This window comes from [Lactobacillus] rogosae (assembly GCA_900112995.1).
GTDB lineage: Bacteria > Bacillota > Clostridia > Lachnospirales > Lachnospiraceae > Lachnospira > Lachnospira rogosae.
On record FONU01000009.1, the window covers coordinates 1 to 57,671 of the forward strand.

General features: G+C 36.1%; 52 protein-coding genes and 1 pseudogene (1 of these 53 running past the window's edge). 51 read left to right on the plus strand and 2 right to left on the minus strand.

All coding sequences use genetic code 11. The annotated features are described in order from the left end of the window. The first annotated feature begins 142 nt into the window (after positions 1 to 142). The 18 genes from BM157_RS04320 (at position 143) to BM157_RS04405 (ending at position 22,602) form a co-directional block, all read left to right on the plus strand. Positions 143 to 2,608 (plus strand): ATP-dependent DNA helicase, encoded by a 2,466-nt coding sequence (locus BM157_RS04320; protein WP_055306740.1) that lies wholly within the window; start codon positions 143 to 145, stop codon positions 2,606 to 2,608. A 147-nt stretch (positions 2,609 to 2,755) separates the two neighbouring features. Further along, on the plus strand, positions 2,756 to 3,685 hold the full coding sequence (locus tag BM157_RS04325; RefSeq protein WP_090140051.1) for a hypothetical protein: 930 nt from the start codon (positions 2,756 to 2,758) through the stop codon (positions 3,683 to 3,685). Positions 3,686 to 3,765: 80 nt separating this feature from the next. Continuing rightward, positions 3,766 to 5,181, plus strand: a complete 1,416-nt coding sequence (locus tag BM157_RS04330; RefSeq protein WP_090140053.1) for a DUF342 domain-containing protein — start codon at positions 3,766 to 3,768, stop codon at positions 5,179 to 5,181. Positions 5,182 to 5,208: 27 nt separating this feature from the next. Next, positions 5,209 to 6,159 carry a M14 family metallopeptidase gene (locus BM157_RS04335; protein ID WP_055306738.1) on the plus strand — a complete coding sequence of 317 codons (951 nt, stop codon included), beginning with the start codon at positions 5,209 to 5,211 and terminating at the stop codon, positions 6,157 to 6,159. Next, a complete protein-coding gene (locus tag BM157_RS04340; protein WP_055176237.1) occupies positions 6,159 to 7,094 on the plus strand; it encodes a M14 family metallopeptidase in 936 nt (311 codons plus the stop codon). Before BM157_RS04335 ends, BM157_RS04340 begins: the two co-directional genes overlap by 1 nt. A 135-nt stretch (positions 7,095 to 7,229) precedes the next feature. Next, a complete protein-coding gene (locus BM157_RS04345) occupies positions 7,230 to 10,982 on the plus strand; it encodes a phosphoribosylformylglycinamidine synthase (protein WP_090140055.1) in 3,753 nt (1,250 codons plus the stop codon). A gap of 348 nt (positions 10,983 to 11,330) precedes the next feature. Continuing rightward, positions 11,331 to 11,627: a DUF2325 domain-containing protein gene (locus BM157_RS04350; protein WP_022502311.1), complete on the plus strand. Its 297-nt coding sequence runs from the start codon at positions 11,331 to 11,333 to the stop codon at positions 11,625 to 11,627. A gap of 30 nt (positions 11,628 to 11,657) precedes the next feature. Next, a complete protein-coding gene (locus tag BM157_RS04355; protein ID WP_242858643.1) occupies positions 11,658 to 12,245 on the plus strand; it encodes a DUF3793 family protein in 588 nt (195 codons plus the stop codon). A gap of 57 nt (positions 12,246 to 12,302) precedes the next feature. After that, positions 12,303 to 12,725, plus strand: coding sequence for a flavodoxin (locus tag BM157_RS04360; RefSeq protein WP_055176228.1), 423 nt, complete (start codon positions 12,303 to 12,305; stop codon positions 12,723 to 12,725). Positions 12,726 to 13,043: 318 nt separating this feature from the next. Further along, positions 13,044 to 13,253: a FeoA family protein gene (locus BM157_RS04365; protein WP_022502308.1), complete on the plus strand. Its 210-nt coding sequence runs from the start codon at positions 13,044 to 13,046 to the stop codon at positions 13,251 to 13,253. A gap of 63 nt (positions 13,254 to 13,316) precedes the next feature. Continuing rightward, entirely contained in the window at positions 13,317 to 13,535 is a 219-nt protein-coding gene (locus tag BM157_RS04370; protein ID WP_022502307.1) for a FeoA family protein, read from the plus strand. 104 nt (positions 13,536 to 13,639) lie between these two features. Then, the gene (gene feoB, locus BM157_RS04375) at positions 13,640 to 16,126 is read left to right on the plus strand and encodes a ferrous iron transporter B (protein WP_090140057.1); all 2,487 of its coding nucleotides are present in this window, start codon (positions 13,640 to 13,642) and stop codon (positions 16,124 to 16,126) included. A gap of 123 nt (positions 16,127 to 16,249) precedes the next feature. Beyond that, positions 16,250 to 16,381, plus strand: coding sequence for a FeoB-associated Cys-rich membrane protein (locus BM157_RS04380; RefSeq protein ID WP_022502305.1), 132 nt, complete (start codon positions 16,250 to 16,252; stop codon positions 16,379 to 16,381). 14 nt (positions 16,382 to 16,395) lie between these two features. Next, positions 16,396 to 16,854 carry a Fur family transcriptional regulator gene (locus tag BM157_RS04385; protein WP_022502304.1) on the plus strand — a complete coding sequence of 153 codons (459 nt, stop codon included), beginning with the start codon at positions 16,396 to 16,398 and terminating at the stop codon, positions 16,852 to 16,854. A gap of 145 nt (positions 16,855 to 16,999) precedes the next feature. Then, the gene (locus BM157_RS04390) at positions 17,000 to 17,311 is read left to right on the plus strand and encodes a DUF6110 family protein (protein WP_055176219.1); all 312 of its coding nucleotides are present in this window, start codon (positions 17,000 to 17,002) and stop codon (positions 17,309 to 17,311) included. Between the two features lie 33 nt (positions 17,312 to 17,344). After that, on the plus strand, positions 17,345 to 19,435 hold the full coding sequence (locus tag BM157_RS04395; protein ID WP_090140059.1) for a heavy metal translocating P-type ATPase: 2,091 nt from the start codon (positions 17,345 to 17,347) through the stop codon (positions 19,433 to 19,435). A gap of 157 nt (positions 19,436 to 19,592) precedes the next feature. Next, entirely contained in the window at positions 19,593 to 20,291 is a 699-nt protein-coding gene (locus BM157_RS04400; protein ID WP_055176214.1) for an ABC transporter ATP-binding protein, read from the plus strand. Between the two features lie 28 nt (positions 20,292 to 20,319). After that, complete coding sequence (locus tag BM157_RS04405) at positions 20,320 to 22,602, plus strand: ABC transporter permease (protein WP_090140061.1); 2,283 nt, start codon at positions 20,320 to 20,322, stop codon at positions 22,600 to 22,602. Positions 22,603 to 22,825: 223 nt separating this feature from the next. On the opposite strand, the gene asnB is transcribed toward BM157_RS04405, so the two are convergent. Continuing rightward, positions 22,826 to 24,667 carry an asparagine synthase (glutamine-hydrolyzing) gene (gene asnB / locus BM157_RS04410; RefSeq protein WP_055306732.1) on the minus strand — a complete coding sequence of 614 codons (1,842 nt, stop codon included), beginning with the start codon at positions 24,665 to 24,667 and terminating at the stop codon, positions 22,826 to 22,828. Positions 24,668 to 24,987: 320 nt separating this feature from the next. Here asnB and BM157_RS04415 point away from each other — a divergent pair, with 320 nt between their 5' ends. From BM157_RS04415 to BM157_RS04460, 10 genes are all read left to right on the plus strand, one after another. Further along, entirely contained in the window at positions 24,988 to 26,196 is a 1,209-nt protein-coding gene (locus BM157_RS04415; RefSeq protein ID WP_022502298.1) for an NADP-dependent isocitrate dehydrogenase, read from the plus strand. Between the two features lie 100 nt (positions 26,197 to 26,296). Beyond that, on the plus strand, positions 26,297 to 26,893 hold the full coding sequence (locus tag BM157_RS04420; RefSeq protein ID WP_090140063.1) for a CDP-alcohol phosphatidyltransferase family protein: 597 nt from the start codon (positions 26,297 to 26,299) through the stop codon (positions 26,891 to 26,893). Next, the gene (locus BM157_RS04425) at positions 26,865 to 27,500 is read left to right on the plus strand and encodes a putative ABC transporter permease (RefSeq protein ID WP_318255809.1); all 636 of its coding nucleotides are present in this window, start codon (positions 26,865 to 26,867) and stop codon (positions 27,498 to 27,500) included. The genes BM157_RS04420 and BM157_RS04425 overlap by 29 nt, the downstream gene beginning before the upstream one ends. Before the next feature lie 15 nt (positions 27,501 to 27,515). After that, positions 27,516 to 29,324, plus strand: a complete 1,809-nt coding sequence (locus BM157_RS04430) for a glycerophosphodiester phosphodiesterase family protein (RefSeq protein ID WP_090140064.1) — start codon at positions 27,516 to 27,518, stop codon at positions 29,322 to 29,324. 49 nt (positions 29,325 to 29,373) lie between these two features. Continuing rightward, on the plus strand, positions 29,374 to 31,092 hold the full coding sequence (gene ptsP, locus BM157_RS04435; RefSeq protein ID WP_090140066.1) for a phosphoenolpyruvate--protein phosphotransferase: 1,719 nt from the start codon (positions 29,374 to 29,376) through the stop codon (positions 31,090 to 31,092). Positions 31,093 to 31,174: 82 nt separating this feature from the next. Further along, the gene (gene hflX, locus BM157_RS04440; protein WP_055176197.1) at positions 31,175 to 32,416 is read left to right on the plus strand and encodes a GTPase HflX; all 1,242 of its coding nucleotides are present in this window, start codon (positions 31,175 to 31,177) and stop codon (positions 32,414 to 32,416) included. Beyond that, positions 32,413 to 32,925, plus strand: a complete 513-nt coding sequence (locus BM157_RS04445) for a dihydrofolate reductase (protein WP_022502292.1) — start codon at positions 32,413 to 32,415, stop codon at positions 32,923 to 32,925. Before hflX ends, BM157_RS04445 begins: the two co-directional genes overlap by 4 nt. Then, positions 32,888 to 33,874: a hypothetical protein gene (locus BM157_RS04450; protein ID WP_318255810.1), complete on the plus strand. Its 987-nt coding sequence runs from the start codon at positions 32,888 to 32,890 to the stop codon at positions 33,872 to 33,874. Before BM157_RS04445 ends, BM157_RS04450 begins: the two co-directional genes overlap by 38 nt. Before the next feature lie 159 nt (positions 33,875 to 34,033). Next, positions 34,034 to 34,537 (plus strand): RNA polymerase sigma factor, encoded by a 504-nt coding sequence (locus BM157_RS04455; protein WP_349172440.1) that lies wholly within the window; start codon positions 34,034 to 34,036, stop codon positions 34,535 to 34,537. After that, a complete protein-coding gene (locus BM157_RS04460) occupies positions 34,534 to 35,577 on the plus strand; it encodes a hypothetical protein (RefSeq protein WP_090140071.1) in 1,044 nt (347 codons plus the stop codon). Before BM157_RS04455 ends, BM157_RS04460 begins: the two co-directional genes overlap by 4 nt. Before the next feature lie 123 nt (positions 35,578 to 35,700). On the opposite strand, the gene BM157_RS04465 is transcribed toward BM157_RS04460, so the two are convergent. Continuing rightward, positions 35,701 to 36,720: an N-acetylmuramoyl-L-alanine amidase gene (locus tag BM157_RS04465; RefSeq protein WP_090140073.1), complete on the minus strand. Its 1,020-nt coding sequence runs from the start codon at positions 36,718 to 36,720 to the stop codon at positions 35,701 to 35,703. A gap of 102 nt (positions 36,721 to 36,822) precedes the next feature. Here BM157_RS04465 and BM157_RS04470 point away from each other — a divergent pair, with 102 nt between their 5' ends. The 23 genes and pseudogenes from BM157_RS04470 to BM157_RS04570 form a co-directional block, all read left to right on the plus strand. Next, positions 36,823 to 38,088 (plus strand): peptidoglycan-binding protein, encoded by a 1,266-nt coding sequence (locus tag BM157_RS04470; RefSeq protein ID WP_318255811.1) that lies wholly within the window; start codon positions 36,823 to 36,825, stop codon positions 38,086 to 38,088. A 249-nt stretch (positions 38,089 to 38,337) separates the two neighbouring features. Continuing rightward, positions 38,338 to 38,832: a translation initiation factor IF-3 gene (infC, locus tag BM157_RS04475; protein WP_055176183.1), complete on the plus strand. Its 495-nt coding sequence runs from the start codon at positions 38,338 to 38,340 to the stop codon at positions 38,830 to 38,832. Positions 38,833 to 38,875: 43 nt separating this feature from the next. Further along, positions 38,876 to 39,073, plus strand: coding sequence for a 50S ribosomal protein L35 (rpmI, locus tag BM157_RS04480; RefSeq protein WP_021867234.1), 198 nt, complete (start codon positions 38,876 to 38,878; stop codon positions 39,071 to 39,073). A 42-nt stretch (positions 39,074 to 39,115) separates the two neighbouring features. Further along, entirely contained in the window at positions 39,116 to 39,472 is a 357-nt protein-coding gene (gene rplT / locus BM157_RS04485; protein ID WP_022502285.1) for a 50S ribosomal protein L20, read from the plus strand. A 209-nt stretch (positions 39,473 to 39,681) separates the two neighbouring features. Further along, positions 39,682 to 40,743: an FKBP-type peptidyl-prolyl cis-trans isomerase gene (locus BM157_RS04490; protein ID WP_318255812.1), complete on the plus strand. Its 1,062-nt coding sequence runs from the start codon at positions 39,682 to 39,684 to the stop codon at positions 40,741 to 40,743. Between the two features lie 325 nt (positions 40,744 to 41,068). After that, a complete protein-coding gene (locus tag BM157_RS04495; RefSeq protein ID WP_090140076.1) occupies positions 41,069 to 43,576 on the plus strand; it encodes an ATP-dependent helicase in 2,508 nt (835 codons plus the stop codon). Between the two features lie 72 nt (positions 43,577 to 43,648). Then, on the plus strand, positions 43,649 to 43,912 hold the full coding sequence (locus tag BM157_RS04500) for a hypothetical protein (RefSeq protein WP_022502282.1): 264 nt from the start codon (positions 43,649 to 43,651) through the stop codon (positions 43,910 to 43,912). 188 nt (positions 43,913 to 44,100) lie between these two features. Next, positions 44,101 to 45,483, plus strand: coding sequence for a 23S rRNA (uracil(1939)-C(5))-methyltransferase RlmD (rlmD, locus tag BM157_RS04505; protein WP_090140078.1), 1,383 nt, complete (start codon positions 44,101 to 44,103; stop codon positions 45,481 to 45,483). A 151-nt stretch (positions 45,484 to 45,634) separates the two neighbouring features. Further along, positions 45,635 to 46,060: pseudogene (locus tag BM157_RS04510) on the plus strand (GNAT family N-acetyltransferase). A 548-nt stretch (positions 46,061 to 46,608) separates the two neighbouring features. Then, the gene (locus tag BM157_RS04515) at positions 46,609 to 46,980 is read left to right on the plus strand and encodes a helix-turn-helix domain-containing protein (RefSeq protein ID WP_022502280.1); all 372 of its coding nucleotides are present in this window, start codon (positions 46,609 to 46,611) and stop codon (positions 46,978 to 46,980) included. 31 nt (positions 46,981 to 47,011) lie between these two features. After that, a complete protein-coding gene (locus BM157_RS04520) occupies positions 47,012 to 48,022 on the plus strand; it encodes a hypothetical protein (RefSeq protein ID WP_090140079.1) in 1,011 nt (336 codons plus the stop codon). A gap of 19 nt (positions 48,023 to 48,041) precedes the next feature. Continuing rightward, positions 48,042 to 50,369: a hypothetical protein gene (locus tag BM157_RS04525; RefSeq protein ID WP_090140081.1), complete on the plus strand. Its 2,328-nt coding sequence runs from the start codon at positions 48,042 to 48,044 to the stop codon at positions 50,367 to 50,369. A gap of 255 nt (positions 50,370 to 50,624) precedes the next feature. Next, positions 50,625 to 51,326 (plus strand): hypothetical protein, encoded by a 702-nt coding sequence (locus tag BM157_RS04530; RefSeq protein WP_090140083.1) that lies wholly within the window; start codon positions 50,625 to 50,627, stop codon positions 51,324 to 51,326. Positions 51,327 to 51,549: 223 nt separating this feature from the next. Beyond that, positions 51,550 to 51,720, plus strand: a complete 171-nt coding sequence (locus tag BM157_RS12910; RefSeq protein ID WP_318255814.1) for a hypothetical protein — start codon at positions 51,550 to 51,552, stop codon at positions 51,718 to 51,720. A gap of 31 nt (positions 51,721 to 51,751) precedes the next feature. Beyond that, positions 51,752 to 52,309 carry a hypothetical protein gene (locus BM157_RS04535; RefSeq protein ID WP_090140085.1) on the plus strand — a complete coding sequence of 186 codons (558 nt, stop codon included), beginning with the start codon at positions 51,752 to 51,754 and terminating at the stop codon, positions 52,307 to 52,309. Positions 52,310 to 52,370: 61 nt separating this feature from the next. Next, on the plus strand, positions 52,371 to 53,054 hold the full coding sequence (locus tag BM157_RS04540) for a metallophosphoesterase (RefSeq protein ID WP_090140087.1): 684 nt from the start codon (positions 52,371 to 52,373) through the stop codon (positions 53,052 to 53,054). A gap of 86 nt (positions 53,055 to 53,140) precedes the next feature. Next, positions 53,141 to 54,346: a WYL domain-containing protein gene (locus tag BM157_RS04545; RefSeq protein WP_090140089.1), complete on the plus strand. Its 1,206-nt coding sequence runs from the start codon at positions 53,141 to 53,143 to the stop codon at positions 54,344 to 54,346. Between the two features lie 17 nt (positions 54,347 to 54,363). Then, a complete protein-coding gene (locus BM157_RS04550; protein ID WP_022502271.1) occupies positions 54,364 to 54,561 on the plus strand; it encodes a hypothetical protein in 198 nt (65 codons plus the stop codon). Positions 54,562 to 54,600: 39 nt separating this feature from the next. Next, entirely contained in the window at positions 54,601 to 55,248 is a 648-nt protein-coding gene (locus BM157_RS04555; RefSeq protein WP_022502270.1) for a hypothetical protein, read from the plus strand. Positions 55,249 to 55,273: 25 nt separating this feature from the next. Continuing rightward, positions 55,274 to 56,125 carry a KOW motif-containing protein gene (locus tag BM157_RS04560; RefSeq protein WP_022502269.1) on the plus strand — a complete coding sequence of 284 codons (852 nt, stop codon included), beginning with the start codon at positions 55,274 to 55,276 and terminating at the stop codon, positions 56,123 to 56,125. Positions 56,126 to 56,149: 24 nt separating this feature from the next. Then, positions 56,150 to 56,302, plus strand: a complete 153-nt coding sequence (locus tag BM157_RS12915) for a hypothetical protein (protein WP_022502268.1) — start codon at positions 56,150 to 56,152, stop codon at positions 56,300 to 56,302. A gap of 9 nt (positions 56,303 to 56,311) precedes the next feature. Next, positions 56,312 to 57,337 (plus strand): WYL domain-containing protein, encoded by a 1,026-nt coding sequence (locus BM157_RS04565; protein WP_090140091.1) that lies wholly within the window; start codon positions 56,312 to 56,314, stop codon positions 57,335 to 57,337. 17 nt (positions 57,338 to 57,354) lie between these two features. Next, on the plus strand, positions 57,355 to 57,671 hold the 5' portion of the coding sequence (locus BM157_RS04570) for a metallophosphoesterase (protein ID WP_022502266.1). The gene runs 274 nt beyond the window's last position; only the first 317 of its 591 coding nucleotides appear in the window; its start codon is at positions 57,355 to 57,357; its stop codon lies off the right edge, out of view.

Below are 57,671 nucleotides of genomic sequence, written 5' to 3' on the forward strand. Positions count from 1 at the left end.
TTAACGAACGAACAGTCGTGCGAAGCAGGACGAAAGAGTGCGATAAGCACGGGTTCGTGAGTATAGGGTAGATAAAAAGAAAATTATGATATAATTAGCACAAAAAAATACGCAGAAATATGATATATAAGGAGGCACAGATATGTATGTAATTAAAGATAATACATTTAATATATCAGTAAGAAATCTGGTTGAATTTATGTGCCTTGGTGGGGATATTGATAACAGGGATACAGGTGTTGCTGATGTTAAGGTTATGCAGGAGGGTGCGAGGCTTCACAGGAAAATCCAGCACTCTATGGGTTCTAATTACAGGGCAGAGGTGCTTCTTAGGAATAAAGAGGAGCTGACATCAGAGGGTGGAATTGAATACGAGCTTAGAATAGAGGGCAGGGCAGACGGAATAATAGCTGACATTGAGGAAGATGAGGATGGCAATAAGCTGCCGATAGGTGAGGTTACAATTGATGAGATTAAGACTATGCAGTCAGATGTAGGAAAGCTTAAAGAGCCGGTGTATGTGCATAAGGCACAGGCTATGGTGTACGCTTATATATATTTAACAAGGTATAATCTGGAGAGCATTAATGTACAGCTTACTTACTGTAATACAGAAACTGAGAAAATAGTAAGATTTAAAGAGCAATATGACAGTGAGTCAATTATAAAATGGTACAGAGAACTTGTAGCTGGCTTTAAAAAGTGGATGGATTATGTATTTGATGAAAGGGCAGAAAGGAATGCTTCAATTCAGAAACTGCATTTTCCATTTGAGTACCGTGAGGGGCAGAAGAAGCTGGTTGCGAGTGTATACCACACGGTAAAAGAACAGAAGGTGTTATATATACAGGCACCGACAGGAGTAGGAAAGACTATATCAACAGTATATCCAGCCGTGCAGTCGTGCAGTAATGGCTTAACTGACAAGATATTCTATCTTACCTCCAAGACAATAACGAGAACGGTAGCCGAGGAAACATATGCGATACTAAGAGATGCAGGACTGCATTTTCGCACAGTGACACTGACGGCGAAGGATAAAATATGTCATCTTGATGAGCACAACTGTAATCCAGAGGTGTGCGAGTATGCAAGGGGGCATTTTGACAGGGTAAATGAAGCTGTTTACGATATAATCACTAATGAAGCGGTAATTAACAGGGATACGATATTGCAGTATTCAGTGAAGCATAAGGTGTGTCCGTATGAAATGTCGCTTGATGTTTCATACTGGTGTGATGGAATAATATGCGATTACAATTATGCTTTTGATCCAGATTCTTCATTAAAAAGATATTTTGGTGATGGCGGCAAAGGCAATTATGTATTTCTTGTAGATGAGGCACATAATCTTGTTGACAGGGCAAGGGAGATGTATAGTGCAACGCTTGTCAAGGAAGATTTTCTTGCCTGCAAAAGAGTAGTTAAGGATATGGACAAAAGGCTGGCTTCATACCTTGAAAAATGCAACAAATATCTTCTTGAATTAAAGAGAGCCTGTGATAAAGAATATATAATAATAGATGATTACTGTGGCACATTTTTAGCTAATCTGCAATCGTGTTATTCGTATATGCAGAAGTTCTTGGATAAGAATAAAGGAAAGCCGGTGTGCGATGAGATAATAGAATTCTTCTTTAAGATAAGACATTTTATTAATATGTATGACTGCATAGATGAGAAGTATGTTATATATGCTGAGCATATCGATGACGGTGACTTTGCACTTCATCTGTACTGTGTTGACCCGTCAGGACAGTTATCGCAGAGATTAAGTCAGGGAATATCGACAATAATGTTCTCGGCGACACTTCTTCCAGTGAATTATTTTAAGGAAATGCTTTCAGGAAATGCAGATGACTATGCTGTGTATGCACATTCGCCGTTTGATACTGATAATAAGAGAGTGCTTATTGGACGTGATGTTACAAGCAGGTATACGAGGCGTAATTATAATGAGTACACCAAGATTGCAGGTTATATCCACACACTTACGCAGTCGAAGCAAGGCAAATATATGATATTCTTTCCTTCTTACAGCTATATGAGAGAGGTGTATGATATATATATACAAAAATATGCCTGCAATGTTATAGATCTGCACGATGTTGAGGATGGAAGCTACATTTATCATCTCTCTGAGGGAGAAAATGTATTGATACAGGATAATAATATGACGGAAGCCGATAAAGAGAATTTCTTGTCAGTATTTATGGATAATACAAGTGGAAATGTCACGGGCTTTTGTGTGCTTGGCGGTATATTTTCTGAGGGAATTGACCTAAGGGATAAGTCACTTATAGGGGCGTGTATTGTAGGAACAGGCATACCTATGATATGCAGACAGCGTAATATATTAAGAAATTATTTTGACAGTATAGGTAAGAATGGCTATCAGTATGCGTATGTATTTCCGGGAATGAACAAGGTGCTGCAGGCGGCTGGAAGAGTTATAAGAACTGCAGATGACAAGGGTATAATACTTCTGTTAGATGACCGTTTTATGACACAGGAATACCAGATGCAGTATCCAAGGGAATGGGATAAAGTGTATCCTGTAGATATTAATAATACAGGAAAATGTATTGAGGATTTCTGGAGATTATAAGGCATATGGGGAATTATGAGGGAATTTGTCAATTGTGGTGAGATTTGGCAAGTAATATGTTGAGAAATTGTCAGACATATGCTATTATTCTAGTATAAATACGGACTGTGACAATTAATTATATGATTATTTATATTGGAGAGAACTATGGGAAAGAATGAAATCAGGAATTTAGCGGATTCCCATGCGGGAATAGATGAATGGAAGAAAGCTGGATTTAACGAACTTCAGGTGCTTGAGATTACTAAAGGTAATGATAATGGCGTTGATATTTCTATATATGCCAGTCCCGAATATAATTCAAGGCAGATGAAGGTTATAAGAATGGCACTTGAGGAAGGAATTGATGTAAGTGCTATGGCAGATCCGGAGTATAATTATATGCAGATGGAGCAGATTAAAGAAGGTATAAAAGAGGGTATTGATTTATCGCTTATATGCAATCCGAAGTACGATTATTCTGTTATGAGAGAGATTCGTCTTGCATTAAAGTACAGATTTGATCTTACAAGATATGCAAAGCTTGGATATTCTGGTGAGGTGTTAAGACAGATAAGACTGGCTAAGAGAGATGATGTTGATTTAACATTTTTCGTTGATGAGAATTTCGATGCACACCAGCTTAACGAGATTAGAATAGGCTTGTTAAAATGTGTAGATGTATCGAAGTATATGCTTCATGAATATACAGCAGACCAGATGAAACAGTTAAGGTTAGGACTTGAGGCTGGAATAGATATTACCAAGTATAATATGATAGGTTTCTCCTCAGGACAGATGGAACAGATAAGGTTAGGAGAAGAAGAAGGGATAGATGTAAGTCCATATGCAGATCCATTTATCAATGCTGTCCAGATGAAAGAGATGAGAGAACAGATTGAGAATGATGGCAAGGTTCAGGAAGAACCACAGCTTAATGAACTTCAAAGTCAGGAGATATTGCTTGGACTTCAGAGTGGTGTAGATGTAAGCGTATACGCCGATGCAAGATATACTTGCAGACAGATGGAGCAGATAAGAATAATGCTTGAGAGGGGTCTTGATCCTTCGGAATTATTAGTATATAAAGACCAGTAATTAAGGACATACATATAAGGGGAATTCGATTATAAAGATGACATAAGACAATGTGCTATGGTTGATTGGAGGAGTCAGAATTGAATGATGTACTTAGAGAACAGATACAGTTAAATACCAAAGAAGTAGTTGTCAATGTTGATAATGATCATATGAAAGCAAGTATAGTCCTTAATGGCATAGGCAGTGATGAAGCTTATACATACGAGGAGATTGCAGACAAGCTTTCACAGGCAGGTGTGCGTACAGGAATTAATGAAGCGAGAATACGCGAAGTTATTCTTAATAAGCTGTACGATATTGAAATCGTGGTAGCAGAAGGCAAAAGTGCAGTTAACGGTACTGATGGTTATTACAACTTCTTCTTTGATTCAGAGTATGAAAGAGATAATAAGCCTACATTAAGAGAAGATGGTTCTGTTGATTATTTTAATGTAAAGCTTTTTGAGAAGGTTAATAAAGATGATAAGCTTGCAGAGTATATAGAACCTACAAAGGGTGAATTTGGATATGACGTATTTGGAAAGCTTTTAGTTCCAAAGCCAGGAAGACCAGGACCTAAGTTAAGAGGCAAGGGCTTTACAGTGTCAGAGGACGGCAAGTCTTATTATGCCCAGTTAAGCGGCAAAGTAGAATATCGTAACTACGACCTTAATGTAAGTAATGTATATAATGTCAGCGGTGATGTTGATGTTGGAACAGGAAGCATAGATTTTAATGGTGACGTAGAGATTAACGGAAGTGTCAGAGGCAGTGTCAAGATACACGCTATGGGTAATATATACATAGGCGGATATGTTGAAGATGCAGATATATGGTCAGGGCAGGATATTATTATCCAGGATGGTGTTAATGCAGGTGAGAACGGAAGAATTGAAGCTATGGGCAATATATCAGCAAGGTTTTTCGAGAATGCACATATTATAAGCCATAGTGATATAAAGTGTGATTATATGCTTAATACAACAGCTTTGGCATATGGTGGAATATATCTTGAGGGCAAGAGGGGTTCTGTAATAGGCGGAGATGTCACAGGCGTAAGAGGTATATCTATTAGAGGCTGTGGAAGTGAGGCTTATTCTAAGACTGTATTAAGAGTTGGTGTAACTAAGGAGATAAGCAGTGAATATGCCAAGGTGCTTATGGTGCTTAAGGATATAGATACGCAGATAGACAGATTTAATCAGGCTTTACAGAAGCTTGATATATTAAAGAAGGCAGGTTCTGATAAGTTTGATGAAACACTTAACAGAAAGCTGTTGCAGTCAAAGATTGTTAAGACAGCAGAGAAAGCCAAGTATGAAGAAAAAAGCCGTAATCTTTATACACTTGTAAGGGAGTCAGACAGGGCAGTTGTAAGGATTGATAAGAATATATATCCAGGAAGCCGTGTATTTATGGGCGATAAGACGTATGTTCCTAGTACCGTATTTACGCATATTGCTTTAAAGAAGACTTCACAGGGTGTATTGATAAGAAATTATGATTCTATGTAGTGAGAATATATTTACAGAGGTTAGTTTATGATAGAAGAGGTTGTTTCAATAGAGCTTCCCGTGCATGAGAGAATGGTTATTAAGAAGAACAGGCTCACACCGAAAGATTATGCTGGCGAGCCTGTTCCAAGAATATCTATTGTTACAGGAATACATGGTGATGAGCTTGATGGGCAGTATGTGTGCTACGAAGTCATAAGACGTGTTAATAATAATCTGGAAAGATTAAAAGGAATTATAGATATATATCCAGATGTAAATCCCCTTGGAATAGATACAGGTTCAAGGGGAATTCCTATGTTTGAGCTTGATATGAACAGAGTATTTCCAGGTGATAATAATGGAGCTGTGGCAGAGAGTGTTGCGGCAGGAATTGTCAACGATATAATTGGAAGTGATTTCTGTCTTGATATTCATTCAAGCAATATATTTGTAAGAGAGATGCCGCAGGTAAGACTAAATGAAGAAAATGCGGAAAGACTGCTTCCATTTGCAAAGATGTTAAATGCGGATTTTGTATGGATATTTTCATCAATAACAGTGCTTGATGCGACACTGGCATACAGCCTTAATCATCTTGGTGTACCTACGCTTGTAGCAGAGATGGGCGTTGGTAACAGAATTAACAGGGAATACAGCCAGCAGCTTATTGATGGAATATTTAACCTTATGAGTAATCTTGGAATATGGGAAATACCAGAGGCTGATAATAAAATAGCTGTCAGAGAGCCTATTATCTCAACAGAGGGGGAAGTTAATTTCCTGACAGCGAAGGAAAGCGGAATATTTGTTCCATCTATTAATTCATGTGGCAATATCCATATGGGAGATGCCATAGGCGACATAATAGAGCCAATAGAGGGAAGGATAATCCAGCATATTGAATCTCCGGTAGATGGTATTGTATTCACATTGAGGGAAAATCCAGTTGTATACAAGGGGGCACTTCTTGCGAGAGTACACGGAGGAAGAGTGTAATGAAAAAAGAAGTTTTATATAGTCTTAAGGGAATATACAGAGAGAATTTTGAGATAGAAGGCTACAGATTTGGACATGGCGAGAAATCAGCCTGCATAGTCGGGGCTATGAGGGGTAATGAGATACAGCAGTTATATATATGCTCACAGCTTATAAAGGTGTTAAAAGACCTTGAAATGAGAGGTGCAATATCGCATAACCACGAGATTTTAGTAATTCCGTCAGCTAACAGATTTTCTATGAATGTTGAAAAAAGGTTCTGGCCTGTAGATAATACAGATATTAACAGAATGTTCCCTGGTGATGAAGCGGGAGATACTACCAAGCAGATAGCTGCTGCAATATTTGAAAGCAGTAAGGGCTACAGCTATGGAATACAGTTTGCAAGCTTTTATATGCCTGGAGATTTCATACCTCATGTACGTATGATGGAAACGGGTTATCAGAGTGCGAGCCTTGCCAATCTTTTTGGACTGCAGTATGTTGTTATAAGAAAGCCAAAGCCTATGGATACGGCAACGCTTAATTATAGCTGGCAGATGAATGGAACAAATGCTTTTTCGATATATACGAACAGCACAGATATGGTTGATGAAAAGTCTGCAAGACAGGCAGTATCGTCAGTGTTAAGATTTCTTACGAGAATGGGAATATTAAAATATAATAATCACAGCGGTTACATAGCAAGTGTCATTAACGAGTATGATTTATCAGCCGTTAAGACATATGATGCAGGTTTTTACAAAAGGCTTAAAGAACCGGGGGATCCGGTTGTCCATAATGAGGTAATAGGTCAGGTTATTGATCCGTGTGAGGGATATGTCAAGAGTGAGATATTATCACCGACAGACGGCATAGTATTCTTTGCACATACAGCCCCTCTTGTTATGGGTAATGAAGTTGTATACAAGATTATAAGACGTATGCATGAATAGTGTATACAATATAGAAATATACACAACATTGTTCTTGTGTCTTGTTTCTTTAGTAATGATATGATAAAATATTTTACATTCTTGTTGAAATAGTAGTGACAGGAGTACAGCTGATTAAGAAAGGAAATAATTAAAATGAGTGGCGTTAAAAGAGTTTTTGTTGAGAAAAAGAAACCTTTTGCTGTTAATGCAAAGGAGTTACACGATGAAATCACAGGTTATCTCGGTATTAAGACAATTACAGATGTAAGGGTGCTTATCAGATATGATATTGAGAATCTTTCTGATGAGACATATAAGAAAGCACTTACAACAGTATTTGCAGAACCACCTGTTGATGATGTGTATGAGAATGAATTTAAGGCTTCAGATGATGATTTTGTATTTTCTGTAGAATATCTTCCGGGACAGTTCGACCAGAGAGCTGATTCGGCAGAGCAGTGTGTTAAGTTCCTTAATGAGAATGAAACTCCTGTAATTAAGACTGCAACTACTTATATTGTATCAGGCAAGCTTACAGATGATGATAAGGCTAAGATTAAAAACCATTGTATCAATCCGGTAGATTCAAGAGTAGCTGATGAGAAGCTTCCAGATACACTTGTTACTAAGTTTGATACACCAGCAGATGTTGTTGTATTTGATGGCTTCAAGGATATGAGCGGGGACAAGCTTAAGGAATTATATGATTCACTTGGTCTTGCTATGACATTTAAGGATTTCAAGTTCATTCAGGATTACTTCAAGAATGAAGAGAACAGAGATCCATCTATGACAGAAATCAGAGTTCTTGATACATACTGGTCTGACCACTGCCGCCACACAACATTTGCTACAGAATTAAAGAATGTAGAATTTAAGGACGGATATTACAGAGCTCCTATGGAAGAAACTTACAATAAGTATCTTGCTGACAGAGCTGTTATATATAAAGACAGAAAAGATAAGTTCGTATGTCTTATGGATTTAGCCCTTATGGGTATGAAGAAGTTAAAGGCAGAAGGCAAGCTTGAAGATCAGGAAGAGTCTGATGAGATTAATGCCTGCTCTATAGTTGTTCCTGTTGAGATTGACGGAAAGACAGAGGAGTGGCTTGTAAACTTCAAGAACGAAACTCATAACCACCCAACAGAGATAGAGCCATTTGGTGGTGCTGCTACCTGCCTTGGTGGAGCTATAAGAGATCCACTTTCAGGACGTACATATGTATATCAGGCTATGCGTATCACAGGTGCGGCAGACCCTACAGTTCCGGTAGCAGATACACTTCACGGCAAGCTTCCACAGAGAAAGATTGTTACAGAAGCAGCTCACGGCTATAGCTCATATGGTAACCAGATTGGTCTTGCTACAGGTTATGTTAAAGAAATATACCACCCAGATTATGTTGCTAAGCGTATGGAGATTGGTGCGGTTATAGCGGCAGCTCCAAGAAGCGCAGTTAAGAGAGAGAATTCTGATCCAGGAGATATTATTATCCTACTTGGTGGACGTACAGGACGTGATGGCTGTGGTGGTGCTACAGGTTCATCTAAGGTTCACACAGAGGAGTCTATAGAGACTTGTGGAGCAGAGGTTCAGAAAGGTAATGCACCTACAGAGCGTAAGATGCAGAGACTTTTCAGACGTCCGGAAGTAACTAAGCTTATTAAGAAATGTAATGACTTTGGTGCAGGCGGTGTATCAGTTGCAATCGGTGAACTTGCAGCAGGTCTTACAGTAGATTTAGATAAAGTCCCTAAGAAGTATGAAGGTCTTGACGGAACAGAACTTGCTATATCAGAGTCACAGGAAAGAATGGCAGTTGTTGTTGACCCAGCAGATGTTAAAGCATTTTTAGAGTATGCCACAGAGGAGAACCTTGAAGCGGTTGAAGTTGCTGTTGTAACAGAAGAACCAAGACTTGTACTTAACTGGAGAGGCAAGGATATCGTTAATATTTCAAGAGCTTTCCTTGATACTAACGGTGCACATCAGGAGACATCAGTACTTGTAGATATCCCAGATGACAAGGCTAATTACCTTGAAGCTAAGCCAGTAGATGATGTTAAGGGCAGATGGCTTAAGACACTTGCAGACCTTAACGAGTGTTCACAGAAGGGACTTGTTGAAAGATTTGATGGTTCAATCGGTGCTGGTTCAGTACTTATGCCATTTGGTGGAAAGTACCAGCTTACAGAGACACAGGCTATGGTTGCCAAGCTTCCAGTGCTTAAGGGCAAGTGCGATACAGTAACTATGATGGCTTATGGATTTGATCCATATCTTTCTAAGTGGAGTCCATATCACGGAGCTATGTATGCAGTAACAGATTCGGTTGCTAAGATTGTTGCGGCTGGTGGCGATTACAGCAAGATTAGATTTACATATCAGGAATATTTCAGAAGAATGACAGAAGATCCTTCAAGATGGAGCCAGCCATTTGCAGCACTTCTTGGTGCATATGAGGCACAGATTGGCTTAGGGCTTCCATCAATCGGTGGTAAGGATTCTATGTCAGGAACATTTGAACATATAGATGTACCACCTACATTATGCTCATTTGCTATTGATGTAGCTAAAGAGCAGGATATTATCACACCTGAATTAAAGAAAGCTGGCAATATACTTGTAAGATTTGACATTGAAAGAGATAAATATGACCTTCCTGTATTCTCACAGATTAAGGAATTATATTCATCTATCCACGAAGCTATTAAGAGCAAGGCAATTGTGTCTGCATATGTTCTTGATGCTAACGGCTTAGTTCCAGCAATAAGCAAGATGGCATTTGGTAATATGCTTGGTGTTGCTGTTGAGCCATCTGTATCAAAGGAAGAATTATTCGCACCAGCATATGGCTGTATAGTAGCAGAAGTAGACAGCTCTAAGCTTTCAGAGATTAAGGCAGCTTATACTAAGGTTGGTACAGTAACAGAAGAAGCTAAGTTTACATATGAAGATGTTTCAATCAATATTGAGGAAGCATTAAGTGTATGGAAAGATACATTAGAGGGTGTATTCCCAACAAAGGTTTCTAAGGAAACTGATAGTGTTGAGTCACCTGTATATTCAAAGGGCAATGTATATGTATGCAAGAATAAGGTTGCGAAGCCAACGGTATTTATACCAGTATTCCCAGGTACTAACTGTGAATATGACAGTGCCAGGGCGTTTGAGAGAGCTGGTGCAGATACTATTGTCAAAGTATTCAAGAACCTTGATGCTGCAAGCATAAGAGAATCTGTTGATGAATTTGAAAAAGCAATTAACCAGTCACAGATTATTATGTTCCCAGGTGGATTTTCAGCAGGTGATGAACCAGATGGTTCTGCTAAGTTCTTTGCAACAGCCTTCCGTAATGCTAAGATGAAGGAAGCAGTTGAGAAGCTCCTTAATGAAAGAGATGGTCTTGCACTTGGTATATGTAATGGTTTCCAGGCTCTTATCAAGCTTGGTTTAGTACCTAATGGCAAGATAACAGGACAGGATTCTAATTCACCTACACTTACATTTAACACAATTAATCGTCACATCTCTAAGATGGTATATACAAAGGTTGTTACTAATAAGAGTCCTTGGCTTGCAGAAGCAAAGCTTGGCGGAGTATACTGCAATCCAGCTTCACATGGTGAAGGAAGATTTGTTGCACCTAAGGAATGGCTTGATAAGCTCTTTGAAAATGGTCAGGTAGCAACACAGTACTGTGACCCGGAAGGTAATGTATCTATGGACGAAGAATGGAATGTCAATGGCTCATATATGGCTATTGAGGGTATCACAAGCCCGGACGGAAGATGCTTAGGTAAGATGGCACATTCTGAAAGACGTGGTGATTCGGTAGCTATTAATATCTATGGAGAACAGGATATTAAGATATTCGAGTCTGGTGTTAAGTACTTTAAGTAAATAGAATAACTATCTGTGCGTAAGAACAGAATATTGTAAATTATAAAATCCTGATGTATATTATACGGGTAAGCCTTGACTGACAAAGGTTTGTATAGTGTACATCAGGAGTTTTTTATGTAGAATCAGGATAATAAAAAGTAATAAAAAGCTGTTGACAAAATAATTAAGTTAGATTATTATAATGATAGTTAGTAGCAGCTAACGCATATGCCTTTATATTTATTTAACGGGTCCTCGACCCGTTTATTTAAAAGCCATAGGTTAGTGATAACTAACATAAGTTAGAATAAAACTAACAGTGAGATGTATACTATATATCTATTTAGCAGGATAAGGAGGACTAATATGAGTGTAGTTATAATTGGCGGTAATGAATGTATGGTATGTCAATATGAGAAGATATGTAAACAGCATGGCTGTAAAGCCAAGGTATTTGTTAAGGAGAAGAGTGGCTTTGGCAAGAAGATTGGCAACCCTGACCTTATGATACTTTTTACTAACACAGTATCACACAAAATGGTACATAGTGCTGTTACAGAAGCAAAGAGCAAGGACATTCGGATTGTGCGTTCACATTCAAGCAGTGCTTCATCACTTAATGCAGTTCTTCAGGAATATGTAGCAGACGGAAAGGCTTGTTAATTGTAACTGACACAGACAGCAGGCAGAGTAATGCGTAATATAAGGAATGGAGATTATATGCTTAGAAAGCTGGAGAATGAGATTGTAAAAGAATGTGCACCTACATTGGCTGGAATTAAGATGGCTAATCTTTTTAATTATAGATTTGTATCAGAAGATGAATTCGATTCTGAGATTAAGACTGCCAATATGAACCTTAATGAGAAGGGCGTATATATAGAAGTCTTAAGAAAGACAGATATGAGTTCATTGATATATGTATACAGACCAAGTATGTTATTTAAGGCAGTCAATAATGATGATGTATGGAATATATTATCCAGCTATGGATACATAGAACGAAGTATACAGGCATGTATTAATACACTTAAGGAACGTCTTATGACACAGCCCTGTTTTCCACACGAGATAGGTTTATTTCTTGGATATCCTGTAGAAGATGTAAAGGAGTTCATTTTTAATAAAGGACAGAACTGCAAATGTTGTGGTGTGTGGAAGGTATATTACAATGAACAGGAAAGTGTCAGAACATTTGCAAGATTTAAGAAATGTTCTGAGGTATATCAGAAGGTCTTTATAGGAGGACGAACATTAAATCAGTTGACCGTGAATATATGATTCACTCAACATATATGTGCACAAGCATTAAATTAAAGCAATAATGGAGGAATGATAATGAGTAAAGTTGCAGTTGTATATTGGAGCGGAACAGGTAATACAGAGGCTATGGCCAATGCTGTTGCTGAGGGAGCAAAGGAAAAAGGAGCAGAAGTAACATTATTCACTGCTTCAGAATTCTCATCAGCAAAGGTTGCAGAATTCGACGGAATAGCTTTCGGATGCCCTGCTATGGGAGCAGAAAATCTTGAAGAGTCAGAATTTGAGCCGATGTTTACAGACTGTGAAGCGGCACTTTCAGGAAAGAAGATAGCACTCTTTGGTTCTTACGGCTGGGGAAGCGGAGAATGGATGGATGACTGGGCAGAAAGAAGCAGGAATGCTGGTGCTGACCTTAGCTGTGACCCGGTAATCTGTAATGAAGCTCCTGATGATGAAGCTGTAAGTAATTGCAAGGATCTTGGTGCTTCTCTTGCATAATCAGAGTGTATGTACAATTAAGAATATGCATAGTTAATGTATGTGTATAATCAGATAGGTGCATAATATAAAGTAATATAATGAATATATTAATAAGTGACATATTTATTCTGGACACTTCCCAATATAATATTAATAAGTGAGTAATGACCGCATACATATTAATTTTACTGTATATGTATGCGGTTATTATGTGAGAATTAATAATATTAAAATTTTCTTAAAATGGTAATTGACATCTAATAAGTGTTAGTATATACTAACACAGTAGCAAATGAAAAACATTATCAACATAGATACAGATAGGAGTGATAAGTTATGCCATTATCAATGATAGGTGAGGGAGAGACAGCAACAATCACAAGGATTGGTGGGAAAGAAGAGACGAGAAGATTTCTTGAGAATCTAGGCTTTGTAGTTGGAGCTATAGTGACGGTCATTTCTAAGACTGGCGGTAATGTTATAGTTAATATTAAAGAATCACGAGTAGCTATAGGAAGCGATATGGCTTCAAAGATTATGGTATAAAGACTTGAGTTTCAAGCCTCTATATAGATATTCACAATATTTTAATGAGAAGGAGAGATTAAGATGACTTTAAAGGAAGTTGCTGTTGGTCAGACTGTTAAAGTTGCTAAGCTTAATGGTGAAGGTCCGGTTAAGAGAAGAATTATGGACATGGGAATCACTAAAGGCGTAGAAGTCTATGTCAGAAAAGTTGCACCATTGGGAGATCCAATAGAAGTAACAGTACGAGGATATGAGTTATCACTTCGTAAGGCAGATGCAGCTATGATAGAGGTAAATTAATATTTTTTTTACCAAAAGGTTAGCATTAACTAATTATAGCAAGCATAATCTAAATGAAGAAAGTTACAACTAATTATTAACTCATTAAGAAAAGAGGTAAAAGAATGTCAATTAAGATTGCATTAGCAGGTAACCCTAACTGCGGTAAAACAACATTGTTTAATGCTCTTACAGGTTCTAACCAGTTCGTAGGTAACTGGCCAGGTGTTACTGTAGAGAAGAAGGAAGGTAGATTAAAGGGACATAAAGATGTTGCCATTATGGATTTACCAGGTATTTACTCACTTTCTCCATATACATTAGAGGAAGTTGTAGCAAGAAATTATCTTATTAATGAAAGACCAGATGCTATCATCAATATTGTTGATGGTACTAACATTGAAAGAAACTTATATCTTTCAACACAGATTATGGAACTTGGTATTCCGGTAATTATGGCTGTTAATATGATCGACCTTTTAGCTAAGAATGGTATTGAACTTAACATTGCAAAGCTTTCAGAGAAGCTTGGCTGTGAAGTAGTTGAAATATCAGCTCTTAAGGGAACTGGTATTAAGGAAGCGGCAGAAAAGGCTGTAAAGCTTGCTGAGTCTAAGAAGGTTAATAAGCTTGCACATAAATTCAGTGATGAAGTTGAATCTGTTATCGAAGCAGTTGAAGATAAGATTGGTCTTGATGTAGTAGAAGAACAGAAGAGATTTTTCGCTATCAAGTTATTAGAGAAAGATGACAAAATCGGACAGCTTATGTCTAGTGTACCTGATGTTACAGCAGAGATTGATAAACTTGAGAAAGATTTTGATGATGATACAGAAAGTATTATCACCAATGAAAGATATACATACATTTCATCAATTATTGGAGAGTGTGTAAAGAAGGCTCATTCTAAGGATAAGCTTACAACATCTGATAAGATTGATAAAATCGTAACTAACAGAATATTAGCACTTCCTATATTCGCAGTTGTTATGTTCCTGGTATATTACATTGCTATGGTAACAGTTGGTTCAGCGGCTACAGACTGGGCTAATGATGGTTTATTTGGCGATGGTTTCCACCTTTTCGGTATCGGTACTTCAGCTTATGAAGAAGTAGCTGACGAATATGGCGACTCAGATGAAATCATTGCAGCATATGTAGAAAGCCTTGGTTCTAAGGGCGAAGCAATAGCAGATGCTATTGATACAGAAGCAGAAGACTATGACTCAGAAGATGCTGTTAAAGCTCTTACAACTCTTAAGTCTATGGTTAAGTCATCAGATACAGTTGATTACTCTGTAGAAGATGAAGAAACACTTGCAACAGAAGATTTCACAGCAGATGCTGATGATATTAAAGAAGCTATTAACCTCGCTATCGAATATGATGGTACAGCTCCAGATCCGGCAGATTATGGCATATGGGTTCCTGGTATCCCAGTTCTTATTGGTGACGGACTCGATGCAATCGGTTGTGCAGATTGGTTAAATGGTCTTATCCTTGATGGTATTGTAGCCGGTGTTGGTGCTGTACTTGGTTTCGTTCCTCAGATGTTAGTATTATTCTTATTACTTGCTATCTTAGAGGCTTGCGGATATATGGCACGTATCGCATTCATTATGGATAGAATCTTTAGAAGATTCGGTCTTTCAGGTAAGTCATTCATACCTATCCTTATTGGTACAGGTTGTGGTGTTCCAGGTATTATGGCTTCCCGTACAATCGAGAACGAAAGAGACCGTCGTATGACAATTATGACAACAACATTTATACCTTGTGGTGCTAAGACCCCATTCATCGCTATGATTGCAGGTGCTATCTTCGGTGGTTCACCTTGGGTTGCAACATCAGCTTACTTCATCGGTATGGCAGCAATTATCGTATCAGGTATTATTTTAAAGAAGACAAAGTTATTCAGCGGAGATCCAGCACCATTCGTTATGGAACTTCCTGCATATCATATTCCAACAGTTGGCAACGTACTTAGAAGTATGTGGGAGCGAGGCTGGTCATTCATCAAGAAGGCTGGTACAATTATCCTTCTTTCTACAATCGTTGTATGGTTCACAACATACTTTGGATTTGCTGATGACGGATTCAGAATGTTAGCAGAAGATGAAATTGATATGAGTATTTTAGCTAAGATTGGTAATGCAATCGGCTGGATATTCACTCCACTTGGATGGGGTAACTGGCAGGCAGCCGTTGCTTCAATCACAGGACTTGTAGCTAAGGAAAATATCGTTGGTACTATGGGTATCCTTTACGGTGGTGGAGATGTATCTCCATATGCAGCACTTGCACTTGCATTTACTAAGTTAGCAGGTTTCTCATTCCTTACATTCAACCTTCTCTGTGCTCCTTGTTTCGCAGCAATCGGTGCTATTAAGAGAGAGATGAACAGTGCTAAATGGACTTGGATAGCAATTGGTTACCAGTGTGGATTTGCATATGTAGTATCACTTTGCATCTACAATATCGGAAGCCTTATCGCTGATGGAGTATTTAGTATCTGGACAGTTGTAGCATTTGTATTAGTAGCTGGTTTCCTTTATCTTTTATTCAGACCAACAAAGGAAGCGGAAGAATACAAGAAAGCAGCAGCTAACTAAGATTACTTCCTAATCATAATTATATAAGTGTTCAATCCGTCACTAAGTGGCGGATTGGATATATATTTTATTCATCAGATATAGCGGCAGATGTCAGAGTTGGTGTAAGAATGGAGGATTAATATGGGTACAGTAATCGTATTGGTGGTATTGGTGGTAATTGTAGCCGCTATTGTGTATACAATGGTTAAAGGCAAGAAGAATGGCAAACATTCATGCGGTGGAGATTGTGGTCATTGTGGAGGCTGCCACTAGGATAGGAGGCATTAATGCAGAAATACTATTCATGTGATAAAAATGCTTCTGAAGTAGTTGGCTATGAAAGAAGCGAAATGCAGAAGGACATAATTCTGCAAAGATTAAGAAACAGGGGATGCAGAATAACGAAACAGAGAATGATGCTTTTAGACATTATTCTTAATGAAGAATGTTCGTGCTGCAAAGAAATATATTATAAGGCATCAAAGCTTGATCCTAATATTGGAACAGCTACAGTATACCGTATGATTAATACACTTGAGGAGATTGGTGCTATTAACAGAAGAAATATGTACCGTGTATCGTGTGGAAGCGAATGTAATATGAACAACACATACACAGTTGAGTTTGACGATAATTCAGTAATCAATCTGTCAGCCAGCAAATGGAACCAGATAGTGCAGAAGGGTTTAACAGCTTGTGGTTACATAGACAGTAAGACAGTTAAGAGTATAACAGGAGGGCCATAATAATAATGTCCCTCCTGTTTTTGATAAAGTTTCTCAATTAATAAAAAATATGTGGTAAAACTAAAAAGTATGGTATAAGATAATACCTAAACAAAAATCAAAGTCAATTACGTCAGGCAGATGTTAATTGGGAATGGAGGATAAGATGAAAAACGTATTTAAGAAAATCGATGGAGTTAAGACAGGAATATTTGCAGCAGGTGTACTTTTTGGTACAGCAGGAATTAAGATATTATCAAGCCAGGATGCTAAGAAGGTATACACGAACTGTACAGCAGCAGTTCTTCGTGCTAAGAAGTGTGTAATGAAGACAGCAACAACAATTCAGGAGAATGCTGGTGATATCTATGCGGAGGCTAAGGCTATCAACGATGAGAGAGAAGCAGCAGAAGAAGTTGTAGATGATACAGTAGAATTAAACGAAGTATCAGAAGAAACAGAAAGCACAGAGCAGTAATAATATGCTGGAATAAGTGCTAAGAGGCAGAATATGAAATTTTATATTAAACACAGTATGACAGGACGTTTAAGAGTTCATATGGATATGAAGCATATGAGTTTTAAACAGGCAGATATATTAGAGTATTATATTAAAAATATAGAAACAGTGACTTCTGTCAAAGTATATGAAAAGACTTGTGATGCTGTTATAGAATTTAAAGGCGATAAAGCACAGATTATTAATGAACTTAAGCATTTTACATATTCACAGGTGGTAGTTCCTGAAGATGTGCTTAACAGTTCAGGAAGAGAGATGAATTCTTATTATCAAGACAAGCTGGTTAATAAGGTATTCTTAAGAGCAGCAAGTAAGCTGTTCCTCCCTATATCTGTAAGAAATGTTGTAACAACTGTAAAGTCAGTTAAATATATTGGCAGCGGTGTTAAGACATTGCTTAAAGGAAAGATGGAAGTACCTGTGCTAGATGCGACAGCAATCGGTGTTTCTATATTAAGAAATGATTTCAATACCGCAGGTTCTGTTATGTTCCTTCTTGGAATCGGTGAGATTATGGAAGAATGGACACATAAGAAGTCGGTAGGAGATCTTGCAAGGACTATGTCACTTAATGTAAGCAAGGTATGGCTTAAGACAGCCGATACAGAAGTATTAGTCCCTGTTAATGAGATAAAGAACGGTGATGAAATTATAGTTCATGTAAGTAATGTTATTCCATTTGACGGAGTTGTAGTTACTGGTGAAGCTATGGTTAATCAGGCTTCACTTACTGGTGAAGCAGTGCCGGTAAGCAAGAATACAGGAAGTGCTGTATTTGCAGGAACAGTTATTGAGGAGGGCGGACTCACAATAAAGGTTAAGCAGAGTGGCGGTAATAGTAAGTATGACAAGATTGTTAAGATGATTGAGGAGTCAGAGAAGCTCAAGTCTGGTCTTGAAAGCCAGGCTGAACATCTTGCGGATTCATTAGTTCCATATACATTAGGTGGAACAGCACTCACATATCTTCTTACAAGAAATGTAACAAAGGCATTATCAATACTTATGGTTGACTTCTCCTGTGCACTTAAGCTTGCTATGCCAATAACAGTATTGTCAGCAATAAGACAGGCTGGACAGAATGATATTACAGTAAAGGGTGGTAAGTTCTTAGAGGCAGTAGCCGCTGCAGATACTATCGTATTTGATAAGACAGGAACACTTACTAAGGCTGCACCAACAGTAAAATATGTATATTCATTTAATGGTGATAGTGAAGATGAGCTTTTAAGAATGGCTGCCTGTATGGAAGAACATTTTCCACATTCTATGGCCAAGGCAGTTGTTGATGCAGCAGCTAAGAAGAACTTACGCCACGAAGAAATGCATACAAAGGTTGAGTATATAGTTGCACATGGTATATCAACTACTATAAATAATAAGAAGACTATAATAGGAAGCTATCATTTTGTATTTGAAGATGAAGGCTGTACTGTGCCTGAAGGCAGACAGGAAATGTTTGATAATCTTCCAGAAGAATATTCACACCTTTATCTTGCAATTGAGGATAAGCTTGCGGCGGTTATATGTATAGAAGACCCTGTAAGACCAGAGGCTAAGGAAGTAATTAGTTCACTTAAAGAGCTTGGAATATCTAAGGTTGTAATGATGACAGGAGATAGTGAGCGTACAGCTAAGGCAATCGCAGGCAAGGTTGGCGTAGATGAATATTATTCAGAAGTACTCCCAGAAGATAAGGCTTCATTTGTTGAGAAGGAAAAAGCTGCCGGACGTAAGGTTATAATGATTGGTGATGGTATTAACGATTCACCGGCATTGTCAGCGGCAGATGTTGGTATTGCAATAAGTGATGGTGCTCAGATAGCAAGAGAGATTGCAGATATTACAGTTAGTGCTGATGATTTAGGGCAGATTGTATATCTTAAGGATTTAAGCAACAATCTTATTAAGAAGATTAACCGTAATTACAGAACTATAGTATCTTTCAACTCAGGACTTATAGCACTTGGTGTATTAGGTGTAATACAGCCAACAACATCAGCACTTTTACATAATACATCAACACTTTTCATCAGTATGAATAGTATGAAGAATATAACTTTAGCTGAGGAGCATAAGTAATAATCTTATAAATTACTAAAAATATAAAAAAGGAACACACTAATTGATATATTTTATCATTTGGCGTGTTCCTTTTTTGCGTTATTGATATTATAATACCAATAAAGGTTAGGTTAGACTAACCTAATTATATTAAATATGAAGGAGAGAAAATTATATGTTTCTTACTGTAAAAGATTTAAAAAAATCATATGGCAGTACTTCTAATAAAGTAGAAGTTCTTAAGGGAATTAATTTTGAAGTTGAAAAAGGGGAAATATGCGTACTGCTTGGACCATCTGGTTCGGGAAAATCAACACTTCTTAATATAATAGGTGGAATAGATGATGCTGATTTGGGATATGTAAGCATTGATAGTGAAAAGACTAAAGATATGAAAGAAAAAGAGCTTACAAGATACAGAAGAAAGCACCTTGGTTATGTATTCCAGATGTATAATCTTATACCTAACCTTAATGTTAAGGAGAATATCGAGGTTGGTGCTTATCTTAGCGATTCACCGCTTGATATTAACGAACTGCTTAATACATTAGGGCTGTATGAGCACAGGCATAAGCTTCCTAACCAGTTATCTGGCGGACAACAGCAAAGAACTGCAATAGGCAGGGCTATTGTTAAAAATCCCGACATATTATTATGTGATGAGCCCACAGGAGCACTTGATTATCACACATCTAAGGAAATCTTAAAGCTTATTGAGGATGTCAACAAGAAATACGGCAACACAGTCATAATGGTTACACATAATGATGCTATCCAGAATATGGCTGACAGGGTTATCAAGTTAAGAGATGGACAGATAAGAGATAATATAGTTAATAACAGTAAGGTATCTGCCGCTGACCTTGAATGGTAGATTAAATATTATATAATGGGAGTTAGATATGAAAAATCCTTTAATTAAACGATTGCCAAGAGAATTTACTGGTGAAATTGCAAAATATATAGTCATATTTATATTTATGACAGCTGTTATAGGGCTTATAAGTGGTTTTCTTATAGCTGATGGAAGCGTGCTTGATACATATAATAAGAGTTTTGATAAATATAATGTAGAAGATGGTAATTTTGAATTGTATTCCAAGGCCGATGATAAGCTGATTGACAGGCTGGAAGAAGAAAATGTTACTATATATGAGAACTTCTATAAAGAAGAAACTTTAAAAGTACACAATAATGAGAAGTTAAGAGAAGACGACCAGAGCACAATACGTTTCTATATTAATAGAGATGATATTGATAAAGTTGATGTTATGGAAGGCAGACTCGCAGAGGATATTAACGAGATTGCATTGGATAGAATGTATTCTGTCAATAATAATATTAAAATCGGCGACATAATTAATGTTGGCACAAGGGCACTTAAAGTAACAGGTTATGTTGCATTATCTGATTACAGCTGTCTTTTCTCGAACAACTCAGATACAATGTTTGACTCTTTAAAATTCGGTGTTGGTGTAGTGTCAGAGAGCTGTTTTGATATGTATGATGATACACATATTCATTATGTATATTCGTGGAAATATGATAATAAGCCTGCAGACGATATAGAAGAAAAAGAGATGGCAGATGATTTTATGAAAGTAATATCTAATAATGCTATACTTACTAATTATATTCCAGGATATCTTAATCAGGCGATACATTTTACCGGTGATGATATGGGAAGCGACAAGGCTATGATGATAGTTCTTTTATATGTTGTTATAGCTATTATGGCATTTGTATTTGCAGTTACAACTAATAATACAATATTCAAAGAAGCTAATGTTATTGGTACTTTAAGAGCTTCGGGATATACAAGGGGAGAGCTGTTGTTACATTATATTCTTCTACCGATTATTGTTACATTAGCAGGTGCACTTGTCGGTAACATATTAGGATATACATGGTTTAAGGATATATTTGTAGATACATATTATCAGAGTTATTCGCTTACAACTTATACAACACTTTGGAATGGTGAAGCATTTGTATTAACAACAGTTGTTCCATTTATAATAATGGTAGTGATAAATGTATTGCTCATAGGTTACAGGCTTCGTCTTTCACCACTTAAGTTCTTAAGAAAGGACTTGGCTGTAAGACAGAAGAAGAAAGCTGTGCATTTGCCAGGATTCAAGTTCTTTAACAGATTTCGTTTAAGAATAATTATACAGAATATGCCAAATTACATTACATTATTTGTGGGTATATTATTTGCCAATATACTCCTTCTGTTCGGTATTATGATGACCCCGCTTCTTGACCATTACCAGAATGAGATACAGGACAAACTTATAGCTAAACATCAGTATGTATTGAAAGTTCCGGTCGAGGTGGATAATGAGGCCGCAGAGAAATACTGTGTCAGGACACTTTCAACACTTGAGGGACGTTTAAAGAGTGAAGATGTATTGATATACGGAATTGCTGATGACAGCGAATATGTTGACATTAACAGTAGTGAACTTAAAGATGGTGAAGTGTATGTGTCACACGGCTATGCTGAAAAGTTCAAGATTAATAAGGGTGATAAGATAACGCTCAAAGAGAAATATGAGGACAAGGAATATACATTTACAGTTAAGGATATGTATGATTATCCATCAGCATTTGCAGTATTTATGGATGAAGGATATTTTAAAAATCTATTCGACAAAGAGGATGATTACTATTCAGGCTACTTATCATCAGAGAAGCTTGATATTGATGAGAAATATATTGCAACAGAGATTACACTTGATGATTTAACTAAGGTTTCAAGACAGCTTGACCGTTCTATGGGAGAAGTATTTGGAATTATTAAAGTCTTTGCAGTTGTATTATTTGCAGTATTAATGTTCTTGTTAACTAAGCTTATTGTTGAGAAGAATTCAACATCAATCTCTATGGTTAAGATATTAGGTTATTCCAACAGTGAGATAAGCAGGCTGTATGTCACCTCAACAACAATAGTGGTTGTCATATCAGTTGTTATCAATATTGCATTATCAGTTGTAATTATGAATAGCCTGTTCAGGGTATTTATGGAGAAAATGTCCGGCTGGATTTCCTGCTACTATGCACCATATCTGTTCGTAGTTATGTTCGTGCTGAATATCGGTGTGTATGCTCTGATTTCAGTATTTATGATGTATAAGATAAAGAAGATACCTATGGATGAAGCATTAAAGAATGTAGAGTAATAAAAAAGCTGTCCTGTTTAATGAATTGGATAAAGTGAGCAGATATAATTAGCTCATATTAATCCAATCATTAAACAGGACAGTTTTTTATTTATAATTAAGATGTTTTCTTTTGATTTTCTTTAAAATACTGAATTTCTTGAAATTTTTTATATTTAATTCTTGAAATTTTTCTCAAATCCTGAATTTCAGAAAAATTACAGCTATAACCGCAGTCTTGTAGTTAAGCCGCATATTCTGAGTCACCAAAGAAGTCATTGTACCATACAAGGAACATATATACTGTCCAGATTTTTCTTGAATTATCTGCCTTGCCTTCTTTATGTTCATCAAGATACTTAACAAGCTCATCTGTGTTGAAGTACTTGTTAGCAGCTTCGCTTGTGAAAGCTTTTTTAATCATATTGTAATATTTCTCGTCCTTTAACCATATTCTGATTGGCACTGGGAAACCAAGCTTCTTCTTCTCAGCAACCATATCAGGAAGATATTGGTTAGCAGCTTTACGCATAGCGTATTTAGTATTAGATTTATTAACTTTGTACTTAGTTGGGAGAGTTCTTGCTACATTGAATACTTCCTTATCAAGGAAAGGAACTCTTACTTCAAGGCTGTGTGCCATACTCATCTTATCAGCCTTAAGAAGAATATCACCGATAAGCCAGAAGTTAATATCTATATACTGCATTTTAGTTACATCATCTTTATCTTTAACTTTGTCATAAAATGGCTTAGTAAGTTCTTTATGGTTATACTTTCCAGTAGGGTTCTTTAATATCTTGGCACGTTCTTTTTCGTTGAACATAAATGCGTTACCGATAAAGCGTTCTTCAATATCCTTGCTTCCTCTTATAAGGAAATTCTTGCCCTTGAACTTAAATGGAACAGCCTGTGCAGCATTGGCAAGACACTTGCGGAGTCCCTTTGGAAGCTTTCTATAGCCTGCTGTATCAAGAGGTTCTTTGTAAATGTTATATCCGCCAAAGAACTCATCAGCACCCTCGCCTGACATTGAAACCTTAACATACTTAGAAGCAGTCTGGCTTACAAAGTAAAGGGCAATAGCAGCAGGGTCAGCTAAAGGCTCGTCCATATGATACTGGATTTTAGGGATAGCTGCCCAGTATTCTTCACTTGATACAAGCTTAGAATAATTGTCTATCTGGATTTTCTCAGATAAGGCTTTAGCGTAATCTATCTCGTTATATTTTTCGTAGTCAAATCCAACTGTAAATGTCTTGTCACCATTAAATGTAGCGGCAACATAGCTTGAGTCAACACCGCTTGAAAGGAATGAACCAACCTCAACATCACTAATCTTGTGGTGTTCAACTGAGTCGTGCATAGCATCGTCAATCTCTTTGACGAATTCATCTAAAGACTTGCTCTCATCAGCTTCAAATGTAGGCTCCCAGTATCTTTTTATGTTGATTTCTCCATTATGGAAAGTAAAGCAGTGACCTGGCATAAGCTTGTATACACCCTTAAAGAATGTTTCAGGAAGCACTGAATACTGGAATGTGAGGTAATTTTCAAGAGCAACATCATTAACTTCCTTCTTATATGCAGGGTGTGCCAATATGCTCTTAATCTCAGAACCATATATAATGTTGCCGTCAACTACAGTGTAGTAGAAAGGCTTAATTCCAAAGAAATCCCTTGCACCAAAGAGAGTTTCCTTCTCACTGTCCCATATAACAAATGCAAACATACCACGAAGCTTATTTAACATATCTTCACCGTATTCTTCATAAGCGTGAATAAGAACTTCTGTATCAGAGTTGTTCGCAAATATATGCCCCTTTTCAATAAGGTCTTTTCTTAAATCCTGATAATTATATATCTCACCATTAAATGTGATAACAATCTTTTTATTTTCGTTGAACATAGGCTGGCTTCCGTTATCAAGGTCGATGATTGAAAGTCTTCTAAAGCCCATATAAGCCTTGTCGTCTATATACTGACCGGCACTGTCAGGTCCTCTGTGGATGATTTTATTCATCATATCAGTAAGTACATCCTTACCATTTTCAAGGTATCCTGTAAATCCAGCAAATCCGCACATATTACAAAACCGTCCTTTCTTAAATGTGATTTATTACTATAATCCTTTAAAATACAGGCACAATAAAACCTGCATATTAATAATGTTTACACGAATATTACAACATATACGGCAGTATTTAGAATAACAGCCACCGTAAATGGCAAACCCTATGTAAATCAATTATGTAATTATAGCAAACTGGGATATTTAATACAAGATAATTGTTATGGCAAAACAGGCATTTACAAAGTAATAAAAATATTTTATAATTGTAAGCAAATTTTAATAATAGCTTGGATATAGTTCCAATATTAAATGCACAATATGGAGGATTAGTAATGGAAAAGATTAAGATGACAACACCACTCGTTGAGATGGATGGAGATGAGATGACAAGAGTATTGTGGAAGCTTATTAAGGAAGAACTGCTTTTACCTTATGTAGACCTTAATACAGAGTATTATGATCTTGGACTCGTCCATCGTAATGAAACTAATGATCAAGTTACTGTTGACTCAGCAGAAGCAACTAAGAAATATGGTGTTGCTGTCAAGTGTGCTACAATCACTCCTAATGCAGCAAGAGTTAAGGAATATGACCTTAAGGAAATGTATAAAAGCCCTAATGGAACAATCAGAGCAATATTAGATGGTACTGTATTCAGAGCACCTATTATTGTTAAGGGTGTTGAGCCATATGTTAAGACTTGGAAAAAGCCTATCACAATAGCAAGACACGCTTATGGTGATGTATACAAGGCATCAGAGATGAAGATTCCAGCAGCTGGCAAGGCAGAGCTTGTATATACAGATGAGCAGGGTAACGAATCAAGAGAGCTTATTCATAACTTTAAGGGGGCAGGAATTATTCAGGGTATGCATAACCTTAACGATTCTATTGAGAATTTTGCAAGAAGCTGCTTTAATTTTGCACTTGAAACTAAGCAGGATCTCTGGTTTGCAACTAAGGATACAATCTCTAAGAAGTACGATCATACATTTAAGGATATATTCCAGGATATATATGATAAGGATTATGCTGATAAGTTCAAGGAAGCAGGAATTGAGTATTTCTATACATTAATAGATGATGCAGTTGCAAGAGTTATCCGTTCAGAAGGTGGATATATCTGGGCATGCAAGAACTATGATGGTGACGTTATGTCAGATATGGTTGCAACAGCATTTGGTTCATTATCAATGATGACATCAGTTCTGGTATCTCCACAGGGATATTATGAATATGAGGCTGCTCATGGAACAGTTCAAAGACATTATTACAAGCACCTTAAGGGAGAAGAAACATCTACTAACCCTATTGCTACTATATTTGCATGGACAGGAGCTTTAAGAAAGAGAGGAGAACTCGACTCACTTCCAGAACTTTCAAAGTTCGCAGATACACTTGAAAAGGCTTGCATCAAGACAGTAGAAGATGGTAAGATGACTAAGGATTTAGCACTTATTACTACATTAGGTAATCCTGTAACACTTAATACACAAGGTTTTATTAAGGCAGTTAAGGAGACACTTGAAAGTCTTTTATAATTGTGCCAATAAAGGGTATTATTATATAGGATATTATATATAGAAGTGTTGGATTTCACTTGTGATATCTATAGATATTCGTATGAATTGAGGATTTTGAATGAAGTTTAAGTTTGAGGTTAAAGATCTTTTTAAACTCCCCAATATTTTATGTTATATAAGAATTGCACTGGTTCCGCTGTTTGTATATCTTTATTTTACGGCAGAAGAACCAGTGGATTATTATGTTGCGACACTTGTTGTAATGCTTTCGGGGATAACAGATTTTCTTGATGGGCAGATAGCAAGACGTTGTAATATGATAACTGATTTGGGTAAGATTATTGATCCGGCAGCAGATAAGCTTATGCAGCTTGCAATGTTAGTTACTCTGGCTATTAATATTCCATATATGTGCATACTTGCTGTATATCTTATTGTCAAAGAGGTAGTTATGGCACTTATGGGTCTTGTAGTTATGAAAAGGGCGAATAGGAGATTAGATGGTGCTAAATGGTATGGCAAGGTATGTACAGCAGTATTGTATGTGTGTATGCTTGCTTTAGTTGCATTTCCGCATATGCAGGTTAATCTTCAATATGTTATAATGATAGTGTGTGCAGCAGTATTGACATTTGCATTTATTATGTATATAAGAATATATATAATAATGTTAAAAGATAACCATTATGGTAATGATGAAAGAAAGTTGTATTAATATGTATAATATATTTGATATTACATTTAGGGAAATGAATGTTAACCAGTTAGCGGTATGGTTTTTTATATATAGTTTTTTTGGCTGGGCTATGGAATGTATAGTCATAAGAAAACAGCTTGGATATTGGGAGAACAGGGGTTTTGCCAAGCTTCCGTTCTGCGTTATATATGGATTTGGCGTGTTTATAGCATTTCATATATTTGCACCAATTGAGGGTAATTACCCTGCTTTATACATTGCTGGTGCTATATGTGCGACAATATTTGAGTATATGACAGCAAGACTTATGCAGAAGCTTTTCGGTGAAGTATGGTGGAATTACGACCATCTAAGATTTAATTATAAAGGAATAATATGCCTTCAAAGCACTCTTGGCTGGGGGTTATTAGCAGTTCTTATATTTAGTGTATTCAATAAAATGGTAGAACGTGTTGTATTCAGTATGGATATGAGGGTAACTACAGTGTTATCAATTGTGCTTGTTATATCATATGTTGTGGATTTCTCTTACCATTTTACTAAGAGAATTGCTAATAAGAAAATGGAAAGTGTAGTTGCACAGGCTTCAAGTGCTGGCAGCCTTCAGAGGTTTTTTCATAGATAATCAGCGGGGTGGACAATGTTAGAAAGTCTTAAGAATAATGTCAGGCTGCTTCGCAGGAGCAAACGACACGTAATTCTGTTTGAACTGACATATAAGTTACTGGCAGTAGCAGTTATATATCCTATATTAACTGCCGCCATTAATCTTTGTATGAAGGTTGCAGGAATCAGATATTTAACAAATGAATATATTGTAAAGGCACTGACAAACCCAGTTGTTATTATAGCTTTGTTTACAGGCATTATACTGTTTGTCGGTTACTGCATTTACGAGATGGCATATTTGGCTGTGTGCTTTGAAACTAAGAGAAAAGGTAATAACGCATCTATAATTGATAATATATATAATGCGTACCTGCGTCTTAAAAATTTAATCCGAATTCAAAGCATACCGCTTTTTTTATTTTTCTTTATTTCGATTATATTTATAAATGTTACAATTGTCGCTAATCTTATATATTCAGATACATTGAGCAATCTTATCGGAAGTACGATGAGAAGAAACAGGTATATGATATATATGCTTGTGGCAATAGTTATGGTTCTTATATATTATTATGTTATAAGAGGAATTTTCTCATTTAATATATATATGATGGAGGGGAAGAATTTCAGACAGTCATATAAGAAAAGCTCACAGATTGTAAGAAATAACAGATTAAGGGTAATTATGTCTGTTATTGTATATAATCTTGCAATATTTGCAGCTATAGCAGTGTTCTATACAGTTATTTCGCTTATACTTATAGGCGGTGTTAAGCTGTTGGATATGGCTTATCTTGGAAGTGCCGTATATTTATCAGTTCTTAGGGAATTGAGGGCCGGTGTGAAGATTTTTCTTGTGTTTATATCAATACCTTGTTCATTCTCAATGATTTCATATATGTATTATAAATATTCCAATCTGGATGATATTGAATTTGAATTCGTGGATATTGACGAAGGTTCAGCAAGGGTCAACAGGATAATATATGCAGTTGTGCTGGCATTATCCATAGTGCTTGATATTATATATATAATTGGGTCATTTAATAATAATCCGTTTGAGAGAGTGGCTATATTCCACAATACGGATATAACTGCCCACAGAGGTGCTTCAGTAGATGCACCTGAGAATACTCTTGCGTCATTCAGTAAGGCGATTGAAGATTTGGCTGATGTTATAGAGTTAGATGTCCAGATGACCAAAGACGGCTATATTGTTGTTATGCATGATACATCAGCATACAGGACTACAGGTGTTCTAAAGAATATTACGGAGCTTACTTTAAGAGAAGTTAAAAGACTTGATGCCGGGTATTGGTATTCAGAGGAGTACAAGGGCGAGAAAGTTCCAACACTTGAAGAAGTATTGCAGCTTGCCAAAGGAAAGATTAAACTTAATATAGAGATTAAAACGGCGGATAACAGTGATGAGGTAGCAAAGAAGGTTGTAAAGCTTATACAGAAATATTCAATGCAGGATTCGTGCGTTATCACCTCATTTGATTATAGTGCATTGCAGGCTGTTAGGTCTTATGATGAGGACATAGAAGTCGGGTATATATTATCGGTGGCTTATGGAAAGTTCTATGAAATAGATGACGTGGATTTCTTTAGCGTCAATGCTTCGTTCCTTACTAAGAGAGTTGTTGATGCTATTCATAATTCAGGAAAGCAGGTATATGCGTGGACTGTTAATAATGACGCTTCTATAAAGAATCTTACTAATAAAGGTGTTGATAATATAATAACTGACAAACCTGTAACGGCAAGAGAGGTTATATATTCAAGAGATACAAGTGAGACATTGATTAATATGATAAAGTATGTATTTAACCAGTGATTAGCTTGGTAACATATATGCGTAAATGTACGCGGAAACGGGGGTCTATATGTTAAGAGGTATAGGTACATCTAAGGGAATTGGTATAGGAAAAGCACTTATTATCCATAAGTGTAAGAATGCTGTTAGCCGTGCTAAGATTAATGATACAGAAGCTGAGGTTGATAAGTTCAATGAGGCTGTGGAAAAGTTCATACAGGAAACTAATGAGCTTGTGGATAAGTTGTCACAGAAGCTTAATGGTGATGATAAGAATGCTCTTGTATTAAAAAATCAGGAATATCTTATAAGAGATCCTGAGTTTACCAGTGGTGTAATAAGTGCTATAACTAATGACAAGCTTAATGCAGAAGCAGCGGTTGAAGATACCTGTGAGATGTTAAAGAACATATTCTTAAGCTTTAACAATGATACGATGACACAGAGAGTAGCCGATATTGAAGATATGAAACAGCGTCTTATAGCAATAATGCAGGGACAGAAGCATATTGATCTTACTAAGCTTTCTGATAATACTGTTATTATTGCCGATGAAATCCATCCATCTATGACAGCTAATATGGATACAGAGCATATTGCCGGTATTATATCAGAGAAGGGTGGAGATACATCACACGCTTCAATTCTTGCAAGAGCATTAGAAATCCCTGCTGTATTAAGTGTTAAGGATATATGCAGTAAAATAGCAGAGGGTGAGGAGGTTATAGTTGATGGAGCTTACGGCGAAGTATTCGTCAATCCTACACCTATAACTCTTAAGATATATAATAAAAAGAAAAAAGCATATGATGAAAGAGTTAAGGAACTTAAGAAATATATAGATAAACAGACTGTTACCAGGGATGGCAGAAAAGTAATGCTTGCTGCTAATATAGGCAATGCTGATGAGGCTGCTAAAGCTGTAAAGGCTGGAGCTGAGGGTGTCGGACTTTTCAGGACGGAATTCTTATTTATGAACAAGCAGGCACTCCCAACAGAGGAGGAGCAGTATAACGAATATAAGAAAGCAGCAGTTGTGCTTGATGGCAGACAGCTTACGATAAGAACGCTTGATATTGGCGGAGATAAAGATATTCCTTATATGGGACTCACAAAGGAGTTAAATCCATTTCTTGGATACAGGGCCATAAGGTTCTGCCTTGACAGGGTAGATATATTTACAACCCAGTTAAGGGCTGTATTAAGGGCAAGTGCATATGGCAATATAAGAATTATGATTCCTATGATAACTTCTGTTACAGAGGTGCAGGCAGTTAAGAAGATTATAAATGGTATATGCAGGGATCTGGACAAGAAAGACATTAAGTATGATAAGGACATAAAGATAGGTGTTATGATAGAGACACCAGCCGCGGCAATAATGGCAGATGTACTGGCACATGAGGTTGATTTCTTCTCAATCGGTACGAATGATTTGACACAGTATACACTTGCTGTTGACAGAGGCAATGAGAATGTTGCTTATCTTTACTCTGCACTCAATCCAGCCGTTATACGAAGTATTAAACACATAATTGAGTGTGCACATAATGCAGGTATAGAAGCAGGAATGTGCGGAGAAGCGGCGGCAGATGAAAGAATGATACCACTTCTTCTTAATTTTGGACTTGATGAGTTCTCTGTTACAGTGAGCAGGGTGCTTGAAACTAGAAAAGAGATAGCTTCGTGGAGCAGTAAGGAAGTAAAAGAGATAACAGAAAATGTTATGAATTATTCGGAAGAAAAGGAAGTATCTAACTATCTTAGCGACTGCATAGCAAAAGAATAGATTATTATATAATAAATGCTTTGTGATGATTGATATGTTAAGACATCTGCTTCTGGCATAATAGAATTAATTGGAGGAAAATATGGCATTATATGATACAGATGACGAGCAGGAAAAGGTTGTACTTGTCGGCGTAGAGTTAAATCCTCTTGACGACTGCGAGAAGTCGTTAGAGGAGTTAGCAGAGCTTGCTAAGACTGCCGGAGCGGTCACAGTAGGAAAGATGATACAGCCGCGTGACAGCTTCCACCCTGCAACATATATTGGTAAGGGTAAGCTTGAAGAATTAAGGCTTATGATAGATGAGCTTGGTGCAACAGGAATAATATGTGATGATGAGCTGTCTCCAGCACAGTTAAGAAATCTTGAAGATGTTCTTAATACTAAGATTATGGACAGAACAATGGTTATTCTTGATATATTTGCCGCAAGAGCTTCATCAAGTGAAGGTAAAATACAGGTTGAGATGGCACAGTTAAAATACAGGTCAACAAGACTTGCAGGACTTGGAACAACACTCTCAAGACTTGGTGGTGGAATAGGAACAAGAGGACCGGGTGAGAAGAAGATAGAGACAGACAGGCGAATAATAAGGGACAGGATTGCTCATTTGTCAGGTGAGTTAAAGGAGATTAAGAGCCACAGAGATGTGCAAAGACAGAACAGACAGGACAGTTCTACACCAGTAGCGGCTATAGTAGGTTATACTAATGCGGGTAAGTCAACACTTCTTAACAGGCTGACCGATGCAGGTGTATTATCTGAGGACAAGCTGTTTGCAACACTTGATCCTACAACGAGGGCACTTACACTTCCTAACAAGGAAAAAGTGCTTATGACAGATACTGTTGGATTTATCAGAAAGCTTCCACATAATCTTATAGAGGCATTTAAGAGTACACTTGAGGAAGCGAAATATGCAGATATGATAATTCACGTTGTGGACTGCTCTAATGATGATTACGAAAGACATATGGCAACAGTATATGAGACATTGAAGCAGTTAGATGTAGGTGATAAGCCGATAATTACACTTTTTAATAAATGTGATAAATACGGCGAACTTCCTATACTCAAGGACAGCAAAGCTGATTATGTTGAGAATATTTCAGCCAGGACGGGTGTGGGAATAGATGAATTTCTGGAAGATGTGCAGGATATTATATTAAAGAGCAGAATTAGAATAGAAAGAGTATTTCCTTACAGCGATGCAGGCAAAATCCAACTTATAAGAGAATACGGACAGCTTGAAAGTGAGGAATACACACAGGAGGGCATAAGTGTCAAAGGATATGTGCCAGCCTGGGTAGGAGGCAAACTATGAATTTAATTGCACTTGTTGATAAAAAATGGGGAATAGCTAATAAAGGAAGAGAACTTGTTGATATTCCAGAGGATAAGAAGCTGTTCCGTGAAGAAACTTATGGAAAAGTTGTTATTATGGGAAGAAAGACATTAGAAGCACTTCCTAACCAGTCAGCACTTGTTGGAAGAAAGAATATTGTTCTTACAAGAAATAAAGATTATGAAGCTAAAGACGTATGTTTATGCCATAGTGTTGAAGATGTGCTTGAGAAGGTAAAAAATGTGGATAGTAAGGACGTATATGTCATCGGTGGTGGACAGATATACAAAGAATTCCTTCCATATTGTGATACAGCACATATTACAAAGGTTGATTACTCTTACGAAGCAGATACTTATATAAGTGATTTCGATAAGCTTAAAGACTGGAGAATTACAGGACAGAGTGATGAACATACATACTTTGATATATGTTATGAATTTGTAAGGTATGAAAGAAAGGGTAAGGCTGATGAAATGCCAGAATAAAAAGAAAAATGTAAAGCGTGCTGTGGCTGGTATAATATTTCTTTCCGTAATAGCAATAATATTATCGGCATATGGCGTTACACAAATGTATGCTTCTCCAGAGAAAAAAGCTTTAAAAACGATGTTGAAATCTGGAGAACTTTTACAAAGCACAGTTGAAAAATATATAAACAACATAGATGTAAGTGCCAATAACTATACTGGAAAAATTAATATATCGGAGTTGATATATGATAATACTGATTATATGCAGGGTAAGAATAGTGCAGAATATACCATTACAGCTAATATCGATAATAATGGAATAAATGTAGTTATACCTGAATTGACTAATGATACATTTTTAATATCTAAAGCTGATATATCAAGATATATTAATATAGATGCAGATCAGCTTAAGCCTGTTTTAAAAGCTGCATTAGCTGACTTTGTGAAGGGCTATGAAGTTATGGCAATGGATTGCGTGAATACAGTCAGCGAAACAGGAAAACACACTTATAATATTAATATAGATGAAACAGCTTTAGTTAATGGCTTTAATACATTTGTGGATGAATTATATAAAGATTCACAGGTTCTTCCATATATTTCGTTGTTAAATGTATATGGCATAAAAAAGGACAGTATTAAATCTGAATTTGCCACGGAAGTAAAGGACTGCAATGTAGTGCTTGATATAGAGGCTGACAGGGATAATAACCTTGTAAAGGTGAGTGCTGTAGTATATTACAATCAAAACGCTGTCTGTAATATGGTTATTGATTTTGATGGACTGGATAATATGACGCTATATATTATGGCTGAATATTCACAGGCTGAATATGTGAATTCGGTAATACAGATAGATATGCAAAGTGATAATGTAATAGGAGTGTCAGCCGATGCAGATATACATTTTATGAATCACAGTTTAAAGTTTAAGGCATCAGGAAATATTAATATCCAATAAGTCTTTGCAAAATAATTATTTTACATTTCTGTAACCAATCCTGAAAAAAGCGTACTCTATAAGTGAAAGCTTTCAAAAAGAAATAATTAAGGACGATTTAATAAAGTGTGCAGCGAAGAAAAAATAATTGATTTAATAGCAAACAGAGATGAATCTGGAATGCGTGAATTAATGGAGCGGTATCAAAGACCATTAATGAAGCTTGCAATGAATATGCTTGACAGTGAGGAAGATGCGAGAGAATGTGTTAATGATACGTTTTATGAAGTATGGAAATCAGTTCCAGATAACAGACCGCAATATTTGTTTGCATATTCAGCTACTATATGCAGACATATAATCTGCAAGAGAATAGACTATGACAATGCATTAAAAAGAAGCTCTAATGTTATAGAACTTACAGCCGAGATGGAACAGTGTATCGGCAAGCCTGATAAAGCACTTGAGGGTGATGAACATATGGTAGGAGAATTGATTAATACATTTCTTAAAACATTGGATACTGATAAGAGAAATATATTTATCAAAAGATACTGGTATTCACAACCTGTTAAAGTTATATCAAAAGAACTTGGAAAGAGCGAAAGTTCAGTTAAGGTTGCACTGCACAGATTAAGGAAAGATTTAAAGAAGTTTTTGGAAAGTGAGGGCGTTTTGGTATGAATGGTGAGAAATTATTTAAGTCAATGAACAATATTAATCAGGAGTGGATTGAGCAGGCAAAGCCAGCTAATAAGCCTGTCATAATGAGAACCAGATCAAAAATATATAGAAATATAGCAGCAGCGGCAGCCGCAGTGATTGCAATCTCGGGATTAACTTACACTGGTGTATACGCGTACCAGAAGTATCTTGTCCCAAAGAGTAATGTCAATTTTGAATCTCATATAAGCGGGGATAGTTCGGTTAATGTCTATAATACAGGTAATGTTACATCTACAGAAGAATCTAATGTTGACGTGGAATGGGGAAAATATGTTGCTAATGGTGGAAGATTTTATATTGAACTGACTATAAAGTCAAAAGACGGAAGTCCGATTATACCTAATGATGATACCTTAAGTCCAATAATTGGTACATTTGATTTTGCAGATACTGTAATAAAAATAAGTGATGAAACAGACCAGTTCAAATCAACAGGTACATTATACCATCTTAATTATAATGGTATGTCAGATGATGGTTCAGAAATATATGCAGAATTAATATATGTTAATGCTGATTCAAGAGATATTGTTAATCATAACATTTCGATTGATGTTAAGGATCTTAAGTGTACGTACAGAAATGGTGAAGATAATAAAACAAGAGAAACCAGAACCTTAGCAACAGGGGAGTGGTCTTTTGAAACAGTTCTTAAGAGTAGCAGCACAGGTGTGCTTAGTACAACTCCTAATATATCGGTTACATCATCTTATAATGCAGACCAGACTATCAATATAGATACACTTAAATGTGATGGATTCGTACTTGATATATATGGAACAGGAAATGCAGACTTTAAGTGGTTTGGCATGAGTGGTAAATATGCACCTGTAGTACATCTTAAAGATGGCACAGTTGTTAGTATTGACGACAAAACTTCTGATTTAAGTGCCAAAGCAGGTATTATGCATATATCATTTGCATTAAAACAGGTTATCAGTGTTGATAATATTGCATCTATTGAGTGGCATGGTGTAACAATATATTCAGCAGAATAATAAACGATAATTAATAACTACAGCTCCTAAAATGTAAAATAACCTAAAATAAACCCTTCAAAAGTAAGACACTGTTTCGACTTTTGGAGGGTTTTAAATGTTTATTAATTAAATAGCAATCTGTTATGAATATACAATGTATGTGCTGTAGCGGAATCTTCTTAAACGCTGTTCCATTTTAATAGCATTTAAGAGAATACGGTAAGCACCGACCTGGACTTTATAATAGCCGTCCTCATATATTATAAATGCAGGAAATCCGTCCATTAAAAGTGAATTTAACATTCTGTCGGCATTATCCTTGTTGCGGTATGCACCAACCTGTACACGGTAAAGTGCTTCATTTTCTGTGTCATAATCATTATTGTCACAAGGACATTGTGGCATAATATTTGAATTACTGACAGGGACAGAAAACACCTCGTTATCAGGTGGGATGGAATTAACCATAGCTGTGCTGTCAATTGGGGCAGAAGCAGTTCTGCCAGAGTTATTCATTTGGTTGTTGCTACTATTATTGTTGTTACTATTGTTGTTGCTATTGTTGTTGCTATTATTATTGTTGTCAGTGCGATTGCTTTTATTGGAAGTGGTATTTCCGGGCCTGCCTGATGGTATGCTTTCTAATATTCCGTCTGCGATTGCTTGTGCAATGCTGTCGAATTCTTCATCAAATAGATAATTGTCTTTATCGTTGTTAATAAATCCAGCTTCAACAAGAACGGCTGGCATTTTGGTACGTTTAAGGACAACAAGGTTTTTGCGTTCGTCTACACCAAGATTTTTAAAGCCTGCATCTTCAAGCTGGTTATTAATATTTCTTGCCACCTCAGCCTTTAAACCAGTATCGCTGTATACAAGGGTTTCAACGCCCGAATACTGGTTAGGATTTTCTGAGGAATTGCGGTGTATTGATACGAAAAGGTCGGCACCGGAATTATTCGCATCGGTTGCTTTCTTAAATGGAGTTTCGTATTCGTCAGTAGTTCTTGTGTAATATACATCTATGCCATTTTTTTTAAGTATGTCACCGACAGCTAAAGTAAGGTCGAGAGTGTCATCTTTTTCCTGTCTGCCATTATATACAGCACCGGGGTCGCTTCCACCGTGTCCAGCATCAAGGGCGATTCTATAATCAGCCATAAATCCTCCTAAAGGAAATATCAGTTTATTTTATTCATAAAATTTCATAAAGATACATATAATAATCAAAAATATAATGAATAATATAAGAGGAATTAGATTATGGTGTATGTACATACAATGGAAACTCCTGCCGATGCAATAGATAAAGGGAAAATGCGCATTAACGTATATGATAAACAGCAGGGCACACCATTGGCAGATGCAAGGATTTCACTTGCATATACAGGAAATCCTGAAAGAATTATCAATGAGATAACTACTGACTCAGAAGGAGCAGTTAATCTTGATGATCTTCTCACACCGCCGGTGGAGTATAGTATGGAACCAGGTGAGAACCAGCCATTTTCGGAATACACTATTGATGTTAATGCAGATGGTTACGAGGAGATTAATATATCCGGTATTGATGTATTCTCAGGGGAAACAAGTATTCAGAATGTGTATTTGAATGAGGATAACAGTGAGATTCCTGAGAATAATATTGTAATTCCAGTTAATACGCTGTATGGCAGCTATCCTGCCAAGATACCAGAGACCGAGATTAAGCCGGTACGCCAGTCGGGGGAGATTGTGTTAAGCCGCGTTGTAATACCAGAAACAATAGTTGTGCACGATGGTGTTCCTACAGACTCCACAGCACTTGATTATTATGTGAGATACAAGGATTATATTAAAAATGTAGCGAGCAGTGAAATATATTCGACATGGCCAAGACAGACGTTGGAAGCTAATATTTTAGCGATTATGTCCTTTACCTTAAACAGAGTGTATACAGAGTGGTACAGAAACCAGAATTACAACTTTACGATAACCTCATCAACTGCATTTGACCACAAATGGGTCAACGGACGTAATATATTTGAAAGCATTTCACAGGTTGTGGATGAAATATTTGATAATTATCTGTCAAGACCGAATGTAAAACAGCCGATACTAACACAGTATTGTGATGGAAAGAAATCGAGCTGTCCTGACTGGATGACACAATGGGGAAGTAAATATCTGGGTGATCAGGGATATTCCTCAATAGATATATTAAGATATTATTATGGAGATAATATGTACATTAATACGGCTGAACAGATACAGGGTATTCCGTCATCGTGGCCTGGTGCAGACCTTGATATAGGCTCATCAGGGCAGAAGGTAAGGCAGTTACAGGAACAGCTTAATCTTATAGGGGATTATTACACGGCAATACCGGCACTGACGGTTGACGGGATATATGGAGAGCGTACAGCGGAGGCAGTAAGGCAGTTTCAGAGAATTAACAATATGCCGCAGACTGGTGTTGTGGATTTCCCAACATGGTACAGAATATCGGACAGATATGTAAGGCTGTCAGGAATTGCAGAGCTTAATTGAAAATTTCTGCAATTATTTTCATAATTATATAAAATATTAGTTGACAGCTATAATTATTAGTGATACACTCTAATAGTTGTTAAACAAAGCAGAGTATCCACTCTCACCTTAGCGCAATCGGGCGACTTGGGTTTATATTTTTAAGAATGTGCATGATAAACAGCAATTAAGATGCATTATGATTAAAAAGTGGATAGTCTGACTATCCACTTTTTTTGATTTTGGAGGTGCACTACTATTAGCGAATTAATGATTAACGAGCAGATCCGTGATAAGGAAGTTCGTGTTATTGGAGAAGAAGGACAGCAGCTTGGAGTTATGTCTCCTAAGGATGCTATGAAACTGGCAAGAGAGGCAGAGGTTGATTTAGTAAAGATTGCCCCATCTGCAAAGCCACCTGTATGTAAGCTTGTGGATTATGGCAAGTATAAGTATGAACTTGTCAGAAAAGAGAAGGAAGCTAAGAAGAAGCAGAGAACAATAGAAGTCAAAGAAGTTCGTTTGTCACCTAACATAGATGTTAATGATTTGAATACTAAGTGTAATTCAGCAAGAAAGTTCATCGAGAAAGGCGATAAAGTAAAGGTATCTTTAAGATTTAGAGGCCGTGAGATGGCACATATCGATTCCAGCAAGCATATATTAGAAGATTTTGCTGAGAAGTTAAGTGATATTGCAGTAGTAGACAAAGCTCCAAAGTTAGAAGGCAGGAGCATGACTATGTTTTTAACTGAAAAACGTTAAAATATTATTTATTCCATATGAGAATTAAATTAGGAGGATTATTATGCCAAAGGTAAAGACAAAAAGAGCAGCTGCAAAGCGTTTTAAAGTAACTGGAACAGGTAAATTAAAGAGAATGAAAGCTTACAAGAGCCATATTCTTACAAAGAAGACTACTAAGAGAAAGAGAAATCTTAGACATGCAGCTATGACAGATGCAACTAATGTAAAGACAATGAAGAAGATTATGCCATATTTATAAGATATGGATGTCTGTGATTGATTATTAGGAGGAAATTAAGAAATGGCAAGAATTAAAGGCGGTATGAACGCAAAGAAGAAGCATAACAGAGTATTAAAGCTCGCTAAGGGTTATAGAGGAGCTAGATCTAAGCAGTACAGAGTTGCTAAGCAGTCTGTAATGAGAGCTCTTACAGAGAGTTACAAGGGTAGAAAGCAGAAGAAGAGACAGTTCAGACAGTTATGGATTGCAAGAATCAATGCTGCAGCAAGAATGAACGGTCTTTCATACAGCAAGTTTATGTATGGTTTAAAGTTAGCTAACATCGACCTTAACAGAAAGGTATTAGCTGAGATGGCTGTAAACGATGCAGAAGGATTTGCTAAGTTAGCAGAAGTAGCTAAGGCTAAGCTTGCTTAATTAAGATTTATATTGGTATTAATACCAGTTATATAAAAGGCAGAAAGCGAATTGATGTGTTCCAGTAATTCGGGAGCATATCAGATTGGGCTTTTTGCCTTTTTTTGTGATAATATTGTGAAACATTTGCATAATACTGGTTTTAAATGTGATATTGTGGTATAGTTTATAAGTCGGTGTTACGGCAATATTTAATGTGGAGACAGGTTATGAGAAAAGTATTAAAGAATAAAGTTGTAAAATATGCTGTTACAGCAGCTATGGTTATGTCAGTTATGATGACAACAGCCTGTAACAGTAAGATAAAGGTAGATTATGGATACAATCCAACTGATTATGTAGAGCTTGGAGATTATAAGGGAATTCAGGCTGAGGTTGATGTAACAGCCATAACTAATCAGGTTATAGATGATAAGATTGCAGAACAGCTTGAAAGTGAGACAACATATACAGATGTTAACAGGGAAGCACAGAAAGGCGATAAGGTTACATTTGGTTATACTGGTACATCAGGCGGACTTTCAATAGATGATTTTACTGGTTCTGATTATAGTATGACACTTGGTAAGGATGCTTTCCCTGTTGCAGGAACTGGCTTAGATGAAGAATTATATGGAATGGTTGCAGGACAGACTAAGGTAATAACAATCACACTTCCAGAGAATTCAAAGTATTCTGATTATGCTGGCAAGAGAGTTGTATTTGAGCTTACAATGAGTTATGTACAGCAGGCTAATGTTCCTATGCTTACAGATGCTTTTGTTAAGAGTGCGTTCAACTGCGAAACAGTTGATTCATATAAGGCACATGTTAAGAATGATGTCAGTGGAACAATAGAAACTAAGATAACAGAAGCTAAGAATGAAGCAATACTTACCCAGCTCCTTGACAAATGCAAGGTTACAGGTTATCCAGAGGAATTCCTTGCACAGCAGTCATCAAAGCTTGAGGAATCAATAAGCTTTTACAGCACACTTCAGGGAAAGACTAATGATGAATATTGCCAGAACCTTTATGGCATGACATTTGATGAATTCGTTAAGGCATCAGCAGGACAGCAGCTTGTATATCAGGCAATTGCAGAAAAGGAATGTCTTGCAATTACAGATTATGAATACAAGGATGACCTTGAGCAGTTCGCTAAGGACAGCGGTTATTCAAAGGTAGATACATTTACAGATAAATATGACAAAGAAACTATTGTTAAGTCTATGCTTGTTAAGAAGGCACAGAATTTAGTAATGGATAATGCAGTCATAACAGAGAAGTAGGATATAAGAATATATTTGTTGAATATACGGAAAATGTATGTTTGTGGAATATAAAAACTATATACTTATGAAATATATAATAAAGTATATATTGCAAATCAGAAATCATAACTGGATAAATATATTTAATGATATACTAATTCAGGCAATGGTTTCTGATTTTTTGCTTTTAAAAATATCGAACATTTGTTATACTGAATTATGATACTGTGTATGCACAGTATGTGAAGGTTAAGTTTAGATGCACTGTTGATTTTAATTAAGTGCATTTGTAAGTTAAAGTGGAGATAGTGTGAGTATAATCACACATTGGATTGGAGAGTATATGAATTTAGATGGTTTAAATGACTGCCAGAAAAGAGCGGTTAAAAGGACAGAAGGTCCGCTTCTTATTATAGCGGGTGCAGGTTCTGGAAAGACAAGAGTTCTTACTAACAGGATAGCCTATCTTATAGATGATTGTGGTGTAGCACCATATAATATACTTGCTATTACATTTACTAATAAAGCGGCAAGGGAGATGAGAGAGAGAGTTGATGCGACAGTAGGACAGCAGGCTGGCGAAGTGTGGGTAAGCACCTTCCACTCTACCTGTGTGCGGATTCTCAGGCGTTATATAGATAGAATTGGTTATTCCAATACATTTACAATATATGATACAGATGACGTCAAGAGTGTTATAAAGGATATATGTAAGAAGTTCAATATAGATACGAAGATGCTCAAGGAAAAGACAATTATGAATGCGATATCGCACGCCAAAGATGAGCTTATGAGTCCGGATCAGATGGAGCTTGAGGCTGGTGGTGACTACAACGGCAAGAGAATTGCCAATGTATACAGGGAGTATCAGAAGACATTAAAGCTTAATAATGCACTTGATTTTGATGATTTAATATACAAGACAGTAGAATTATTGGAAAATGATGCTGAAGTACTTAATTATTATCAGGAACGATTTAAGTATATTATGGTTGATGAGTATCAGGATACTAATACATCGCAGTTTAAGCTTATATCAATGCTTGCCGCCAAATATGGCAATCTCTGCGTGGTTGGGGATGATGATCAGTCAATATACAAGTTCAGGGGTGCTAATATTACCAACATATTGAATTTTGAGAATACATTTGCAGGAACTAAAGTAATAAAGCTTGAGCAGAATTATCGTTCAACACAGACAATTCTTAATGCAGCCAATGCGGTCATAAGCAATAATATAGGAAGAAAAGCAAAGAGTCTGTGGACAGAGAATGGCGAGGGTGAAAAGGTTAATTATACACTTTATGAAAATGGATATGATGAGGCACAGGGTGTTGTTGACAGCATAAGTTCTATGGTAAGGGACGGCTGGAATTACAACGATATTGCCATATTATACAGGACTAATGCACAGTCTAGAGCGTTGGAAGAAAAGCTTATGTTAAAGAATATACCATACCGTATATATGGCGGAATAAGCTTTTATCAGCGTAAGGAAATAAAAGATATACTTGCATATTTAAAGACTATAGACAATGGTATGGACGGACAGGCAGTAAAGCGTATTATCAATGTTCCAAAGCGTGGAATTGGTGCGACAACAATTGAACGAGTTCAGGAATATGCAGACCAGAATGACATAACATTCTGGCAGGCTCTGTGCGATGCTGAGCATATCGATACGATAAAACGAGGTGTTGGAAAGTTAGAGCCATTTGTTACACTTATAGGTTCACTTAAGGCAAAGCAGGAATTTATGAGCATAAAAGAACTTGCCGAAACTGTTGTAAGTGACACAAGATATATAGAATGTCTTGCAGAGAGCGAAACAGCAGAAGAAATAGAAGCAAGACAGGAAAATATAGATGAATTGATTAACAAAATAGTAAGCTATGAGGAGAGCTGCCGACAGAAGGAAGAAACTCCTACATTAAGCGGTTTCCTTGAAGAAGTTGCACTCATAGCAGATATTGATAATCTTAATGAGTCAGATAAGCAGGTAATGCTTATGACATTACATAGTGCCAAAGGTCTTGAATTCCCTATTGTGTATATGACAGGAATGGAAGATGGCCTTTTTCCAAGTTATATGACAATAGTGTCAGATGACCCTGCAGAGATAGAGGAAGAAAGACGACTTTGCTATGTAGGAATAACAAGAGCAGAGAAGATACTTAACTTAAGCAGTGCGAAGATGCGTATGGTACGCGGTGAAACACAGATGAATAAAGTATCACGCTTTATTAAAGAAATTCCCGAAGAATATATGCACATAGAAAATAATAGTTCAGGATATAATAAAGGTAAGATTGCATATGGAGGAAAAGATGACTCAGAGGAAACACGTTCGTATAATATCAGAGCCAATGCCAAAGCCGCTCTTAACAGATACGGTTCAGGCAATGTGAATTATAAAGAACCAAAACGTGTATCAATCGGCGGCTCAACTTCAGCAGGCTACAGGTCTTCTGTGAGAAAGGCGAATACTAAGGTTGGTTTTGGTAAAGAATTTCCTATGGATATATTTGATTTAAAGAAGTCATCGAAGGCTGCTGGAGCTGGAGACAGTGGAACTGGCGGTAGATTGACAGCAGGTGGAAAATCTGTATCAGGCGGAAGTTATGCAGGTGCTTCATATGGCACAGCGGGTTTGACTGCCTCTGTTGGCAGTGCTGGAGGAACATCTGGACTTGGATATGGTGTTGGCGATACTGTGGTCCATGCCAAGTTTGGAAAAGGAAAAGTAATTTCAATTGATAATGGCACAAGAGATTATATGGTAACTGTAACATTTGATGAGTATGGTTTAAAGAAAATGCTTGCAGGCTTTGCAAAGCTTAAAAAAGCCTAAATATGGTGACAAATAAAATATGTTGTGATACAATATATTTACTTTAAAAGTGTTTTGAAAGGAGCGGTTGTTATGAATAAGGATAAGATTGAAGAGCTTATTGCGGCAAGCAAGCTCAATGAACTTCTTCACAAGAAAGATGTAGAAGAGAGCAAGAAGAAAAGTAATGTAATTATCATAGTATTAGCAGTTATTGGAGCGGTTGCAGCATTAGCAGCTATCGTATATGCAATCTATAGATACTTCACACCAGATTATCTTGATGATTTTGATGATGATTTTGATGATGACGACTTTGATGAAGACTTTGAAGATGATGATGAATTCGAGAACTAATTATTCTGCCAATTAAAGAATGATTAAGACAAAGACCACTGGCTGGCTTACAGCCAGTGGTTTTTTAGATGTTCGGTGATGTGGGAGGAAGGCTGGTTAGCTGGTGGTTGGTTCGTATAAAAAATTGATAAAGAATAAGGACAGGGTTAGTTTCCTGATTGATTATATAGAAGGATTGGAGATAAAAGATGAAAAAAGGCGGCATATATACAGGTTATGTAGAAAGCGTGGATTTTCCTAATAAGGGAAATGTAATAGTTAAGACAGAGGAAGACGGACAGACTATAGAGGAAAAGGTTGTGGTAAAGAATTCAATACCGGGACAGACAGTTAAATTTATGGTAAATAAGAAGAAGCATGGCAAATGTGAAGGAAGGCTTCTTGAAGTTGTCTGTCAGGCAGATACAGAAACTAACGAAAGATGTGAGCATTTTGGCAAATGCGGTGGCTGCGTATACCAGACTGTGAAGTACGAAGAACAGTTAAAGATGAAAGAAAATGCAGTGAAGAAGCTTCTTGCTCCTGTTATTAATACAGAATATGAGTGGGAGGGAATAATTGGAAGCCCTGTATCAAGTGAATACCGTAACAAAATGGAATTTTCATTTGGCGATGAGGTAAAAGATGGTCCGATAGCTCTCGGTTTACATAAGAGAAACAGTATGTATGACATAGTAACAGTAACAGGTTGTAAGATTGTGGATAATGATTACAGAAAAATACTCAAGTGTGTATATGATTATGCACTTGAGAAAAATCTCACTTATTACCACAAAATGAAGCACGAGGGGTATCTTAGACATTTGCTTGTAAGAAAAGCCGTAAAGACAGGACAAATCCTTGTGGACATTGTGACAACTACAATTAATGATATCCCTATGGACGAGCTTGCAGACAGATTAAAAGCATTGTCACTTGATGGAGAGATAACAGGCTTCTTACACACTTACAATGACAGTGTTGCCGATGCAGTAATCAATGAAAAGACAGATATAGTATTCGGAAGGGATTATATTGAAGAAGAACTTCTTGGACTTAAATTCAAGATTACAACATTTTCATTCTTCCAGACTAACTCACTTGGTGCAGAAGTACTGTACTCAAAGGCAAGAGATTATGTCGGAACAACAAAAGACAAGGTCATATTCGATCTGTACAGTGGAACAGGAACAATTGCACAGATGTTAGCCCCGGTTGCAAAGAAAGTCATCGGCGTTGAGATAATACCAGAAGCTGTCGAAGCAGCCAGGATTAATGCTGGCATAAATGGACTTGATAACTGCGAATTCATCGCAGATGATGTGCTTAATGCTCTCGATAACATTAAGGACAAGCCGGACTTTATCGTCCTCGACCCACCAAGAGATGGTATCAATCCTAAGGCACTTAAGAAGATAATTGACTATGGTGTGGAGTCAATGGTGTATATTTCCTGCAAGCCTACAAGCCTTGCAAGAGATCTGGTTATGTTGCAGGAGAGTGGGTATGAGGTTAAGAAGGGGTGCTGTGTGGATATGTTTCCGAATACGGGGCATGTTGAGACTGTCTGTCTTTTGTCCCAATTAAAATAAAAATAAATTTTCTAAAAATGAAGAAAGTAGGCAACCACAGTGTCCGCAAGATAAGTGAGAGAACAATTGTGGAGGTACTGAAGCATTTTAAGATGATTCAAGAGAAATAAAAAGATTTTGTTCAATAGGAATTTGTAGGAGAACTACCATTGTGATCAGAGAATTACGAAAAGCAGATGTAAATAGAGTTGCAAAGATATGGTTGGACACTAATATAAAGGCACATTATTTTATATCTGTGCAATATTGAAAAAATAATTTTGAATTAGTGAAAGAACTATTATTACAGACAACTGTCTATGTCTATGAAGATAATCAAGGAATACGGGGCTTTATAGGTCTAAACAATGAATATGTTGAGGGCGTTTTTGTTTCTGAAGGAATGCAATCGCATGGTATAGGTAAGGCTTTGTTGAATTATGCAAAAGATAAACGGAGTAAATTGCTTTTGAATGTATATCAAAAAAATACACGAGCAATATCTTTTTATCAAAGAGAGGGATTTGAAATTCAGAATAGTGGTTTAGATGAAGCTACTGGAGAAAAGGAATATGTAATGGTATGGCAGTGGAAATAGAAGTTTAAGTTTATAAAATGAATAATGGGTAACAGGGTTACTTTTTATGTATGGATACACTTAAGTATGAGATTCCAAATGAAATAGATAGAATTTTTTTCAATCATAAGAATGTAGGAATTATGGCATATAACAATGTCAGAAAACCTACATTCTTATTTTTTATTTTATAATATATTGTTGATTCAATAGGAATCAGAATCAGCAAAAGTCATTAATTTAAAATCATTTAATTCAAATCAAAATTCAAATTATTGATATAAATAGTAAAGTATGATTGTAAAAAATATAGAACTCACAATATATGTTTGTATCACCAGATAAGCACTGCGATAAAGAATTCCGAAAGGTATTTTTTGAAAAAAATTTAGAAATGTGGTTTGTTGACCGCTGGGGGAAATAGTCAATTGTATGATTATGAAGAAGGAGGAAAGTATTTATCAGATACGAAAACTACATTAACAGTGTTGTACTATGAGTATTTGAAAATGTTGGAAATTTATAAATGATTGTATAATTACTTGGTATACAACAAGTAGGGAAAAGATATGAGAACGGATAAGATAGGTATTAATATTTCAAGGTTAAGAATTGAACGTGGAATCACGCAGGAACAGCTTGGCAGGGATATTGGACTGACAGCTTCTGCTATTTCAAATATAGAGTGTGGCAGGAGTGTGCCATCAGTGGATACTTTGTGCAAGTTTTCTGAGTTGTTTGGGGTTAAGGTCGACACCATATTATCTGATAAATCTGACTCAGACCTGAATAAGCTTGAAATGGAAGAAAAACTTGTTACTGTTGACAGATATTTATCTGAAATAAAAGAGATATCGGCTAATTACAGTATAGGTCATAGAAATTATGAGATTAGCAGGAAAGGAGGAGAAATAGTTTATAAAGCATCATCAAAGGAATAGATAAAATGTTAAATATGAGGAGGAAAACAGAGTGCACAGATTGAAAAGATGGATAAATGAAGAAGTTAGTTTTTATAAAGAACAATTAAAAGAGAGTCCACTTGAAACAATAGCTATATATCTTTCGTGGGTATTTGTAATTATTATTGGATTAATGGCAGTATTTGCATATATAAAATTTATTATTGATGGTGGATATCCAATGAGTGTTGCCAGAGTTAAAGAAAATGGAGCTTTTGCCAGTGCTAATTTTACAAGTGGAACAACATATATAATATCCAATAATGTGGTTTGGATTATATTGGCAATAATTATTTGTATACAGACACTGGTTTCAATTATTTTAATGTTTGCGGAAAAAGTAATATGGAAATGGATATTGTTTATTATAGATATAATTGCAATGGTATTTTGTGTTGTGAAAATATCAACGAATCACAATTATTTATTAAATAATGATATGGGATTAATATATACGGCTGTTCTGCTTATTACAATTATAGTTTTCTTTAAACTTCTTATAGATAGTGATGGCAGTTATGTATTTCTTGCAGAAGGATTAGGATTAGCAGCATATCTTATTATACTGGCGTTAATTTTATTATTGGAAAATATAGTGGCGATTGGTGCATTAGCAGGAGCGATTATAGTTGTAGGAATAGTGGCTGCTATATTAATATTTGGTAATAGTTCAAAGGAGAGTGCAGGAAGTACATCTTCTGGAAGTGGAGGTTCGACCTCATATAAAAGTTCATCAGGTAATGTTGGTATGAAAAGCAGAAAGCCAGATAAAAAAACGGCTAATACACCAGCTCATAAAAAAGATAGTAACCCTAACCATCATTATATTGCAAATTATAATGAAATATTGGGCGTCAAGCTATATAAGGTTAATGGTGATATGGGAGATTATATTGAATTAGATAACACAATGGTGGAGAAAAAGATATGTAGTCTTGCAGATGCAGAAAGTGGAAAACATAAATTTTATAGAGAAGAATCAGGAAAAGAAATCAGAGTTCAAGAAATTCCATGGAAATAAAACATAAGGGGGACACATTGTGAAGAAGAAAATAATAATAGGCATATTGGCATCAGTAATAGTTATTGCGGCAATAGCTGCAGGCATTGTAACTGGAACTTCATCGAAGAAAAAAAGCAGTAATGATATAAATGTTTCGTGTAAGGCAGCAGTGACTAAAAATGAGGATATAACATGTTATGACTGGCTTAAGAAGTTATGCAATAAGATGGGCGTTGAAGCAGAGAATTACAGAAAAGCGGCTAAGGAAAATGGTTATATTACAGATAGTGATGAATTTAGTGATGACGACATAGCTTCTGGTGGATTTATGGCACTTACTTCAATGCGTGCAATGGGCGAAGGCAAAATGCAGATATATCTTGGCACTGATGATGAAATATCAGACAATACCAACATAGAACTTGCAATTAATAATAACCTGATAGCAGAAGATTCGCTTGATAGAGGATTTTCTGACCAGGAGGCTGATGGTATTCTTGATAAATTTGATGATTTATATTATGGAGAATTCTGGCCTGAAGATATTGAAAATGTTTCTTATAAAGAAAATATTTCTCAGCTTCAGTTTTTTGATATTAAAGATTATAAAGAAGATGAAAATATTATATATATAGATGAAAGTGCAGCCAAAAATCTGAAAAAAGGTGACACATTTGTATTTGATTATATGGGCGAGAAAATTGCAAAGAAAATCGTTGAGGATATGGGAAATGGTACATTTTCATTGGAAGACCCTGAGATAGACGAGGTATTTAATACTCTTATAGTTTCAGATTCGGCAAGCATAGGAATTGACGATATTATTAGTTACTATGGACTTGATAATGTGAAGGTGTCGGCTGGAAAGCCTGTAACTATGCTGACAGCAGATGTGTCTGGTAATATCAATTCCAAGGGATTCGCAATAGAGGCAGCGGTAAATGATGATAATGAACTTGAAGTTACATTGACAGATAATGATACGGAGGCAGAATACGAGCTTCCTATTAAACAGAAGCTTAATAAAAAATGTGAGAATTTCTCTATAAAATGGGACGTTAATAATATAAATGTAGGAGCACAGGTTAAATATACTCTTAACAGTGGGTTAAAATATGCATCTGTAGGTGTTGATATTGATTCAGAGATTTCAGGAGAAATCGGATTTGAAGGTGATTTTTCAGATGGAATCCTTTTATGTCAGACACCTGCACTTATTGGTAGTAATCTTGTTGCAGTAAATGTAGCGTTATATATTGTTCCAGCAGTAGATGGTTCAGTTAATCTTAAAGTAGAAGTGCCATATTATGCAGGGGTATCATATGAAAAAGGCAAAGGTGTGAATGGAACAATGGGGCTTCGTTCATCTATGCAGACATCAATTGAGGCAGAAGGAACAATGGGATTGTATTTCAGGACAGCACCAATGCTTGTAACAATGAAATCCATTCCGTTGTTAGATGCAGAACTTGATATAGGTGCAGAAGCAGAAGCAACACGAACTGGCAGACCAAATGGGCAGATATGTTCTGATGTTAATGTTAAGTGTCCTGTTTTCATAATTGGAGTTGGTGATGAAAGTGTTAAATATAAGAATAAGAAATCACTTCTTTGTACAATGGATATAAGTAAGAGTTGTGAATTTACATCATTTGCAAGAAGCAAATCACTTCATTATGAAAGACTTGCTGATGGCACGAAGCAGTTTGTGAAGGAATGTACATATAATGAGCAGCCAGAAGATGATAAGCCAAAGGAAAGTGGGGCAAGTACAGAAGCACCAACACAGGAGCAGCCAACGCAGGAGCAGGTAACACAAGGAACAGATTTAAAAGAATCAGGGTCGCTTCATACATATAAGACGAGAATGGCAGAATATTTCCCAGAGCAGACGACATTTTATTTTGACTATCCGGATAATTGGACAGTGGTATCAGAGCGGGCTAATGCGAATACAGAAGTTGTTATAATTCAAAACGATAATGGAGTTCAGATTGAATATATAGCACGAGATGATAAATTTGGAACAGAAATTATGGGTAATATTATGGTAGAAGCTAAAAATGATGTTGTATCAAAGCCAAGGTATAACTCTGGCGGAGAATTGGTGATAGTTAAGACAAAGGACTATAAAGAATATTCAAGAACTTCACCTGATGTAAGGGAATATGATGATGGTGCAGAAAGATATGCATTGATGCCAGCTTCTACAAGTTATTCGATATGTCACACGGGAATTTATTTAGGCTGTTATTTTGAAACACCTAAAGAAACAATGTTCTTTTCAATACCAAGCAAAAAATTAACAGATAAAGACAGAGAGGAAATAATTGCAATATTAGAGTCGTTTAGGGATACTCCTTAAAGACAATTTGTGATATAATAAACTTAAATTATTAGGTCGTGAAAACTAAAGATAAAAACTTGAGAAAAGGGGGATTATGAACGAATTTAATGACAACAGCCAGCTATATAGCAATGGAAAAATGTCTGCACAACAGACATAGTAGCAACTTTTGGAGTTTTGTGTATAGAAGTTGTGTCGTTTGTGTTCTAGTGTCTGATTTTGAAGTTGAAGAAATAAGACAAGAGATTTATTAGTTTTGAAAGGGGTTATATAATGATGGATAATAATGGTTACAAATATGAATATATGAAAGATAATAGTATTAGTCCAATTAATATTAGATGTGTAAGAACTATACATGTTAATAGGTTTTATAAGAATGAAGATGATGAAAAGTGCCAAAGTGGAGAGACAATTTTAAAAGAAAAATTAGGTGAATTTAAAATTGGAGATTTGTATTTGTATGATAAACCTGATATATCAATGAGAGCTGATGATGTTGATTTTTCTGTAGATATTAATACATATAATTTCCATTTATATCCTAAAGAAGGTAAATGCACTGAACTGAATGATAAAATTAATGAATTACATAGAAGTTTAAATAAAAAAGAAATAGAAGAAATTCTTAAAACAAAAGGAATAAATGGAAAAGTGATAAAAGGAAGAGGAATACAACAATTCGCTACTTCTAAATATATATCTGTAATATGCGAAAAAGATAGAAATGAACAATATTGGTTGTTATATGAAACATTATATATTGATGATGAAAATAAAGTGAATTCTATAGCTGGGCGTATACAATTTGCTAAGACGGTTAATAGAAAATCATTAAATTATGGAAAGATAACATATCCTAAATTAGATGGAGAATGCATAGATAATACGATATACAATAATACTGAATTAACAATAGATGATGATTCTCAAAATATAATTGATAGTTTTGTTAGATTTATAGAAAATAACTGATATGTATAAAATAGTAAATATTTATGTATATATTATCCTTTAATAAATCGGATAAAATATTATAAAGACATTTTATTATAAACAAATTTAATAATACCACCCCAAAGGCGAAAAACCCCGACCTCTCCGACATTATAATAAATAATAGACGAGAGGTCATCTTGTCTAAATACAAAATATTATATAAGAAAGAGAAGGATAGCCAGCCGAAAGGAGTTTATTAATGAAAACAAGATATACTCTTATCGGAAAAATGATGAGTAAATTTAATCCGGCTGTCAGAACGTATTTACAGGAGTATGAATGGCTTGAAGATAATGAGTGTCAAATAACGGATAATTTTATTAAGGCAGGAGGACTATTTATTGAGATAATGCAATATTGCTGGTTGTAGGAAATAATGTCTATAGATAAGGAGAATCACAATGGCAATTAAATTTAAAGAGATAAGAAGATTTCTGGCAAGAAACACAAGGTTATCAATCTGCTTTGAAGATGGGGATTATCATAATTATCTGTTGATATCTGATATTCCGTCTTTGGAATATGATGAGTTATATGTTTATGGAGTAGGAATGATTGTTGTTGAGTTTTCGAAGGATATCTATTCAGAACCAGAAGAACCAAACGGTGAGGTAAGTATATCTATGAGCAATCTTACAATGCAGCCGGCGATAGAGATAGTATTATCTGATAAGCCACGGGATATTGAAAGAAACATTTGTGATAGTCTGACATTTAAAGATTTAAAGCCTTATTTACAGATTGGCAGATGGTTTAATATTGTCAATAAGCTGGACTGGTCAGGTGAATCATATGAGTATAGAAAAAACATTTCAGAAAAATATGACAGTATGTATGTGTATGGCATAGGAATGGAGAATAACCCTGATTTAGAAGAAACATATAAAGAATTAAAATATGACACTCATCTTAAGAAAAGAATGGTGCTGGTGCTTTCAGACAAACCAAGACGGAACTAAACATAGAAAAAATACATTTGAACATAGCAGGTAAATGTGAAAAAGAGGTGGACATATATTTATGGATATTACAATAGATGATAATAGAAATGTATATGTGGTTTCGGATATTCATAATTATGCAGATGGATTTAAAAGGCTGTTAAAGAAGATACAGTTTAATGAGAATGATTTGCTGATTATTGATGGAGATATATTTGACCGTGGAGATAAGCCAGTTGAGCTGTATTTTGAAATATTAAAATATCCCAATATACAGGTTATACAGGGCAATCATGATGTCTGGGTTGCAAGGCAGATTATTGAACAATTCGGACATAGAAAATCTGGAGAATATATTTCTTATAATGCGGTGTCTATTATGGAGAAGCGGCTGACACCTGTTGATATGCTAAGACTTGCTGAATGGATACAGGAAAAGCCATATTATATTAATCTGACCATTAATGGCAGGAAATATCAGATAGCACATGCACAGACATTTCTTACGCCTGAGCGTATGTTTGATAAAAGAAAGATATATATGGGAGACGGACATTATGAGCAGTTTATCAGGGGTATGGAGGAACATGAGCAGTTTATATCGGTTGTGGGGCATACTGCAACTGATAACAGGAAAATATGGGTATCTCCTTCAGGACGGACTATACGCATAGATTGTGGAGCTGGTTATAAATGTTATGGTAAAGAGGGGACACTGGGAGCAATAAGGTTAAATGATATGAAAGAATTTTATATTGATTAATAAATTCTGATAAATGGTGGAAAAAACCGACCAAAATGTTATTATAATAGAGAATACAATATATTATGATTAACACGAGGTGATATATGGCAAAGAGAAAGATTCAGAAACCAACCCGTTTTGAGCGTATGTATAAGGTGTGGGATTATCTGAGAAAGAATACAGACAGAAGACACCCTACCAGTATTGCTAAAATGAGGAAAGATGAAAATATAAATGCGTATATTGGTGATAAGGAGACTATTAACAGACTTTTAAAAGATATGGCAAATATTATGAATCTGGAAGATGGAGGAAGTGATTATAAGCCAGAAGCTGAGTGGCGGCTGTATTTTGATGATTTCAAAAAGTTTTATGGTGATAAGGAACGATATGAACGGGATGATTCTGATGAAGATGATTCTTATATTGCAAATGTAATGCGCATAAAGAACCTTTACTATAACAGAACATTTTCTGAGAAGGAGGTTGATTCAATTATTGAGGGTATTATGGCAACAAGGACACTGGATTCCAAGTCGGCGCAGGAGCTTGTCAGGAAGGTTGAGGACAATATGACTACGGCATTTTATAAGAGAACGCCGAGACATATATGTAAGGTTCAGGAGCCGGAGCTTGCAGATAGGGAGCTGCTGAAAGACAATCTTGCCATTATACAGAAAGCAATTGATGATAATGTGAGAATACAATTCAGATTCAATGGCTATTCTTATGAGAAAAAGCTGGAGCCGGTCAGGGAAGAGTCGGACGAGCTTAGCCCTTACTATATTGTTGCGAGTGGTGGAAAATACTATCTGCTGGCGGCTAAAGAGTATGAAGGTTACAAGCCCAATATGTCTATATGGCGGATTGACCTTATGATAGATATAGAGATTCCGGGAAGGAATGACAGGCTTCATATTAAGGGAATACCACGTATTCCAAAGAAAAATGTTGCCAATCTTCCAGAAAAATGGTCAGAAGATTTTCAGTTGAAACATCTTAATATGTCTTTTGATAAGCCGGTTTTAGTAACACTAAGAATTAAGAGTGAAAAATGTGAAGACAATCCGAAAAAGAGAGTCCGCCCAGGATATACATTTTTACATGACTGGTTCGGAGATTCATTCACATACATAAGAACAGAAACGAAGCCGCCTTATGATGATATCGTCAGGGTGGAGTGTTCACCTTATGGCATGGCACACTGGGCATTGCAATACAGTGAACTGGTCGAGGTTCTTGAGCCGGAAAGTCTGCGGGAAGATATTAAAAGTAAGATAAAGGCGTTGAATGAAAAGTATTCATTGTAAGGGGAGGAGTCATTGTGATGAATTTGCTTGAATTTTTAGAGAATTGGGATGATAATACACAAGTTTTGGTCGAAAAAAATACAGAAAAAATATTTTCTGGAAAAATTGCGGATATGTCTGAGAATGTAGCATGCAGATATTGGATTCAAAAAGCTGGTGTAAAATACTATAATGAAATAATGCATATAGCTGTAGAGAATATGAAGGTAAAATAAAAATAATTGATTTTAGTGAGCAAACTAGGAGAAATATAGATGATTGATATAACTATGTCAGATGACTACAGGGCGTTTTTAGAAGAACAAAATTATAACTTCACAGATTTTCAGACAGCAACTCTTGTCTGGAATGACCCCATGAAAAGCAGACGGCAGAAGCTGGAGGCATTGGCTTTATTAAGAGACACTACTAAAGATATTGTACTTAAGAAGCAGCTCATTGAAAGAATAGAGTATGAAAATAAATTGTCAAAAGGTGAAGTAGACATAGTAAATCCGTTCAGACCGGAAAGATTTGAAGATGCATTTTTTGAAATCCCATTTTGTTATAAGTCAGCAGGTACTCCGGTGAAGGATATAGTAGATGGAACATATGGAATACTTTCATCTGGAGAAGATGACTGGAATGATTATCTTCAAGAGATTAAAGACAGAAAATGGGAAGTTGATTATTCAGATATTCAGGCTGTGGTTTTATATCCAATAAAGTCGGAGTATTGGGATCATATGCATTGTAATCCATTGCATCTTCAGATGGAATTGCCGCCACATATGGAGAACAAAGAGGAAGATGCAGCTTATAGGAGAGCCATGGAAGCGCTTAGTGATTATTGTTTTTACAAAGGAGAGCGCAATACTGAGGAAACAGCTAAACGGTGTATGAAGGAATATGCCAAGATTTGAGCAGGATAATATTGGGAGGTGTCTGATGATAGAAAATTTTATAGACAGATTTGTACCATCTAAAGATGAAAGAGAGTTTCTTAAAGACAAGAGTGTTACATTTTCGGATGTGGAACAGGCAGAAATAATAATTAATCATGAGTGCTTAAAAAATTCAGAGAAAAAACAGGCAGTGCAAGAGTTGAAAGAAACCATATCAGATAAAGAATTGATAACGGATTTAAATAAGGCAATTGATGAAATACCGGATTCGGAGAATTGCTGGCACGAATCGGGTATGAAATGCTTTTATAGAAAATTTGATATTCCACATAATTTCAGACATGGGGATATAGTAAGAGTTGTTGATGGGAAACATGAAGGGAATATCGGAGTAATACTTGGGCTTACAGATGAAGAGTATGAGAAACTTAAAGTCAAAAAGGGTGATTACAGTGATATACAGATATGTGTTGATGTCATATTCAGAGGATATGATTATCTTGGAGAATTTTCACACTCGCATGTTAATCCAATATATATTGAGAGAATCCAGCTTCCAGAAAGTGATGCAAGGAAACATTACATTGATTATCTTGTGGAAACATACGATAAACAGTATTTATCAGATTATAATACAGCTACACACAAAGAAAAAATAAAACAACGAATCCACATTTTGTCTGCCGTTATGTGGGCGCAGGAACATCATAACCAGATTATGTATCTGGTGGATAGTGCAAAGGATAAAGCTTGTTTTCAGGAGATGCTGATGGAACATTATTATTTTGACAGAGAACAGGCATGTGCTATTTCGGATATGAGAATGAGCGTGTATACAGCATTAGAAAAAGATAGAACAAAAAAGGAAATACAGGAATTATTAATGAAAATGTAATTATAAGAAAATGGAGGGTGTCAGATGGAATTAAAACAATCAGATACGATAAACAGATATGATAAAGAAATGAAATCACAAGAGGAGTTAAAACATTTTCAGGAATCAGCGGCGCTTTTTTATAAAGATGTACAAAAATTATACAAAGAAGATGTTGAAAGAAGAAAGAATAATTAAAGGTGAAACATGAGTGTTGAGTATAATGTGCTTAATATATTAAAAGAACACAGTTCCAAAGAGGCCGCAATAACGCTGAATGTTACTGATATCGTTACTTATATGCATAAGGATTATGATAAAAGCATTACAGATAAACAGGTCAGGAAAGCATTAAAGGATTTGACGGACTCAGAACTTAATCTGCCTGATGAACAGAAGGTAATCAGATACAGGACATATGACAATGAACGCCGCAAGACAGATTATTATTATAACAACATTATAACCGATGTAGAGTTTAAATTCCTTATTGATTCTGTATTGTACAGTAACATTTTTAATAATGAAAGAGCAATGGATTTAGCCGGGCGGATTCAGACTTTATCAGGGAAGAATCTGAAAAATATAACACCTTATGCAAATGCTTCTTTCGGGCGGACCAGATATGCACAGAATACAGATGTTCTGGCAAACTGCCAGCTTATAATTGATGCCATTAAAAATAACAATTACATAGAATTTGACTGGAATGTATATGATGTTAAGAATAAAAATGTTTATCTGCATTTTCAAGGAAGAAGAACGGTGATTCCTATAAGACTTATGCTCAATAATGGAAGATATTTCTGTCTGGTAAGATACAGGGACAGCAGGAAAGTATATACATACAGTGTTGACCTTATGACCAGATTAAGAGTAAAGGAACAGAGGAAAAGTGATGGAATAGGCTTTGATAACCTTAATATACCGTTAGAGAGAGCAGTATATATTCTGAATCACCCTTACATGATGGGCGGTGAATTAAGACCTTATATTGTCAGGATAGACAGGGAGTATTTTTCAAGACTGATAGATGATTTTTCATATGAGATAAATGTTTTGAAAGAAATGGATACAACAGTTGATATCCGTGTAAATGCGTCATGTAAGGGAATGGCATACTGGCTGTGTCATCATTATGATATAGCTTCAATTGTTGATAATAAGGATAAGGAATTGAATAAAGAATTAAAGAAGGCAGCAGAGTCTATATTAAGACAGGTACAGGATTGAAAAAAGGAGGAACACGAATGAAATACTATATTAGTGATATGCATTTCTTCCATAAAAATGTGACAAAGGAAGGCAATAATTTTGATAACCGTCCATTTAATTCATTAGCTGAAATGCACCAGTATATGAAAGAAAAATGGAACAGTAAGATTACAAATGGTGATACGGTTTATATTCTTGGAGATATTGCTATGCGGGGTACAAACGAGGAGCTGATAGCCTTAGTTGCACAGTTAAAGGGCAGGAAAGTTCTTATTAAAGGGAATCATGATGATGTTTCTGATATGAGGTATAAGAATATTTTTGAAGAGATATATGATTATAAGGAAATTAC

Excerpts from the sequence above, each read along its gene's own strand:
- BM157_RS04550 (WP_022502271.1), top strand. The coding sequence starts at position 54,364 with ATGAATTTGCTTGAATTTTTAGAGAATTGGGATGATAATACACAAGTT.
- feoB (WP_090140057.1), top strand. The coding sequence starts at position 13,640 with ATGTCAATTAAGATTGCATTAGCAGGTAACCCTAACTGCGGTAAAACA.
- hflX (WP_055176197.1), top strand. The coding sequence starts at position 31,175 with ATGGCATTATATGATACAGATGACGAGCAGGAAAAGGTTGTACTTGTC.
- BM157_RS04490 (WP_318255812.1), top strand. The coding sequence starts at position 39,682 with ATGAGAAAAGTATTAAAGAATAAAGTTGTAAAATATGCTGTTACAGCA.
- BM157_RS04390 (WP_055176219.1), top strand. The coding sequence starts at position 17,000 with ATGAAAAACGTATTTAAGAAAATCGATGGAGTTAAGACAGGAATATTT.
- BM157_RS04405 (WP_090140061.1), top strand. The coding sequence starts at position 20,320 with ATGAAAAATCCTTTAATTAAACGATTGCCAAGAGAATTTACTGGTGAA.
- BM157_RS04535 (WP_090140085.1), top strand. The coding sequence starts at position 51,752 with ATGGCAATTAAATTTAAAGAGATAAGAAGATTTCTGGCAAGAAACACA.
- BM157_RS12915 (WP_022502268.1), top strand. The coding sequence starts at position 56,150 with ATGGAATTAAAACAATCAGATACGATAAACAGATATGATAAAGAAATG.
- BM157_RS04515 (WP_022502280.1), top strand. The coding sequence starts at position 46,609 with ATGAGAACGGATAAGATAGGTATTAATATTTCAAGGTTAAGAATTGAA.
- BM157_RS12910 (WP_318255814.1), top strand. The coding sequence starts at position 51,550 with ATGAAAACAAGATATACTCTTATCGGAAAAATGATGAGTAAATTTAAT.
- BM157_RS04345 (WP_090140055.1), top strand. The coding sequence starts at position 7,230 with ATGAGTGGCGTTAAAAGAGTTTTTGTTGAGAAAAAGAAACCTTTTGCT.
- BM157_RS04455 (WP_349172440.1), top strand. The coding sequence starts at position 34,034 with ATGCGTGAATTAATGGAGCGGTATCAAAGACCATTAATGAAGCTTGCA.
- BM157_RS04530 (WP_090140083.1), top strand. The coding sequence starts at position 50,625 with ATGATGGATAATAATGGTTACAAATATGAATATATGAAAGATAATAGT.
- BM157_RS04370 (WP_022502307.1), top strand. The coding sequence starts at position 13,317 with ATGACTTTAAAGGAAGTTGCTGTTGGTCAGACTGTTAAAGTTGCTAAG.
- BM157_RS04495 (WP_090140076.1), top strand. The coding sequence starts at position 41,069 with ATGAATTTAGATGGTTTAAATGACTGCCAGAAAAGAGCGGTTAAAAGG.
- BM157_RS04545 (WP_090140089.1), top strand. The coding sequence starts at position 53,141 with ATGGCAAAGAGAAAGATTCAGAAACCAACCCGTTTTGAGCGTATGTAT.
- BM157_RS04385 (WP_022502304.1), top strand. The coding sequence starts at position 16,396 with ATGCAGAAATACTATTCATGTGATAAAAATGCTTCTGAAGTAGTTGGC.
- BM157_RS04380 (WP_022502305.1), top strand. The coding sequence starts at position 16,250 with ATGGGTACAGTAATCGTATTGGTGGTATTGGTGGTAATTGTAGCCGCT.
- BM157_RS04555 (WP_022502270.1), top strand. The coding sequence starts at position 54,601 with ATGATTGATATAACTATGTCAGATGACTACAGGGCGTTTTTAGAAGAA.
- asnB (WP_055306732.1), bottom strand. The coding sequence starts at position 24,667 with ATGTGCGGATTTGCTGGATTTACAGGATACCTTGAAAATGGTAAGGAT.
- BM157_RS04425 (WP_318255809.1), top strand. The coding sequence starts at position 26,865 with ATGGTAATGATGAAAGAAAGTTGTATTAATATGTATAATATATTTGAT.
- BM157_RS04500 (WP_022502282.1), top strand. The coding sequence starts at position 43,649 with ATGAATAAGGATAAGATTGAAGAGCTTATTGCGGCAAGCAAGCTCAAT.
- rplT (WP_022502285.1), top strand. The coding sequence starts at position 39,116 with ATGGCAAGAATTAAAGGCGGTATGAACGCAAAGAAGAAGCATAACAGA.
- BM157_RS04560 (WP_022502269.1), top strand. The coding sequence starts at position 55,274 with ATGATAGAAAATTTTATAGACAGATTTGTACCATCTAAAGATGAAAGA.
- BM157_RS04430 (WP_090140064.1), top strand. The coding sequence starts at position 27,516 with ATGTTAGAAAGTCTTAAGAATAATGTCAGGCTGCTTCGCAGGAGCAAA.
- infC (WP_055176183.1), top strand. The coding sequence starts at position 38,338 with ATGATTAACGAGCAGATCCGTGATAAGGAAGTTCGTGTTATTGGAGAA.
- BM157_RS04445 (WP_022502292.1), top strand. The coding sequence starts at position 32,413 with ATGAATTTAATTGCACTTGTTGATAAAAAATGGGGAATAGCTAATAAA.
- BM157_RS04460 (WP_090140071.1), top strand. The coding sequence starts at position 34,534 with ATGAATGGTGAGAAATTATTTAAGTCAATGAACAATATTAATCAGGAG.
- BM157_RS04540 (WP_090140087.1), top strand. The coding sequence starts at position 52,371 with ATGGATATTACAATAGATGATAATAGAAATGTATATGTGGTTTCGGAT.
- ptsP (WP_090140066.1), top strand. The coding sequence starts at position 29,374 with ATGTTAAGAGGTATAGGTACATCTAAGGGAATTGGTATAGGAAAAGCA.
- BM157_RS04565 (WP_090140091.1), top strand. The coding sequence starts at position 56,312 with ATGAGTGTTGAGTATAATGTGCTTAATATATTAAAAGAACACAGTTCC.
- BM157_RS04400 (WP_055176214.1), top strand. The coding sequence starts at position 19,593 with ATGTTTCTTACTGTAAAAGATTTAAAAAAATCATATGGCAGTACTTCT.
- BM157_RS04335 (WP_055306738.1), top strand. The coding sequence starts at position 5,209 with ATGATAGAAGAGGTTGTTTCAATAGAGCTTCCCGTGCATGAGAGAATG.
- rlmD (WP_090140078.1), top strand. The coding sequence starts at position 44,101 with ATGAAAAAAGGCGGCATATATACAGGTTATGTAGAAAGCGTGGATTTT.
- rpmI (WP_021867234.1), top strand. The coding sequence starts at position 38,876 with ATGCCAAAGGTAAAGACAAAAAGAGCAGCTGCAAAGCGTTTTAAAGTA.
- BM157_RS04350 (WP_022502311.1), top strand. The coding sequence starts at position 11,331 with ATGAGTGTAGTTATAATTGGCGGTAATGAATGTATGGTATGTCAATAT.
- BM157_RS04355 (WP_242858643.1), top strand. The coding sequence starts at position 11,658 with ATGCGTAATATAAGGAATGGAGATTATATGCTTAGAAAGCTGGAGAAT.
- BM157_RS04365 (WP_022502308.1), top strand. The coding sequence starts at position 13,044 with ATGCCATTATCAATGATAGGTGAGGGAGAGACAGCAACAATCACAAGG.
- BM157_RS04360 (WP_055176228.1), top strand. The coding sequence starts at position 12,303 with ATGAGTAAAGTTGCAGTTGTATATTGGAGCGGAACAGGTAATACAGAG.
- BM157_RS04395 (WP_090140059.1), top strand. The coding sequence starts at position 17,345 with ATGAAATTTTATATTAAACACAGTATGACAGGACGTTTAAGAGTTCAT.
- BM157_RS04470 (WP_318255811.1), top strand. The coding sequence starts at position 36,823 with ATGGTGTATGTACATACAATGGAAACTCCTGCCGATGCAATAGATAAA.
- BM157_RS04340 (WP_055176237.1), top strand. The coding sequence starts at position 6,159 with ATGAAAAAAGAAGTTTTATATAGTCTTAAGGGAATATACAGAGAGAAT.
- BM157_RS04420 (WP_090140063.1), top strand. The coding sequence starts at position 26,297 with ATGAAGTTTAAGTTTGAGGTTAAAGATCTTTTTAAACTCCCCAATATT.
- BM157_RS04465 (WP_090140073.1), bottom strand. The coding sequence starts at position 36,720 with ATGGCTGATTATAGAATCGCCCTTGATGCTGGACACGGTGGAAGCGAC.
- BM157_RS04450 (WP_318255810.1), top strand. The coding sequence starts at position 32,888 with ATGAAAGAAAGGGTAAGGCTGATGAAATGCCAGAATAAAAAGAAAAAT.
- BM157_RS04320 (WP_055306740.1), top strand. The coding sequence starts at position 143 with ATGTATGTAATTAAAGATAATACATTTAATATATCAGTAAGAAATCTG.
- BM157_RS04415 (WP_022502298.1), top strand. The coding sequence starts at position 24,988 with ATGGAAAAGATTAAGATGACAACACCACTCGTTGAGATGGATGGAGAT.
- BM157_RS04325 (WP_090140051.1), top strand. The coding sequence starts at position 2,756 with ATGGGAAAGAATGAAATCAGGAATTTAGCGGATTCCCATGCGGGAATA.